Source organism: Cryobacterium sp. MP_M3 (genome assembly GCF_015752155.1).
Taxonomy (GTDB): Bacteria; Actinomycetota; Actinomycetes; order Actinomycetales; family Microbacteriaceae; genus Cryobacterium.
Genome location: NZ_JADOVI010000001.1, coordinates 57,672 through 114,774, shown reverse-complemented (window position 1 = coordinate 114,774; position 57,103 = coordinate 57,672). Strand labels below are relative to the sequence as shown.

Below are 57,103 nucleotides of genomic sequence, written 5' to 3'. Positions count from 1 at the left end.
GGGTTCGTTCCGGTCGCGGCGGATCCGGCCGCACGGGCGGCGCCGTTCGTGTTCTCGGTGCCGGCGATCTTCTCGTGGTGGTGGATCACCTCGGCGATGATGAAATTGAGGAACTTCTCGGCGAACGCCGGGTCGAGTCTTGCCTCCTCGGCGAGGCCGCGCAGGCGCTGGATCTGCAGCAGCTCCCGGGTCGGGTCGGCCGGCGGCAGACCGTGCGCGGCCTTGAGCCGGCCGACCTGCTGGGTGAACTTGAAGCGCTCGGCGAGCAGGTGGATCAGCGCCGCATCGATGTTGTCGATGCTCTGCCGGATGCTGCCCAGCTCGTCGATCGCATCCTGCCCCGCGCCCGCGGGCAATTCCTCTGCTGCTGCCATGGTTCGACGATACCGTGCGGCCGAAATCACCGCCGACTTCGACCCTTCCGGTCGAGGCCGACGGGTGTGCGGAGCGGGCTCGACCGGAATGGCGGATCTCGGCGGGGCGGGGACTCAGCGGCGCGGGGACTCGGCCGCGCGGGGAGCCTCGGCCGCGCGGGGAGCCTCGGCCGCGCTGCCGGGAGGAGCCTCGCGGGCGGCCGCCGAACGGCGCGGCGGCAGCCGGAGCCGTTTCTGGGCGAGCAGGATGCCGAGGAGCACCAAGGCGGCGCCGAGCGGTTCGTGCCAGGACAGGGTTTCGCCGAGCAGGAGCACTCCCAGCAGCACACCGACCACCGGGGTGACGTAGGTGACCGTGGACGCGTTCGTCGGCCCCCAGGCCCGGAGCACCTTGATGTTCCAGATGTACGCGACCCCGGTGCCGAGCGCCCCGAGCGCGACCAGGCTCAGCACGATCGGCAGGGTGAGGGCCACCGGATGCCACGCCAGCACCGGGGTGAGCAGCAGCATGATCGCCCCGCCGAGCCCGATGTTGAGGAACGCGAAGGTCGCTCCCGCGATCGGCCGGCCGCTGAGGAACCGGCGGGTGTAGCCGAAGGTGAAGCCGTAGCAGACCGCGGCGCCCAGGCAGGCGAGCTGGCCCCAGAGGTCGCCGGTCAGGGCCGCGTACTGCCACGGCCCGATGATCACGACCACGCCGAGGATGCCGGCGGCCACGCCGACCACCTGGCCGCGGACGAGTCGCTCCACCCGGAAGGCCAGAGTGGCCATCAGCGCCGTCATGATCGGGGTGACGGCGTTGTAAATGCTCGCCAGGCTCGAGGACACGTACTGCTCTGCCCACGCGAACAGGAGGTGCGGCACGACGCATCCGGTGATCGCGATCACGAGGAAGTGCAGCCAGACGATGCGCTCGCGTGGGAGCACCGGGCCGTGGTTCACGCGGGGCCGGGTGACGAGCACGATCAGGCCCAGGGTGAGGCCGCCGAGCACGAGGCGGGACCAGGCCACCTGGCCGAAGCTGACCCCGGCCAGGGCGACCTTCATGAACAGGAAGCTGGAGCCCCAGACCACGCCCATGCCCAGGAACTGGAGGGTGACGAGGGTCTTGCCCTTCGTCGGAGTGTCGATCACCTGCCGACCCTATCGCGGCCGCGCGCGGCCGGCGACGGTTCCCACCTCGACGGCCGAAACCCGCCGAGTTCTACCCTTTCGGTCGAGGCCGACCGGTGTGGGGGGCGGGCTCGACCGAAACGGCAGAACTCGGCGGGAGCGGGAGCGGGAGCGGAGCGGGAGCGGGAGCGGGAGCGGAGCGGGAGCGGGAGCGGGAGCGGGAGCGGGAGCGGGAGCGGGAGCGGGAGCGAAGCGGGAGCGAAGCGGGAGCGGACCCCTAGCTCAGCTGGCCGATTCGGTAGTGCACCGCCTGGGTGGCGTAGCCGTCGAGCCGCGCCCGGAGGCCGGCCCGCACCCGCGGCCACTCGTCCTCGAGCACCGAGTACACCACGGTGTCGCGCCAGCTTCCGTCGGCGCGGCGTCGCTCGCGGCGGATGGTGCCCTCATAGGTGGCCCCGATGCCCGCGATCGCGGCGCAGGAACGCACGTTCAGCGCGTCGGCCTGGATCTTCACCCGGCCGAATCCGTGCTCGAAGGCGAGGCCGAGCAGGAGGAGCTTGGCCTCGGCGTTGACGGCGGTGCCCCAGACCCGCGGGTCGTAGGCGGTCCAGCCCAGGTGCGCCGTGCCGTTGGCCAGGTCGAGGTCGCCGAGGGTCGAGGTGCCGACCAGGTCGCCGTCATGCGGGCCGCCGATCAGGCGCACCGCGTAGGGCAGTCCCGCCCACTGGTAGTAGCCGAGGGCCCAGTCGATGAAGTCACCGAGGCCGGCACGCAGTCCGGCCGGCCCGCCGCCGTAGCCTCCGGCGAAGACGGCCGGCTGGGCGATCGCCCGGTGCAGCTCGGGCAGCAGCACGCGCGTCAGCGGCTCGAGCTGCAGGTACTGGCCCGCGATCGTCGCGGGCGCCGGGCGGAGGGCGCTCATCCCGACATTGTGCCAGCAGAACGTGACGGAGCGGTGAACGGATGCCGACGAAACGGTTCGCCGCCGGCATCCGTTTCTCTGCTCAGTCGACGAGGTCGTGCCGGGAGATGATCGCTTCGCGGCCGGGGCCGACGCCGATCGCCGAGATGCGGGCGCCGCTCATCTTCTCGATGGCGAGCACGTAGTCCTGGGCTGCGCGGGGCAGGTCCTCGAATGTGCGGGCGCCCGTGATGTCCTCGGTCCAGCCGGGGAAGTCCTCGAAGATGGGCTTGGCGTGGTGGAAGTCGGACTGCGACACCGGCACCTCGTCGAAGCGCACGCCGTCGACGCTGTAGGCGACGCAGACCGGGATGACGTCGAGGCCGGTCAGCACGTCGAGCTTGGTCAGCACGAAGTCCGTGACACCGTTGATCCGGGCCGTGTACCGGGCGACGGGTGCGTCGTACCAGCCGCAGCGACGGGGGCGGCCGGTGGTCGTGCCGAACTCGAAGCCCTTGGCGCGCAGGAACTCGCCCGAGTCGTCGAACAGTTCGGTCGGGAAGGGGCCGGCGCCGACGCGGGTCGTGTACGCCTTGACGACGGCGATGATCCGGTCGATCCGGTTCGGGCCGATGCCCGAGCCGGTCACCGCGCCGCCGGAGGTGGCGTTCGAGGAGGTGACGAACGGGTAGGTGCCGTGGTCGACGTCCAGCATGGTCGCCTGGCCGCCCTCGAACAGCACGGTCTTGCCGTCGGTGAGCGCCTGGTGCAGCAGCAGGGCGGTGTCGGCGACCATCGGGCGCAGGCGTTCGGCGTAACTGAGCAGGTCCTCGACGACCTCGTCGACCGAGATCGCGCGGCGGTTGTAGACCTTGACCAGCAGGTGGTTCTTCTGCTCGAGCGCGCCCTCGACCTTCTGGCGCAGGATGTTCTCATCGAAGAGGTCCTGCACGCGGATGCCGACGCGGTTGATTTTGTCGGCGTAGGTCGGGCCGATGCCACGGCCGGTGGTGCCGATCTGCCGCTTGCCCAGGAAACGCTCGGTGACCTTGTCGACCGTGCGGTGGTACTGGGTGATGATGTGCGCGTTCGCGCTCACCCGCAGCTTCGAGACATCCACGCCACGGGAGATGAGCGCGTCGAGCTCCTCGAAGAGGACCTCGATGTCGACGACCACGCCGTTGGCGATGATCGGCGTGACCCCGGCGGTGAGGATGCCGGAGGGCAGCAGGTGCAGCGCGTACTTCTCGGTGCCGATGACAACCGTGTGGCCGGCGTTGTTGCCGCCGTTGAACTTGACGACATAGTCGACCCGGCTGCCGAGAAGGTCAGTCGCCTTGCCCTTGCCCTCGTCGCCCCACTGGGCTCCGATCAAAACAATCGCTGGCATATCAGTTCTCTCCTCGGATGAAGAACGCCTCGGTGGGCGGGGCCGGGTCGTTGGCACGGTACCCGTCCGGCGTAATGGTTTCCTGCTCGATCCGGCTGATCACGGTGTGGTCGGCGTCGTTCAGGAAGGTGGTGAGGCGCTCGAACTCGTCGTTCTCGCCGATCTCCCGGGCGGCCCGGCGCAGCGCGTACAGCGCGCGGAGCACACCGCGGTTGGGTTCATGGGTCCACCGGACGGGACCGTGGCCGCGCCAGCCTGCCTTGCGCAGCGCGTCGAGGCCGCGATGGTAGCCGACCCGCGCGAAGGCGTAGGACTCGATCGTGCGGCCCTCCAGGTGGGCGACATCGGCGAGCACGGCCCAGGCGAGGGACGAGGTCGGATGCGCCGCCACGACCGAGGCGAGATCGATGCTGCCGGTTCGCCGGAGTGCCTCGATCACCTCCGGTTCCGCGGGAAGGAGGGTCTCGGGCTGCTCAATCAAGTTTTCGCCGGTCACACTCGATCTTATCGCGGACGGGCTGCCGACTCGTCGGGCGGCCTCGGAGCGGGGTGGGCGACGGTGATCTCGACAAGCTCGATCACCGGGTCCAGGCTCGATCACCGGGTCAGTCGCCGAGGAGGCCGCCGGAGAAGGAGTCCAGGATGGCGGCCGAGACCTCGTCGCGGGGCCTCTCCGGATCGAAGACCAGCCATTCCAGGCCCGACATGAGCACGGCCCCGAACACGCTCGACGCCATCAGGCCGCACGTGCCGTCGTCCCGGCTGCCCGGCTTCGCCTCGGCGATCGCGTCGGCGAAGACCGCGAGGGCCTCGTGCCGGAGCGCGAACAGGGTTTTCTGCCAGGTGCGGTCGGTGCGGAAGATCTCCGACGCCATCAGCTTGGCCAGGGCGGGGTTCGAGGCGATCCGGTCCAGCAGCGCGCCGATCAGTGCCTCGAGCGCGGCCCGCCCGTGCAGGCCGTCCCGTGCCTCCCGGAGGGTGTCGGCGAGCGCGCCGACCCCCTCCTGGAGCAGTTCTTCGAACAGGCGGTCCTTCGAGGAGAAGTTGTAATACAGGCTGCCCTTGGCCACCCCGGCCCGCTCCGCGACCTCGTCCATCGTGGTGCCGGTGATCCCCTTGGTGGCTGCCAGCTCCAGCGTCGCGTCCAGGATGGCGCGTTTGGTTCCGGTCGAGCGTGGCATGGCGTCCTTCCTAGATCGTCAGTTCGGGGTGCAGCCGGCCGACGGTCCACATCCGCTGCCGGGAGGCGCTCCAGGCGCTGAGGGCGATGGATCCCACCAGCATGACCAGCAGAACCGCTACCGAGACCCACAGTCTAGAGTCGATGCCGCCGGTGATGAGTTGCCGCAGCCCGGTGACCACGTAGGACGCCGGCATGAACGGATGCAGCGCCTGGAAGAATTCCGGCGTGGTCTCGACCGGGTAGGTTCCGCCCGACGAGCTCAGCTGCAGCATCAGCAGCACCAGGCTGACCACGCGGCCCGCGGCGGTGCCGAGCAGGATGATGAACATCTGCTGCAGGGCGAGGAAGGCGAGCGTGGTCAGGTAGATGAAGGCGCTCATCCCGAGCCAGTACCGCGGCTGGAGCCCGATCCCGTAGACCAGCACGAGCACCATGATCACGACCTGGGCGAGCCCCACGGCCATGGCCGGGAGGAACCCGGTCATCGTGGTGCGGAGCCCCGAGGCCGCGCTGGCCAGCGCCCGGGTGGGCAGGGCGCGCAGGATGAGCCAGGTGATCAGCGCGCCGACGAAGGTGGCCAGGGCCAGGAAGAACGGGGCGAAGCCCTCGCCGAAGCTGCTCGAGGCGTTCTCCCACCGCTGGTCGAGCGTGACGGGGCTGGCGATCACATCCGTCTTCCGGTCGATTTCGGCCTGGCTGAGGTCGGGGGCGGCCTGGCCTCCCTCCGTGAGCTTGTCGGAGAGGGTGCGGGAACCGGAGGCGAGTTTCACCGTGCCGTCCTGCAGTTCCGTGCCGCCGGCGACGAGTTTGGCCGAGCCGTCGGCGAGGGAGTCAGCTCCGGTCCGGAGTGCGCTCGATCCGTCGGCCAGGGCGTGCGACCCGGTGGCGGCGGTCGCGGCGCCCTCGGCCAGGCTCGCCGCGCCGGTGGACAACTGCCCGGCCCCGGTGGCGACCTGGGCCGCGCCCGGCGCCCCCGCGTTGAGCTTGCCGGAGAGCTCGCCGACTCCGGCCGAGAACTGGCCGCTCAGACCGGCATAGTCCCGGGTCTGGGCGACCGCGCCCTGCGCGCCGGCGTCGACGTCGGCCGCACCGGCCCGGAGCTTCTCCAGGGCCGGCCGGAAGGCCGCCGCGGGGGCGAGCGGGACGGCATCCATCGCCGCCTCGAGTTCGTCGAGGCCCTGGGCCACGGATGCCGTGCCGTCGGCGAGCGTGCCGGTGCCGTCGGCGATGGCGGTGGCGCCGCCCGCGAGCTGCTGGGACTTGTCGGCCAGGGTGGCGGCCCCGGTGGCCGCCGCCTGCATCCCCGCCGAGACCTGGCCGGTGCTGTCGGCGAGCTTCACGCTGGACCCGGAGAGCGCCCCGGCACCCTGGGAGAGCGTGTCGAGCCCGGTGGAGAGCGTGGCCGCACCGTCGGCGAGGCGCGCGGCGCCGCCGTCGAGGCTGGTCGCCCCGTCGGAGAGGGTGCCGAGCCCGGCGGTGAGCGTGCCGGCGCCGGCCTGGGCGGTGGAGATGCCGTCGGCGAGCGTCTTCGCGCCGGTGGCGGCCGAGCGGATGCCGCTGCCGGCGTCGTTCACGCCCACCAGCAGTGCGTTGACGGTCTGGTCGCCGATCTTCTCGGCCACCGCGTCGCGCAGCTGCACCATCGCCTGCTTGCCCATGGTGGTGGCGAGGAAGCTGTTGCTGTCGTTGTAGTCGACCTGGACCACGGCGGAGGTGGGCGTGTCGGTGCCGGCGGACACCGCGCTGGCGGAGAAGTCCCGCGGGATGGTGACGGCGAAGTAGTAGTCGCCGTCCTTCACGCCGGCCGCGGCATCCTTCGCGCTGGTCACCGTCCAGCCGAGGTCGTGGCCGTCGACGAGCTGGGCGACGAGGTCCTTGCCCGCAGTGACGGGCTTTCCGTCGCGGCTGGCGCCGGCATCCGCGTTCACGAGGGCGACGGGCAGGTTGTCCATGGCGTCATTGGGCGCCCAGAAGGCCCAGAGGTAGAGGGCCCCGTAGATGAGGGGGATGAACATGAGCACGACGAGGGCGATCTTGGGCATCTTGCCCTTGCCGAAGCGGTGCAGCTCGGTGCCGGAGGAGAGGAAGGCGAACATTCAGCGGTTTTCCTTGTTCATGAGTATGACGGTCGGTTCGATGCCGAGGTCGGACCACAGTTCGGTGTCCGGTGCGGTGGCGGAGGCGATCACGCAGGTGCCGCCCTCGACGAGGGCGGCGAGGCGCTGCCAGAGGATGCGGCGGGATTCGGCCGAGTGCACCTGCTCGACCTGGTCGAAGAAGAGGATGCTCGGCTCGTTCATCAGGGCGAGTGCGGCGCGGAGGAGCACGGTCTGCACCTCGTCGAGGTCCCAGATGACGGCGTCCGCGGCGGGGATCGGCACGTCTCCGAAGACGGCGGCGCAGACCCGCCGCACCTCGGTGTCGTCGACCGCGCGGATGAACGCCCACCAGGGCGACACCCAGGCCTCGCGTTCACGGATCGCCGCGCCGACCGTGACCGAATCCTCGAGGTTGTCGATGTCGTGGAAACCGGAGATGCCGGTGCGCTTCTGCACCCGGCGGGCGCGGCGCGGCAGCTCCTGGCCGAGCACGGTCAGGCTTCCGCTGGTCGGCTTCATCCGCCCGGCCAGGGTGAGCATGAGGCTGGTGCGCCCGCTGCCGGACGGCCCGCAGAGCACGGTGAGGCCGTCGCCGACCTCGAAGCTCAGCGGGCCGTAGACCCCACCGCGCTTGAATTCCAGGGCCAGGTCGTCCGCCCACACAGTCGACTGCACGTCGAACCTCTTTCCTTTTTGTACTGACCAGTCAGTATAGGTCGGCGTCCGGCCGGAACGCAAAGCCGCCAGTCCGCTGGGAACCCTTGTACTTGTACTGACTAGTCAGTAGATTGTGGGACGACCCCCGCGCCGCCAGGCGGCGTGTCGGGGGTTCAACCGGCCCGGCCCGTCCGGCGGCCGACCCGGGCATCAGCCCGCCAGAGCCGCCGCCCCGAACGACGCCGGCCCCGAACGACAGCGACGCTCCGCGGACGGGGCGCCTGCCCCCATCAACCTGAAGGCACCCGCATGCGCATCACCCTCACCGATGTCACCAAGGGTCCCCGCGACTCCTCCCTCCCCCGCACCTCGCTCGACTTCCACAGCGGCTCCCTCACCCTCGCGCGCGCCGAGACCGAACGCCGCCCGACCGTGCTCGGCCTCATCGCCTCCGGACGGATGCGCCCGGATGCGGGCACCGTCACCATCGACGGCGCCACCGACTACGGCGCGATCCGCGCCCGCGTCGCCCTCGTCGACGCCCCCGGCGTGTGCGAGCCGGCCGCGGACGTGACGGTGGCGGAGGTGGTGGCCGAGGAGCTCATGTTCGCCGGCCGCGTCGGCCACCGCCGGGCCGTGGCCCGGGTGCTCGCCGGCCTCGGGATGACCGCGGACGCGCGCTGCATCATGGCCGACCTCGAACCGGATGCGCGCATCCGTCTGCTCACCGAGCTGGCGGTGCTGCGCGAAGACGTGGAGGGTCTCGTGCTCTGCTCCCCCGACCGGCACGGCGGGGACCCGCTGGGCTGGTGGACGATCGCCGGGAACCTGGCCGAACGCGGTTACTCCGTGCTCGCCATCGCCGGGGATGCCTCGGCGCACTCCATCGCCGCCCTGTCCCCCGAACTGCGGGTCACCACCGTCACCGAATCGGTGTCGATCATGACCGGGAAGGCCGCCCTGTGAAGATCTTCGCCATGGTGCGGGCCGAACTCGCCCGCCTGACCGCCACCGTGATGAGCCGGATCGCCCTGATGGCGCTGCTGCTCGTGCCCGTGCTCTACGGCGGGCTGTACCTCTGGGCCAACCAGGACCCGTACGCCGGACTCGACCGGGTGCCGGTCGCGCTCGTGGTGGCCGACACCGGTGCCTCCGGCGCCGACACCACCGGCCCTGCCCACAATTACGGCGACGAGGTGGCCACCCAGCTCGTCGACGACGGCACCTTCCAGTGGCACCGGGTCTCCGCGGCCACCGCCAAGGCCGGGGTGGCCGACGCCCGGTACGACTTCAGCGTGACGATCCCCGCCGACTTCTCCACGGCCATCGCGTCGTCGGCCGGCGCCAGCCCTCGGCAGGCGACCATCACCCTCACCACCAACGACACGAACAGCTACCTGGCGTCGACGATCGGCAACCAGGCCGCGAAGACCCTGCGCGAGGCCATCGTCGCCAAGGTCAATAAGCAGGCGGCCGACCGGCTCCTGATCGGGCTCTCCGATGTGCGGGCGAACCTGGTCACCGCCGCCGACGGGGCCGGCAAGGTCACCGACGGCGCCGCCTCCGCCGGAAGCGGAAGCGCGAGCCTCGCCGACGGCGCGGGCCGGCTCGCCGGCGGCATCGGCGTGCTCGCCACTGGGCTCGGCCAGCTGGCCACCGGTTCAGGCCAGGTCGCCGACGGCGCGGGTAGTCTCTCCGCCGGGACGGAGGCCGTCGCCGGCGGCACCCGCCAGGTCGCCGACGGCGCCGCGCAGGTCTCCACCGGGGCGACTGCCCTCGCCGCCGGGACCGTCGATCTCGCGGCCGGCACCTCTCAGGTCGCCGGCGGCGCCGGGCAGGTGGCCGCCGGCACGCAGGCCCTCGCCGACGGCGCCCCGGCGCTCACGGCCGCGACCGGACAGGCCCGGTCGACGCTCGCAGACACCACCGCCTCCCTCACCGCGGCCCGGTCGGCCATCCAGACCAGGCTCGAAGCCGCGAACCTCAGCCCGGAGCAGATCCAGGCGGTGCTCGCCGAACTCGACCCGGTCACGACCGGGCTCGGCACCGGCAGCGCCATCGTCACCGGGATCGACGGCCAGGTCGGACTGCTCGCCGACAGCAGCGCGACCCTCAACGCCGGAGCCGCCCAGACCGCTGCGGGCGCCACCGCCGCAGCGACGGGCGCCGCCACGGTGCGGGACAAGACCGCGCTCCTCGCCGCCGGGGCCGGCCAGACGAGCGCCGGCGCCGCCCAGGTCGCCACCGGCGCCCGCGCCGCCGCGGACGGTGCCGCGAGCCTCGCCTCCGGAGCAGCGGACGTGCGGGACGGCGCGAACACCGCCTCCGCCGGCGCACACGAGGCCGACGCCGGGGCCTCCAGCCTGTCGACCGGTGCCGCCAGGTTGCGCGACGGGCTCGGCGTGCTGCAGACCGGCGCCGGCACCCTGCGCGACGGGCTCGCCGACGGGGTCACCCGCATCCCGGACTCGACGCCCCAGGCCCGCACCCTGCAGGGGTCGACCATCGCCGACCCGGTCGCGCTCGAGACCGCCGCCGTCACCTCGGCGGGGACGTACGGCGCCGGCCTGGCCCCCTTCTTCGCGAGCCTGGCCGGCTGGATCGGCATTTACGCGTTGTTCCTGATCGTGAAGCCCGTCTCCCGCCGCGCCATCACCGCGCTGCACTCTCCGTTGAAGATCACCCTGGCCGGCTGGCTCACCCCGGGACTGCTCGGGATGGTGCAGATGGCCGCCTTGTTCGCCATCCTCGCCGGCGTGCTGGGGTTCGAGGTGCACAACCCTGTCGGCACCTACTCGATGATGGGGCTCGCCGCGCTGGCGTTCGCGGCGATCATCCTCGCCCTGAACGTGTGGCTGGGCAGCGTCGGCCAGTTCATCGGGCTCGTGCTGATGGTGATCCAGCTGGTCACCGCCGGTGGCACCTTCCCCTGGCAGACCCTGCCGGCACCGCTCGCCTGGCTGCACCATGTCGTGCCGATGAGCTATGCCGTGGACGGCATCCGTCAGCTGATGTACGGCGGCAACCCGGCCACGGCCTGGGCCGACGCCGGGGTGCTGCTGCTCTGGCTGGCCGGTGCGCTGACGCTCGCGGCGATCGGGGTCACCCGGATGACCCATTTCCGCACCCTGCGCGACCTCAAGCCGAGCCTGATCGGCTGACGCGCCGGCCCCACCCGTCACCGTCGCGGTCATCGGGTGAGCCGGGTAGCCTGTGCGGATGGGCGGCTATTCGGGTACCCCGATGTGGAAAAAGCTCGGGCTCCGGGCGGGTCACGCGGCGCAGCTGCTGCACGCGCCGGCGGGGTGGGTGGTTCCGGACTCGCCAGAGCGCATCAACTGGCTGACCGGAAAAACGGACGCCCCTGCCGCGGTGATCGTGGCGTTCCACACCGACCCGGCGGTCTTCGTCGCCGAGCTGCCGGCGCTGGGTGAGCGGATCCGTCCGGCCGGCATGGTGTGGATCGCCTGGCCGCGCAAGGCGGCCGGTCACCGGAGTGAGATGACCGAGAACCTCATCCGGGACACCGCACTGACCATCGGGCTCGTCGATGTGAAGGTCGCGGCGCTGGACGAGGACTGGTCGGGACTGAAACTCGTCTGGCGCCGCGAACACCGTTGAGGGTGAGGGGCGGCCCCCGTCACTCCGACTCGGGTGCAGCCGGCAGGGTCGACCAGCGCAGCAGCGCCGCGGCGGTGGAGTCGTCGGGAAGCTCGCCGTGCGACACGACCACGACCCGGGCGTCGGTGAGGGTGGCGGCCCTGGCCAGGGCGTCCGCGGCGGCGACCTCGCCGAGTTCGCCGGCGCCGAGGGCATCCGCCGACGAGCCGGCGACCCACGGTTCCCGGTCGAGGGCGATCAGGGTGGTCCCGGACAGGCCGGCCGGGTCGAGGATGAGCACCTCCACCTGGCCCTGCTGGAGCGACCGCACCACGGCGGCGAAGTCGATCTCGGCCAGCCCCTCGCCGCGCCCCGATTCCAGGCGTTCGAGGGCGTCGTATTCGTCCTGGGCCAGGATCGACGCGATGTGCCGGTCGAGGTCCTCTTCCAGTTCGCGGGTGGTCGCACCGCCCGGCCGGGTGTTCGTCGGCACCACGGCGAGGATGTCCCTGGTGGCGGGGGCAAGCTGGGCGACGAGGAGCTGGCGGGCGCGCACGTCCCCGGTCACGACCAGGAGTTCGGCGCCGCTGTCGCGCACGATTTCGTCGATGGCGTCCGCCACCTGGCCCTCGTTGCGCTTCCAGATCTCCTCGGTGTCGCGCTGGTAGCGCGAGTTGGACAGGAAGCCGACCTGCACCTTGGTGATGTACTCGGTGTCGCCCTGCACGTCTTCCTCCGCCACCGGGTCGGCCTGGCTCAGTCGGAACAGCCGGATCTCGCCGCCGTCCCGGCCGACCTCGGCGACCACGTAGCTGAGGTCACGCGGGCGCTGGGTGAACAGCGGGATCAGGCCGGGAACGGGGCCGTAGGATGCCATCAACTCGCCCAGGGGCTCCCCGGGGAGCAGCTCGTTGAACTCGACCTTGCCGTCGCGCACGACCATCAGCCGGCTGACCTTGCCGGGAACGCCCGGCGGTTCCTCGATCAGTTCGACGATCGTGTCCGCGTCACCGGACGGCGCTCCCGCGGCGGCCAACGACTCACGCAGGGTGCGGTGCCGGATGGTGGACGTGCGGCGCGGGTCCTCGCCGGTCTGGGTGACATCCGCATAGACCGTCGAAACCGAACCGGGCCGGCGATACAGGTCCGCCAGCCCCTCATTTCCGAAGTCAGCCATGGTCGGAGTCCCTTCTCACGATGTGTACCTGTTCGCCACGGTAGCCTGCGGCAGGAGGGTCCACAACCCTGCCGGAAGGCCCTGTTCGGGCCCCCGGCGGAGCGCTCAGATCGCGGTCTGCTGGTGGGCGGCGACGCACCAGCCGCCGTCGGCGAATACGTAGGTCGTGGCCGCGTTCACCTCGGTCGTGGTCTCGCCGCGGCGGGCGACGAGGCGATAGACGAGGATGCCGGCGTGCTCGTTGATCCGGATCACGGCGGGCTCGCGCAGCTGGTAGCTGTCGACCGGGGCGGCGGCGGCGAACGCCGCCATCACCTGGTCCCGGGTGATGACCCTCCCGGGCAGGATCAGCAGCGCGTCCCTGGTCATCGTGCGGCGGTAATACTCTCCGCCGCGGCCGGCGAGGATCGCCTGCCAGCCCTCCTGCTCCTCGTGGAGCAGGCGGGCGGGCAGATCGTCAGTGATCTCAGTCATGACCCCACGCTAGCCCCTATCCGCGGCGGATGCCTCGCCTCTTTCGGGCGACCAGGAGCAGCATCGCGCCGAGGAGCAGCACGAGGATCGCGAAGGCGATCAGCAGGCCGACCTGGAGGTCGACGCCGGTGTGGGCGAGCGCCTTGAGCACCACCGCGGTGTCGCTGCCCGGCAGGATCACGGCGGCCGGATCCTGGTAGAGGCTCTGCACCGTGACGGTGTTCACGACCTGCGGGAACGCGACGGCCAGCACCGAGATGGTCAGCGTCACCGTGCGGGTCGCCCCGATCACGAGCGGCCCGTCGAAGGTGCAGGTGACGGTGGATCCGGCGGTGGCGCAGGTGACGTCTTCACCGGCGCTGCTCGCGAAGGCAAGCCCGGCGGGGAGCCGGTCGACGATCGTGAATCCGCCCGGGTCGGCCGTGACTCCGACGTTCGACACCGAGATGAGGTAGTCGAGCGTGCCGCCGACGCGGGCCTGGCCGAGGTGCTTCTTGGTGACCGCAAGGGTGACCAGCGGGGTGACGGCCAGCGGGTCGGTGGCCGTGTTGTCCTCCGGCTTCGGATCGGGGGTGGCGGAGGAGACGACGGCGACGTTGTCGACGGCCGGGTAGGCACCGGCGCCGACGAGGGCGTTGACCGACAGGGCAGGCGCGGTGGCGGTGGCACCGAGGTCGCCGGCCAGGTTGCAGGTGACCTGCGTGACGCCGGTGGCGGCATCCGGGTCTGCCGCGGCACAGGTCCACGCCGGGTCGCTGCCGGTGGCGTCGACGTAGGTCAGCCCCTTCGGCAGGGAGTCGACGACGCTGACCCCGACCGCGGTGGACGGGCCCGCGTTGGTGACGACCAGGCTGAACGCGGTGGTGGCGCCGATGGCGCCCGCACCGACGTGCGACTTGACGATGCGCAGGTCGGCGCTGCGGACGAATGTGACCAGGGCCGGGTCGGTGTTGTTGTCCCGGTCGCTCTCACTCGTCGGCGTGGCCGCGGTGGCGGTGTTCGTCAGAGTGACCAGGCCGAGCGCGGGATCCGTGCTCGTCGTGATCCTCAGCGCGGTGGCGGTGCCGCCGGCCGGGAGGCCGACGCTGCCGTCGCCGAGCGTGCAGGTGACGGGCTGTTCGGCGTCGGCCGGAACGGCGTCGCCGACACAGGTCCAGCCGGGGGTGTTCGCCTGGAAGCGGATGCCGACCGGCAGCGTGTCCACGATCGTGATCGGCCCGACGGCGTCGGAGAGCCCGGCGTTGGTGAGCGCGAGATCGAAGTCGACCGCGTCGCCGGCGTTCGGCGTGGTGATCGGCGCCGTCTTGACCAGCACCAGGTCGGCCACGGCCGTCACCGTCACGGAAACGGAGTCCGTGTCGGTGTGCGGACCCGGGCGGCCGTCGGTCCAGGCGACGTCGGCGGTGTTGGTGGCCACCGTGCCGTCGAGGACGGCCGGGGACACCGTGGCGGTGACGGTGATGACGGAGGTGGTGACCCCGAGGGTCGCCCGGGTGCAGCTCACGGTGGCGAGCGTGCAGGTCCAGTCGGCGCCCTCGATCGCCGTGGCGGTGAAGCCGGCCGGGAGGGTGTCGGTGACGCTCAGGGCATCCGCGTCGGACGGCCCGGCGTTCGTCACCGTCAGCGTGTAGACGATCGACCCGCCGGCTACGACGGTGGCGGCGTCGGGCGTGATCGACTTGACGATGGTGACGTCGGCCAGGTCGGTGACGTCCGTCGGGTCGCTGGCGCTGTTCGGGTTCGGGTCGGTCGCGGGTTCGGGCAGGACACCCGCGACGTCGGCGACGTTCGTGAGCGTGGCCGGGCCGGCGCCGGCCGGGATCGCCACGACCACCGTGATGGCCGACGCGGTGTCACCGGCGGCGAGGATGCCGGTGCTGGTGCAGGTCAGGTCCTGGCCGACCGGCAGGTCACAGCTCCACTCGGCGCCGCCGTCGGCCGACTGCGCGATGAGTCCCGCGGGGACGTGGTCGGTGACGACGGTGCCGACGGGGGCGTCGGACGGACCGTGGTTGGTGACCGAGAGGGTGTAGCTCACCTCGGTGCCGGCCGTGACGGGCCCGGCCGGGTGGGACTTGACGATGCCGAGGTCGGATTCGCCGGTGAGGGCGGTGCTCGTGTCGTCGGTGACCGACGGGGCGTTGTCGGCGGAGACCGTGGCCGCGTTGACGACGTCACCGGTGAGGCTGCTGGGCACGAGAACGGTCACGTCGACCGTCTGGGCTGCGGAGACGCCGGGCGCGAGCGTGCCGGCCAGGGTGCAGCCGATGGTCGACGGGGCCGTGGCCGTCTCCGTGCAGGTCCAGGTGCCGGGGCCCGCCGCGCTCTGGCGCACGAAGGTGAGCCCGTTCGGGAGCGCGTCGGTGATATGCACGTTGCGGGCGTTCGCCAGGCCCGTGTTGGTGACGAGGAACCGGTAGGTCGCCTCGGTCCCCGGCACGAGTTTCGCGCCCACGAGGGTCTTCTCGATCGCCAGGCTGGTGCCGGTGCCGACCGGGGTGGTCGGTCCGGAGGTGTTGTTGGACGGCTTCGGGTCGGGGGTGGTGCCGGTGACGGTGGCCGAGTTGGTCAGGCTCCCGGTGAAGTCGGCGTCGACCAGAGCGGTGACCGTGATGCGGGACGTGGCGCCGAGGGCGAGGTCGGTGGCCGTGGTGCAGCTCACCGGGGTCACCGAGGTGTCACAGGTCCAGCCGGCCCCGGTCGCGGTGACGCCCGAGATGTTGCCGGGCAGCGTGTCGGTCACGGTGAGCGGGGCCACCGACAGCGAGGGGCCGTCGTTGGTGACGTCGATCGTCCAGGTGGCGACCTCCCCGGCGGCGAAGACGCCCTGGGCGGCCTTGACGATGCGGAGGTCGGCGCTGGTGGTGACCCTGATCGCGCTGGTGTCGGTGTTGTTCCCGGTGGCCGGGTCGAACGTGAGGCCGGCGACGGTGGCCGAGTTGGTCACCGTGCTGCCGGATGCCACGTCGGCGGCGACCCGGACGGCCACGGTGATGGCCGGCCAGGCGCTGCCGGAGGCCAGGGTTTCGCCGGCGTTGGTGCGGTCGCAGGTGAAGGCGCCGGTGCCGGAATCCGGCACGGAGCAGCTCCAGCCGGTGCCGGAGGCCAGGGAGACGACCAGGCCGGCCGGCAGCGGCTGCGCCGGGGTGTCGGTGACCCGGAAGTTGTGGCCGCCGACGTTGCCGACCGCGGTATCCGTTCCGAGGTTGGACACGGTGATGGTCCAGGCGTCGGCCGTCGTCGTTCCGGCGACGAGCGCCGAGCCGGCCGTCTTGACGAGGCGCAGGTCGGCGGAGTCGAGGTGCGCCGCCGCGGTGACCGGGGTAGCCGTGTACGGGGTCGGGCCGCCGCGCCCGGTGGCTCCGGTCGCATCCGTCGTCGACGCGGACAGGGTGTTGGTGTGGGCGGTGAGCGAGCCGGCGCCGGGCGTCGTGGTGGCGGCCGCAGTGGGCTGCGCCGAGTAGCGGATCACGATGCTGTTGCCGGGGGCGACGGTGGTGAACGCCGGCCAGACCAGGGTCTGTACGCCGCCGGCCGTCGTCACGGCCGGGTCGGCGAGGGGGGCCGCGGCTGCGCCGTTGATGGAGGCGGTGCCGGTTCCGGCGACGTAGATCCAGTTGGCAGGGAGGACATCCGTCGGGGTGACCGTGGCGGCGGTTCCGCTGCCGGTGTTGCGCAGGGTGAGGGTCCAGCCGAACGGGGTGTTGAGGTAGGCCGTCGTGCCGGCGGACACCGTCTTGGCGAGGGTGATGAACGGGAAGTCGGGTGTCACGGAGGCCGTGGCGGTCGGCGGGTTGGCGGTGTAGTCACGGCCGCCGGTGGTCAGCGACGAGTAGGTGGGGATGCGCACGGTGTTCACGAGCGCGCCCGTACCGAGGGTGGTCGACGCGGCGAGTTTCGCGTCGTACGTCAGAACCGCGGACGCGTTCTTTGCGATGCTCGCGACCGACCAGGTGATGGTGTTGCCGGAGAGCACGCCGCCGCCCGAGATGTTGGTGATGCTCGACAGGTCGATGCCGGTGGGGATGGTGTCGACGATGCTGACGGCGAAGGCGGTGCTCGTGGTGGCGGTGTTCGCGTTGCGGGCGGTGACCGTGTAGGTGAAGGTCTGGCCGGGCTCGGGCGTCGTGTTGGAGACGCCCTTGGTGATGCTGAGTTTGGGCTCGATGACCGTGATGTCGACCGTGCCGAGGGTGCCGGTGCGATCGAACGGGGACGCCGCGGTGGCCGGGGCGGCCTTGGCGGAGTCATTCCAGGCGAGGACGGCGGTGTTGGTGAGCACCTTGCCGGCGATGTTGGCGACGGCCGAGGTGACCGTTCCGGTGAAGGTGACGGTGACGGTGCGGTTCAGAGGCTTGGAGGTCACGGTGCCCAGCAGCCAGCCGATCTTCTGGCCGGAGGGCGCCAGGGTGAAGGTCGGCGAGTTCGGGAGGTCCGTGGCGCAGTCAGCCAGGGTGGCGGTCTGGCAGGTCACGGTCGCGGTCGACGCGTCGGCGGTCAGGCCGGCCGGGAGGGTGTCGACGATGGTCGCGTTGTAGAAGTTGACGTTCTTCGGGAGGACGACCTTGACGGTGTAGCCCACGGTGCCGCCGATCGTGGCGGTGGCCGGGGCGACCGTCTTGACGGTCGTCGCGCCCTCGACGGTGACGACGGCGGATGCCCCCGCGGTCACGATGCGCTCGACGGCGGCGTTGTTCGCGGCGTTGGCGGACAGGGTCGAGCCCGTGACGGAGGCGGTGTTCGTGTAGCTGACGAGGCCGGCGGAGGCCGGGTCGACCTGCGCGGAGTAGGTGAGCTGGGTCGTCGCGGGGTTGAGCAGCGCCCCGGTGCCGGGCAACACCCACGCCAGCCTGGTGGTGCCGACGGCGCAGCCGTTGCCGGCGACGCCGGTGCCGGCCGCGCTCGAGGTGACGGTGCCGACGGGTGCGGTGAGGAAGCTGCCGAAGATCAGGCCGGCGGGCAGGCAGTCGGTGACGACGGAGTCGTAGGCGGCCGGGCGGCCGGCGGTGTTTCCGGCGGTCAGGGTGAACACCACGGTGTCGCCGCCCTGCGCGGTCGGCTTGTCGACGACCTTGGCGAGGGTGGGCAGCGGGGTGACGACGGCGATGGACACGGATGTGGTGCGCGGAGTCACCGCGGTGCCGCCCAGGGTGACTTTGCTGGCGAAGGTGGCCGTGTTGGTGAGGGTGCCGGAGGCCAGGGTGACGTCGACGAGCACGCCGGGCAGGGTCACGATGAAGACCTGGTCGGCGGCGGTCGTGTTGTCGTAGGTCGCCGGGAAGGTCAGCGCGCCGGTGGTCGTGTCCAGGCCGAACCCGACCGGGAGGGCCCCGCCGTCCAGGGTTGCCGTGGCGGTCGCCCCGGTCGTGGTCAGGCCGGCCGGGAGGGCATCGGAGAGCACGCCGTTGAAGACGGTGGTGTGGGCCGGGACCATGACGGAGAAGGTGTAGTCGACGAGCTCGCCGGCCACGGCCTGGCCGGCGGTATTGCCGGTCTCGTTGATGCGGCTGATTCCGGTCTTGCCGGTGACGGCGTCGGCGAGGCGCACCTGGGCGTTGTCGTTCGCCGGGGCGGCGTTGCCGTCGGTGTCGTGGGCCGGGTTGAGCGAGCCCTTCGGGAAGTAGGCGTTGTCGGTGGCGTTGGTGGTCGGCGCGGTGAACGCGACGACGGATGCCGTGTTGACGAAGATCCTGGACACGCTCAAGCCGACGGGCATGGTCACGCTGTAGGCCAGTGTGGCGACGGCGGACGCGGAGAGCGGCCCGGCGATGGTCCAGAGGATCACGCTGCGTCCGGCCGGTGCGGCCGAATTGGCCGGGTAGCCGCCGTCACCCGGGTTGCGGCAGACGCCGCCCGCGGTGATGCCGGTGACGGTCCAGGTCGCACAGTCGTAGCCGGCCGGGAGAGCGTCCCAGACGACGACGTCCTCGACGTCGAAGAGGTTTGACGGGGCCCCGCTCACGTCGACGGAGTAGCTGACGACGTCGCCTTCTTTGACCACGACGTTGTCATTCGGGGCCGCGGGGGCGGTGCCGTTGACGGTGGCGATGCTCTTGGCGAGCAGGACCGCCGGCGTCGGGGCGACCAGGTAGTCGACCTGGTCGCGCAGGGCGAGCACGCCGCCGTCGGTCGTCTCCTGGCGGTATTTCATCAGGTTGGCGGTGATGTCGACGCCCGCACTGTCGGAGCGCGAGACGATGACGGCGCTCACGTACAGGGTGAGCTTCGCGCCCTTGGGCACGAAGAGGTCGGCGCCGCCCTCGGAGGAGCCGAGGTTCCAGGCCGCGGGGAGCGGGTCGGCGACCAGGGGGGTCGCGGACTGGGTGCCGGCGACAGGGGTGACTGCGACGGTGCTGCCGGGGGCGAGGACGAAGGAGTCGTAACGGGTGCCCACCGGCACGAAGTCGGTGATCTGGGCGTTGCGGGTCTTGGTCGAGGTGGAGAAGGTGACGGTGAGCTCGAAGCAGACCTTGTCGCCGACCTGGTAGGCCGGGGTCTGGGGTGCGTCGACGTAGTTGCCCGGCGCTGCCTCGCACGCCACCGGGGTGGCCCCGGGGGTCGGGCGCTCCAGCACCTTCTTGCTGATCTCCGGCCCGTCAGAGCCCAGTCCGGCGGACGAGTCATCGGTGACCGCCTTGATGGCCCTGTCGCCCGGGGTGAGCCCCGTCGTGGTTCCGGCGATGGTGACCGTGTTGAGGAAGGAGTCCCCGGCGGCGGTGGGGACGCCCGCGCCGGTGCCGGTGCTGGTCGTGCCCTGGTAGGTGGCGTTCATGTAGGCGCTGTACGTGATGATCACGCTGCCGTCATGGGCGATCGCGTTGGGAGCGGGCGTCATCGTGACGGTGAACGTGCCGTCACTGTTGGCCACGGCGCCGGTCACGGTCGCATTGGTGACGATGCCGTCGCCGGGGCAGCCCGCGCTGCGGGTGAAGAGCACGGCGGCAGGCAGGATCGGGCAGAGGCCGTTGGGGATGGTGTCGACGATGGTCATGGCACTGTCGTCGGTGTACTCGCCGGCGCGGACCAGCAGGGAGAAGTCGGCGGTGTCGCCGGCGGTGAACACGCTGGTGCCGGACTTGACGATGGACAGGTCCATGGCCTTCACGGTGACGGAGTCGCTGGACGAGGTGGCGGCATCCGCCGGGGTGGCGACCTTGCCGGTGTACGTGCCGGAGGCCGTTGCGGTGTTCGTCAGCGACTGCCCGCCGGCGGCGGCGTCTTCCTGGCGGGTGGATGCCCCGGTGTTGTTGTCGAGGTTCGCACCCTGGAGCAGGGACGCGGCGGCGGGGGCGCCCGCGGGCCAGGCAAGGGTGTTGGCCCGGAGCGGGATCCCAGCGGCGTAGGTGATGGTGCGGGTGGAGCCGGCGGCGAGCGCGCCGAGGTTCCAGGTGACCTTGGTGAACACCTGGCCGGCGAACCCGGGACGGTCGTTCACCGTGTCGATGCTGACCGGGGTCTCACAGGTGGCGACTTCGCCGCCGGTGAGGGTGGCGCGCACTGGCCCGGAGCCCGGGTATTCTTCGGCGGCGCTGTTGTCGGTCGCTCCGCAGCCGAGGAACTCGAGCCCGGCGGGCAGGTAGTCGACGAGGACGACGCCGGTGGTGGGGGCGATGCCGGTGTTGCGGGTGGCGATCGTGTAGACCGTGCCCTCGTTGTGCACGCCGCGCATGAGTTCGTGCTCGGGGCTGGGCTCGCTCTTGGTCACCTTGATCGCGGCGACCTTGGTGGCCTGCGGGCTGACGGTGTCCGAGGCGGCGAAGCTGCCGGCGACGACGATGCCGGTGTCCTTGTCGAACTTGGCGAGCAGGCGCGGGTTGGTCTGCGCGTAGACGGCCGCAGTGCCCGGGATCGGCGCCCCGACCGGGTAAACATTGGCATCCGGTTTGATCCCGAAGCTGAACCCGGGGGTGGTGCCGTGCGGGAGGTCGGCGATGTTCGTCCAGATCAGCACCTGGTGGGTGACTGCCGGCGGCCCGGCCGAGTCGGTGATGACCACGATGGTGGGGTTCGGCAGGGCGGGCACGGTGGCGCTCTTCGCGCTGTCGGCGACGTAGGTGACCCCGGTCGGGAGCGCGTAGCGGAAGGCCAGGTTGTAGTAGTCGGCGGTCGACCCGCTCGGTCCGCTGGCGGTGAGGGTGACCGTCGCGTCCTCGCCGGCGAGGATGGTGCCGGTCGAGGTGGCGGAGAGGGAGATCAGGGCGTCGGCGCTGGCCGGGGCGACGACCGCGCCGAGGGTCAGGCCGACGGCGACGAGCAGGCTGGCGAGAAGGCCGGCGGTGATGCGGATGTGCGCGCGGGCCGGGGCGAGGAAGCCGCCTCCGAAGAGCACCTGCCGCTTCTGGTGGCGCGGGCGGGTGCGGGGGTGGGGCTGCGGCACGGAGAACTCCAGGGGGGGGTATCGACAACGGGCACGTCGATGCCACACCCCTCAGACCGACAACGGCTGAGAAATCGCCCCCCGGGCAAACATCTTCTGAGAATCTATCGTTTCCGGTGCCGGGACCGCCAGCCACGGATGCCCCCAGTGCTGGGGGCGGCCGCGCCGCCGCTCAGAACCGGTGCTGGAGCACCCAGTCGTGCATGGTCACGGCCGCCGCCGCCGAGGCGTTGATCGACCGGGTCGAGCCGAACTGGCTGATCTCCACCACGGCGTCGGCTGCGGCGATCGCCTCCCCGGAGAGCCCCGGGCCCTCCTGCCCGAAGAGGAGCACGCAGCGCTCCGGGAAGCGGAAGGTCTCGATGATGACGCTGCCCGGCACGTTGTCGATGGCGATGATCGGCAGCTTTTCGCCGGCGGCCCAGGCGACGAAGGCCGCGACATCCGGGTGGTGGAGCACGTGCTGGTAGCGGTCGGTGACCATCGCGCCGCGCTTGTTCCAGCGCTTCCGGCCGATGATGTGCACGGTGTCGGCGGCGAACGCGTTGGCGCTGCGCACGATCGAACCGATGTTCATGTCGTGCTGCCAGTTCTCGATGGCGACGTGGAACGGATGCCGCTTCTCGTCGAGGTCGGCCACGATGGCCGCCATCGACCAGTACCGGTACCGGTCGATCACGTTGCGGGTGTCGCCGTGCTCGAGCAGTTCCGGGTCGTAGAAGGGCTCCTCGGGGAGGTCGCCCGGCCAGGGGCCGACGCCGTGGGTCGAGAGCTCGGGCGTCGGGTTGAACGGTTCAGTCACCCTGCAACCGTATCCCGGCCCCGGCGGCCCCGGCCCCGCCCGGCCCCGAACGCCCGCTCCCGCCCGGCCCCGCCCACTCGGCCCCGCCCGCCCGCTCCCACCCGCCTTCGTCGAGACCCGCCGTTTCGGTCGAGACCGACCGGTGCGCGGGTCGGTCTCGACCGAAAGGGCAGATCTCGGGGCACTGCGCGGCGGCAGCGAGGCTATGATTTCGGTATGCCTAAATCTGGGACGGCGCAGGCGCCGGTCGGCGCGAAACCGGCCACCGTCGCATCCACTCGCCTGATCTGGCTGCTCGGACCCGCTCTCGTGGCCGGGGTGGCCTACCTCGACCCCGGCAATGTCGCGAGCAACATGACGGCCGGGGCGCGCTTCGGCTACCTGCTGGTCTGGGTGGTCATCGCCGGCAACCTGATGGCCTGGCTGATCCAGTACCTCTCGGCGAAGCTCGGGATCGTCACCGGCACGAGCCTGCCGGAGATCCTCGGGGCGCGGCTGCGGAGGCCGCTCGGGCGGAGGCTGTACTGGCTGCAGGCAGAACTGGTGGCGATGGCCACCGACCTGGCCGAGATCATCGGCGGCGCGGTCGCCCTCTATCTCCTGTTCGGCCTGCCCCTGCTGGCCGGCGGGATCATCACGGGCGTCGTCTCGATGCTCGTGCTCACGGTGCAGACCCGCCGCGGGCCGCGCAGCTTCGAACGGGTGGTGCTGGCGCTGCTCCTGATCATCGCGGTCGGCTTCACCGCCGGCGTCTTCTTCGCGCCGCCGGATGCCGCCGGGGTCGCGGGCGGGCTGGTGCCCCGGTTCGAGGGCGCCAACTCCGTGCTCCTGGCCGCGTCGATCTTGGGCGCCACGATCATGCCGCACGCGATCTACGCCCACTCGGCCCTGGCCCGGGACCGGTTCCCCGACATCGTCGGGCCGACCGCGACCCGCCGGCTGCTCTGGGCGACCCGGTGGGATGTCTCGATCGCCATGGCGATCGCCGGCACCGTGAACCTGGCCCTGCTCCTGCTCGCCGCGTCCGCCCTGCAGGGCGCGCCCGGAACGGACAGCCTGCCCGGCGCCTACGCCGCCCTGCAGGCGAACCTCGGCCCCATCGTCGCGACCTTGTTCGCGGTGGGGCTGCTCGCGTCCGGGCTCGCGTCGACCTCGGTCGGCGCGTACGCCGGCGCGGAGATCATGCACGGCCTGCTGCACATCCGCGTTCCTCTGCTGCTGCGCCGCCTGGTCACTCTCATCCCCGCCCTGCTCATCCTCGGTCTGGGCTTCGACCCGACCCTCGCCCTCGTGCTCAGCCAGGTGGTGCTCTCGTTCGGCATCCCGTTCGCGCTGATCCCCCTGATCTGGCTGACCTCCCGCCGGGACGTGCTCGGCGACTACACGAACCGGTGGTTCACCACCGCCGCCGGCATCGTCGCCGCCGTGCTGCTCGTCGCCCTGAACGTGGTGCTGCTCGTGCTGATCTTCACCGGCGCCTGAGGCCGGGAACCGGATGACCAGAAAGCACAAGGCACTGTCCACCCCCGCTGTGGAGGACTACCTCAAGACCATCTACGCCCACACCGAATGGCAGCCGGAGCCGATCACCCCCTCGGTGCTCGCCTCGCGCCTCGGGGTGGCGCCGTCATCCGTCACCGAGATGGTGAAGAAGCTCGCCGCGGCCGGGCTGATCACGCATGTGCCGTACGGGCCGCTCCGGCTCACCCGGGCGGGTTTCCTCGGCGCGAGCGCGGTGGTGCGGCGGCACCGCCTGGTCGAAACCTGGCTCGTGCGCGAGATGGGCTACGACTGGGACGAGGTGCACGACGAGGCGGAAGTACTCGAGCACGCGCTCTCCGACCGGCTGCTCGAAGCGATCGACGAGCGGCTCGGCCGCCCGGGCGCCGACCCGCACGGCGACCTCATCCCGGCGGCCGACGGCAGCCTGGTGCGGGTGCCCGCGATCCTGCTGTCGGATGCCGCGCCCGGCCACGCCGGGACGGTGCTGCGGATCAGCGACCGCGACCCGGGGATCCTGCGCGACCTCGCCGCCGAATCGATCGGGCCGGGCAGCGCCCTGACCGTGCTCGAGGCGGGCGCGGTGCGCCTGCCGGGCGGGCGCATCCGCTCTCTGCGCCCTGATGCCGCCGCATCGATCTGGCTGACTCTGTAACCGCCCGGAAACCCGTCCCGGCTAGGCTTGGGTCGACCCTGAGGAGCGCCCAATGACACGCCGCGACGAGATCGAATGCTGGCTCACCGACATGGACGGCGTGCTCGTGCACGAGAACAGCCCGCTGCCCGGTGCGGCCGAACTGATCCAGAACTGGACCGATGCCGGGACGCCGTTCCTCGTGCTGACCAACAACTCCATCTTCACACCGCGAGACCTGAGCGCCCGACTCCGTGCGTCCGGCCTGATCGTGCCGGAGGAGCGGATCTGGACCTCCGCCCTCGCCACCGCCGACTTCCTCAAGTCGCAGGCGCCGGGCGGCACCGCCTTCGTGATCGGCGAGGTCGGCCTGACGACCGCCCTGCACGAGGCCGGCTTCATCATGACCGAGACGAACCCCGACTATGTCGTCGTCGGGGAGACCCGCAACTACTCATTCGAGGCGATCACCAAGGCGATCCGCCTGCTGCTGGCCGGCGCTCGCTTCATCGCGACGAACCCGGATGCGACCGGCCCCAGCGCCGACGGCCCGATGCCCGCGACGGGCGCGATCGCCGCTCTCATCTCGAAGGCGACCGGGATGGAGCCGTATGTCGTCGGCAAACCCAACCCGATGATGTTCCGTTCGGCGATGAACAAGATCGGCGCGCACTCGGAGAACACGGCCATGATCGGCGACCGGATGGACACCGACATCGTCGCCGGGATCGAGGCCGGGCTGCACACGATCCTGGTGATGACCGGCATCAGCGACGAGGCCGAGGTGCGCCGCTACCCGTTCCGCCCCGACGAGATCATCTCGGGCGTGCACGAGCTCGTCGCCCGCGAACCGGTGCTCTCGGACGAGATCTAGGGGCGGACGGTCCTCGTCAGCCGGCGGGGGCCGGCCCGGGGCCGGCCACGCTCTTGGAGAGCGGCTCGCCGCCTGACCGGTTGACGAAGCAGTAGTAGTAGTAGTAGTGCGGGCCCTTCGCCCACTGTTCCGCGGTGATCGGGTAGCTGCCCTGCACCTGCACGTCGGCGAACGCGGCGGCAGCGGCCAGGTCGATCACGCCGGTCGCGCTGCAGAGCAGGTTGATCTGCGAGGCCAGGGCTTCCTCACCGGGGAACGCGGCGGCGGCATCCCCGGGGAAGGTCCCCCGGTAGACCAGCTGGGCGGCGTGCGGGGCGGCGCAGTCGGCGACGGTGAAGTCCTCCTCCCACGGCGACACGTACGGCTGCAGGCATTCGCCGCCGAAGAGGGTGTTCCACTTGTGCACGCCGACCGGCTGGGGGCCGGTGGGCTCCGGCGTGGCCGTGGGAGTCGGCGTGGCGGTCGGGGTCGCGGCCGCGCTGGACGTGGCCACAGCGGCCGGGGCGTTGCCGCCGACGAGTTGCCGGCCGAGGAAGAAGAGGCCGACGAGCACGATCACGGCGAGCAGGGCGCCGGCGATCCAGACCAGTCGGGGAGGCAGCCCACCGAAAACGCCCGGGCGTGACGGCGACCGGCCGCCGGGTCCGCGACGTCGAACGGGGGCGTCCGGGCCGGCCGGGCCGGCGGATGCCGCGGGTCCCGCCGGAATGGCCACGGTCGGTGCCGCACCCGGGGCCGGCATCGCCGGCCGGTCGGTCGCGGCCGCCTTCGCGAGCCTGCGGGTCTGGCGGGTCGCGGGCAGGGTCGCTCCGGGCAGGGTTGCCTCGGGCAGGGTCGCCTCGGGCTCGTCTGCCTCGGGCTCGGCGATCGCGCGAGTCGTCAGGTCGGCCGGGGTCGCGCCTGGTTGGGCCGGGTCTGGCCGGCTCGGGTCTGGCCGGCTCGGGTCTGGCCGGGTCGCCATCGCCACTGTCGGCGCGGGTTCGACGGGCGACGCGGGCTCGACGGGCGGCGCCGGAGCCGCGGCGGGCGGGGTCCCGGCCGGGGTCTCGGGGGCCGGGAGCTCGGCGTCCAGCGGGGCAGGTGCGGCGGCGCGCGCCCGGAAGCGCCGAAGCGCGGGGGCAGGGGCTGGGGCGGGGATCGGCAGCGGGGGCGGCGTCGCGGCAACCGGCGCGGCGTGGGCGCCCGCCCTGAGCGCGTCGGCGGCCTCCTCGGTGGTCGGCACGAGTGGGGACTGGGCCGGGGTCGTCCACCACGGCGCAGGCTCGAGGTCGACCTCCGAGCGCGTCGGCACGGCGGGGGCGGCCGGTGCGGCGGCGGGCGATTCGGGCGCGGGCGCCTCGGGACGGACGTCGGCTTCGGGCGCTGCCGGGGTGTGCCCGGCGGTCCGGGCGGGGCTCAGGGCCGCGGGTGTGAGGTCCGCCGGCTGCGCAGGGGTGAGCGGCTCGGCCCGATGGCCGGCGCCGGGCTCGGCGGCGCGGGCGGGACGCGGCGCCGCGTCGGCCGGGACGGGCGCGGAGGCGGGCGGCATGGCGGCGGCGGCCGGCGTGGCGGCGGGAGTTGCGGCATCCGTCGACGCCAGGTGGGGGTCTGTCTCGGTGGTGGGCCTCAGGCCCCAGAGGAAGCCGGCCGGCTTCGGGCCGCCGTCAGCGGGCGCCGCAGGCTCGGCGGGGGTGTCCTTCGGCCGGCGGGGCGTGCCCTTGCGGGGAACGAACTCGTCGGGGCTGGCCGGTTTGGCTCCGCCGCCGAGTTGGGAGGCGAGCCAGTCGACTCCGTCTTCGCCCTGTCCGTCCTTGTCGGGCATCAGCGCAGCCCCAGGTCCTCAAGGCCGATGGCGGCGTAATACGGGTAGCCGGCGGCCTCGATCACTTCGCGCGCGCCGGTGTCACGGTCGACGACCACGGCGACGCCGGCGATGATGGCGCCGACTTTCTTCAGCGCCTCGATCGCGGCCAGCGGGGAACCGCCGGTCGTGGAGGTGTCTTCGAGCACGATCACGCGTTTGCCGGCCAGGTCGGGACCCTCGACCTGGCGGCCGCGGCCGTGGTCCTTGGGTTCCTTGCGCACGACGAAGGCGTCGTAGGCGAGACCGCGGGCGACCCCCTGGTGCAGGATCGCGGCGGCGACGGGGTCGGCGCCCATGGTCATCCCGCCGACGGCGGCCACGTCAGGGATCTCAGCGATGAGATCGAGCATGACCTGACCGATCAGCGGGGCGACCCGGTGGTCGAGGCTCACCTTGCGGAGGTCGACGTAGTACGTGGCCTTCTTGCCGCTGGTGAGGGTGAAATCACCGTGGAAGACGGCCTCGGCCGAGATGTGGTCGATGAGCTGCTGGCGAGTGTCTTTCACAGTCCAACTTTAGGCCATCGGCCGCTATGCGGGCCCGCGGGGTTCCCGGCGGGCGTTCCGACGCTTCAGAAGCTGCGGACGAGCTTGCGCTCGGGGAGACGACGGTAGCCGTCCTTCTGCACGTCGACGACGACGGCCGCAGCGGAGGAGAGAACAATGAGAACGAGAACGGCGAGGAGAACGAACACGGTCGTACCTTTCGTGAATGGAGGTTGATGTCGGGGAGACGGAGGCACCATTGCACGAGTTCGACGTGTTAATTCGACCACTATTGACAGTGCAGCACAATCGCATTGTTCTGCAATGAGTGTGAAGCTTAGCTACATGGATGTGCAGAGGCTCGAATTGCTCAGGGAACTGGCCGAACGCCGCAGCATCACCGAGGTCGCGCGGGCCACCCACCGCACGCCATCGGCGGTGTCGCAGCAGCTCAAGGTGCTCGAGCGGGAGGCCGGTTTGCCGCTCACCGAACGCAGTGGGCGTGGCCTGATCCTGACGGATGCCGGACGCGCGCTGGCCCGCAGTGCGACCGATGTCGCCGTCGCCCTCGCCCGGGCGAACGCGGTGTGGGACGAGTTCCGCAACCACGCCACCGGCGAGGTGAGCCTGGTGACGTTCCCGACCGCGGGCGAGATGCTGCTACCGGGCGCGCTGCGGCAGATCGCGTCGGTGCCGGGCCTGGTCGTGAACTGCACCGACAAGGACCCGGAGCTGAGCGACTTCCCCGCGCTGACCGCCGACTTCGACATCGTGCTCGCCTACAGCCTGCGCGGCCAGCTGCCCTGGGGCGGGCGGGGACTGACCGTGGTCCCGCTGATGACCGAGCCGCTCGACGTGGGGCTGCCGGCCGACCACCGCCTGGCCTCCCGTGCCTGGATCGGGCCGGCCGACGTGGTCGGCGAGACCTGGATCGGCGCACCGGACGGCTACCCGTTCGAACGCATCCTGCACCAGATCGAACAGCAGGGCGCCGGGCAGGCGCTGGTGGCGCAGCGTTTCGCGGACATGCGGCTGATCGAGGCGTTCGTGATGGCGGGCCTGGGCATTGCGCTCGTGCCGCGCTACACCTGGGGTGGCGACCAGCCGGGCAAGCTCGTGCTCAAGCCGCTGCGCGGGGTCGACGCCGAGCGGCAGATCGTGGCGCTGATGCGCCCCGACCGGGCCGAGCGCCTCGCGGTGCGCACGGTCGTCGACGTGCTGCGGGCCGAGGCCGAGCGGGTGCAGGCCGAGCACACCTCGGCCACCGCGCCGCCGCACGCCACCCCTTGACCGCCATCGCGCGCGGGAGGGGGGGGCAGGCGGAGGGCGGGCTAGGCGTTCTGGGGGAAGCCGAGGTTGATGCCGCCGTGGCTGGGGTCGAGCCAGCGGCTGGTGATGGCCTTCTCCCGGGTGTAGAACGCGATCCCGGCCGGCCCGTATGCCTTCGCGTCGCCGAAGAGGGAGTCCTTCCAGCCACCGAACGAGTGGTACGCCACCGGCACCGGGATCGGCACGTTGATGCCGACCATGCCGACCTGCACCTCGTTCTGGAAGCGCCGGGCCGCGCCGCCGTCGTTGGTGAAGATCGCGGTGCCGTTGCCGTAGCGGCTCCGGTTGATCAGGTTGAGCCCCTCGGTGTAGCTGCCGACCCGCACGATCGAGAGCACCGGGCCGAAGATCTCGTCGAGATAGACATCCGAGTCGGTATCGACCCGGTCGAACAGGGTCGGGCCGAGCCAGAAGCCGGATGCGTCGCCGTCCACCTCGATGCCGCGCCCGTCCACGACGACCTCGGCGCCGTCGGTGCGGGCCACGTCGATGTAGGAGGCGACCTTGTCCCGGTGCGCACTGGTGATCAACGGCCCCATGTCGCAGCCGCGCATGCCGTCGCCGACCCTGAGCCCCTTCAACCGCTCGGTGATCTTCGCGACCAGCGCGTCGGCGACCGGTTCGACGGCCACCACGACGCTGATCGCCATGCACCGCTCACCGGCCGAGCCGAAACCGGCGTTGACCGCGGCATCCGCGGCCAGGTCGAGGTCGGCGTCCGGCAGCACCAGCATGTGGTTCTTGGCGCCGCCGAGGGCCTGCACGCGCTTGCCGTGGTGCGCCGCGGTCTCGTAGATGTACTTGGCGATCGGGGTGGAGCCGACGAACGAGATCGCCTGCACGTCGGGGTGCACGAGCAGGGCGTCGACCGCCTCCTTGTCGCCGTGCACGACATTGAGCACCCCGGCGGGCAGGCCGGCCTCGGTCATCAGGGCGGCCATCCAGTTCGACGCCGACGGGTCCTTCTCGCTCGGCTTGAGCACCACGGTGTTGCCGGCGGCGATCGCGATCGGGAAGAACCACAGCGGCACCATCGCCGGGAAGTTGAACGGGCTGATGATTCCCACGACGCCGAGCGGCTGGCGCAGCGTGTACACGTCGACACCGGTCGACACGTTCTCCGAGTACTCGCCCTTGGTCAGGTGCGGCATGCCGAGGGCGAATTCGACGACCTCGAGCCCGCGAGCGATCTCGCCGAGGGCATCCGCGGTCACCTTGCCGTGTTCGGCGGTGAGGATGTCGGCCAGCTCGCCCTTGCGCGCGTTGAGCAGCTCGCGGAAGGTGAACATGACGCCCTGCCGCCGGGCCTGGGAGGTGTCCCGCCACGCCGGGTAGGCGGCCTGGGCGGAGGCGACGGCGGTGTCGACGTCGACGGCGCCGGCCAGGCGCACGTGCTTGGCGACGGCGCCGAGTGCGGGGTTGAAGACCGGCGCGGTGCGGGTCGAGGTTCCATCGAACGGCGCCCCGTCGATCCAGTGGGTGATTGAGGGCAGATCAGTCATTGTCCTTCGTTTCTCTTCGTCGAGTGGGAGTGGGGGAGCCGGCGGCGGGCAGGTCAGATGAGGTCGAGGCTGAGGACCTCGTCGTAGATGGCCAGGGCCTCGGCGACCTCGTCGTCGGTGACCACGCACGGCGGCACGACGTGGATCCGGTTGTCGGCGAGGAAGGGCAGGAGGTTGCGGGCGAGCAGCTCGGCCTTGATCCGGCCCATCACGCCGCCGCTCAGCGGTGCGCGGGTGCCCCGGTCGGCCACGAGCTCCAGCGCCCAGAACACGCCCTCGCCGCGCACCTCGCCGATGATCGGGTGCTTCTCCTGCAGTTCCGCGAGGCCCGGCGCGAGCCGGTCTCGCCCGATCCGGGCCGCGTTGGCGACGATGCCCTCGTTCTCCATGGCGTCGAGGGCGGCCACGATCGACGCCATCGCCAGCGGATGCCCGCTGTAGGTGAGTCCGCCGGGGAAGACGGTGGTCTCGAAGTCGTTCGCGATCGACTCGGAGATGATCACCCCGCCGGTGGGCACGTAGCCGGAGTTGACGCCCTTGGCGAAGGTGATCAGGTCGGGGGTCACGTCGAAACCGTCGAAGGCGAACCACCGCCCGGTGCGGCCGAAGCCGGCCATCACCTCGTCCAGGATCAGGAGGATCCCGTAGCGGTCGCAGAGCGCGCGCACCCCGGCCAGGTACCCGGGCGGCGGCATGAGCACCCCGGCCGTGCCGGGGATCGACTCGAGCAGCACGGCCGCGATCGTGCCCGGCCCCTCGCTCTGGATCATGCGCTCGAGGTGGCGCAGCGCACGCTCCGACTCCTGCTCGGGCGTCGTCGCCCAGAACTCGCTGCGGTAGAGGTAGGGGCCGAAGAAGTGCACGTGCCCGCGCGCGAATTCGTTCGGGATGCGCCGCCAGTCGCCGGTCGCCACGATGGCCGCGCCGGTGTTGCCGTGGTACGAGCGGTAGGTGGAGAGCACCTTGTCCCGGCCGGTGTGCAGCCGGGCCATCCGGATCGCGTTCTCGATCGCATCCGCCCCGCCGTTGGTGAAGAAGACCTTGTTGAAGCGGGCCGGGGCGCGGTCGACGATGCGCTTGGCGGCCTCGCCGCGCATGAGGTTCGCGGTCGACGGCGCGACGGTGGCGAGGGTGCCGGCCTGGTCGATGATCGCCTGGGTGACGGCCGGATGCTGGTGGCCGATGTTCACGTTGACGAGCTGGCTGGAGAAGTCCAGGTAGCTGCGCCCGTCGTAGTCCCAGACCCGGGACCCCTTTCCGCCCGCGATCACGAGCGGTGCGAGGGCGGCCTGCGCCGACCAGGAGTGGAAGACGTAGGCCCGGTCCAGCTCGTAGGCGGCGTCGTTCAGGCTGGCGGCGGTGGTGTCATTCACGAATATCGTGTTCTTTCTCTGCGTTGAGTGAAGGAGATGCGTTGTGTGGAGGACGGGGAGCTGGGCCGGGCGGTCCGGTGGACCACCCGGCCTCAGCAGGAGAGGCGGTGGGGCGAGCCTACTTGCCGCCCTCGGTGAGGGTGACCGTGATGGGCTTCCAGTCGGCGCCCATCACGTCGACGCCGTCCGCCTTCAGCTCGTCGAGCGCCTTCTGCACGTACTCATTCGAGTACGCCGTCTTGGGCGGTTCGGCGGTGATGATGGTGGCGCCGGTCTCGTTCTTGGTGTTCATCGCGATGTCGACGGTGTTCTTCCAGGCGGCCGCATCGATCAGGCCGACCCCGTTCGTGGACGGCCAGATCAGCTTGTTGACCTCGTTGGTCATCCAGAGCTGGTGTCCGGCCGGCAGCTGCGACCCGGCCGCGGTGACGATCCCGGCCGCCTTCTCCGGTTCGGTGGCCGCGTAGATCCAGCCCTTGATCGACGCCTTGATGAACTTGACCGTGTTGGCGGCATAGTCCTTGTCGGAGGCGAGCTTGCCGGCGTCGGCCCAGATCGCATCCTGCAGCATGGCCGTGCCCTCCTTGTTCCAGTCGATCACGTTGAGGTCGGACGGCTGGTAGAGCTCGCCCGTTTTCGGGTTCTTCGTCTCGAGCACCTGGGCGTATTCGTTGTAGGTCATGGCCTGGGCCGCGTCGATGTCCCCGGAGAGGAACCCGTTCATGTCGAAGGCCTGCTGCACGAGGTTGATGTCGCCCACCTGCACCCCGCTCTTCTGCATGCCGGCGAAGAGCTCCCACTCGTTGCCGTAGCCCCAGCTGCCGACGTTCTTGCCGTTGAGGTCGGCGGGCGAGGTGATGCCCTTGTCCTTGAACGAGATCTGGGTGGTGGCGCTGCGTTCGAAGATCTGGGCGACGTCGGTGATGTTGGCGCCCTGCTCGATCGAGCCGAGCACCTTGGGCACCCAGGAGATGGCGTAGTCGGCGTCGCCGGCTGCGAGGACGTCCTGCGGCACGATGTCCGCGGCGCCCTCGGCGATCGTGACGTCGAGGCCCTCATCCTTGTAGAAGCCCTGGTCGACGGCCGCGTAGTAGCCGGCGAACTGGGCCTGGGCGACCCACTGCAGCTGCAGGGTGATCGGGACGAGGTCCCCGCCGGAACCCGAGGTCGCCGTCGTCGACGCGGTCCCGGTGCTGCAGCCGGTGAGGACGAGGGCGCTGGTGGCGGCGAGGGCGCCCATCGTGCCCAGCCATCGTGTGCTGTGTTTCATGTCTACCTCCGTGAAATGGTTGCCTGGCTGTGTTGTGGATGGTGCATCGTGGTGCATCGACCGTCGCGCGCACGCGGCGGACGCCTATCCGCCGGACCGGCGGCTGACGAGCTTCTCGACGATGAGCGCTGCCGAATAGAAGAGGAGGCCGAGCAGGATCGAGCCCAGCACGTACGCCCAGGCCAGCCCGTAGTTGCTGCTCGACGCCGACGAGGTGATCGATTTGCCGAGGCCGCCGACCGGGCCGCCGAAGTACTCGGCGATCAGCGCCGAGATGACGGCAAGCGAGGAGGCGATCCGCAGACCGGTGAACACGAACGGCAGCGCGGTCGGCAGGGTCACGGTGCGGGTGGCCTGCCAGTTGCTGGCCGCATACGACCGCATCAGGTCGCGGTGCACGGGGCGCACCTGCCGGAGCCCCTTGAGGGTGTTGAAGTACACGGGCACGAACACGGCGAGCGCCGCCACGAACTGCCGGGCAGTTTCGGCACCGGCGCCGTACATCGTGTAGAGCACGGGGGCCAGCGCCACGATCGGCACGACCGCGATGGCGGCGACGATCGGCGCGGCCATTTCGTCGAGCAGGCGCACGAGCGCGGCGAGGATCGCGAGCAGCACCCCGAGCACGGTGCCGATCAGGAGTCCGATGAGGGCGTTCCGGCCGGTGGCGAGCATCCCGTTGGCCACGTTCTGCAGGTTCGCGCCGAACTGGTCGGCGATCGTCAGCGGCCCGGGCAGGATGAACGGCTTGATGGCGAGCAGGGTGACCGCCCCCTGCCAGAGCAGCACGACGGCCACGCCCAGCAGGACCGGCGCCAGCACGGTGCGCACCGGCCCGCCGGCCTGGCCGGTCTGGCCGGTCTGGCCGGTCTGGCCGGCGCCGCCCTGCCGAACGGATGCCTGGCTCACCGGGCCTCGACCCCCCTCGCCCCGGCCGGGGCCTCACCGTGCAGCAGCTCGCGCACCTGGCTGACGACGTGGAAGAACTCCTCATCCTCGCGCAGGGTCTCGCCGCGCGCCCCGGTCTCGCCGAGGCCGACCCGGAGGACATCCCGGATGCGGCCCGGCCGCGGCTCCAGAACGACGACCCGGTTGGAGAGGAAGACGGCTTCGGGAATGGAGTGGGTGACGAACACCACGGCGGCGCTCGTCTCTGCGCAGATCCGCACGAGTTCGTTCTGCATCCGCTCCCGGGTCATCTCGTCGAGCGCGCCGAACGGTTCGTCCATCAGCAGCAGGCTCGGGCTCTCCGCCAGCGACCGGGCGATCGCCACCCGCTGCTGCATGCCGCCGGAGAGCTGGTCGGGGTAGTGGCCGGCGAACTCCGACAGCCCGACCAGCTCGATCAGCTCGGCCGCGCGGGCGCGACGGGCCGCCCGGCCGGCGCCGTGCAGTTCGAGCGGCAGTTCGATGTTCCCGCTGACGGTGCGCCAGGGCAGCAGTCCGGCCTGCTGGAAGGCGATGCCGTAGTCCTGGTCGATCCTGGCCTGCCTGGCCGGTTTGCCGAAGACCCGGATCTCGCCTGTGGTCGGGGTGTCGAGGTCGGCGATCAGCCGCAGCAGGGTGCTCTTGCCGCAGCCGCTCGGGCCGATCAGCGAGACGAACTCGCCGGGCTCCACGGTGAGGCCGACGGAGTCGAGGGCCGTGACGGATGCCCCCTTCCGGCCGGCGAACACGCGGCTCACCCCGCGCACGTCCACGGCCAGGCTCGCGGCTTTGCCGTGCACCGGGGCCGGTTCCGGGATCGCTTCCGGCGCGCTCATGCCGCGACCTCCCCGCGCCGGAACCGGCGGAGGCCGAGCCCGATCAGCCCGACGAACCCGGCGGCGACGAGCCCGACGAGCACCGAGCCGAAGATCGGCGCCCACGGTTTGCCTGGGTCGCCGCCGGCCGCGCCGGCGTATTCGACGATCATCCGGCCGATGCCGCCGCGCAGCCCGATCGACACCTCGGCGACGACGCTGCCGATCACGGCGCTGGCCGCGGCGAGGCGCAACGCGGGCAGCAGGTAGCCGACGCTCGCCGGCAGCCGCAGCCGCCAGAGGGTCTTCCACCAGCCGGCGGAGTAGCAGTGCATCAGGTCGACGTGGTTGGCGTCGGGCGAGCCGAGGCCCCGGAGGGCGCCGACCGAGACCGGGAAGAAGGCGAGGTAGGAGGCGATCAGGGCCACCGACATCCAGCTCTCCCAGCTGAACGCGCCGAACTGGATCTGGGTTCCCCAGCGCCGCACGAGCGGAGCCAGGGCGATCAGGGGCACGGTCTGGCTGAGGATGATCCAGGGCAGCACGGCCGCCTCGGCCAGCCGGAACCGCTGCATCAGGAGCGCCAGCGCGAGGCCGACGGTGACGCCGACGAGCCAGCCGACCGCGGAGATGCCGAGGGTGAACAGGGAGGCGTCGACGACGGCCTGCCAGAGCGGCGCCGCGTTGCCCGCGCCGGTGACCGGTTCGAGCGCCCGCCCGGCCATCACCCAGAGGTGCGGCATGGCCAGGTCGCTGGTGCGCGGCAGCACGGTGACGCCGGCGACCACGACGCCGTCCGCCGGGCCGAGCAGCTTGTAGAGCTCCCAGAGCCCGGCGAGCAGCACCAGCCCAAGCGCGCCGACGACGAACCGGCGGGCGGGAAGCGGTCCGCGGCGGGGCCGGGGCGTGGTGGGCGTGGTCATAGCTTCGCCACGATGGGATCGGTGAGGGCAGGGATCACGGTCTCCCCGTAAACCCGCAGGGTCTCCTCCTTGTTGTCGTGCTGGAGGTAGCCGGCGAACTGGTCGACCCCGAGCTCCTTGAGGGCCTGCAGCTTCTCGATGTGGTCCTTCGACGTGCCGAGCAGGCAGAACCGGTCCACGATCTCGTCGGGCACGAAGTCGGCGTGCGCGTTGCCGGCGCGGCCGTGCTGGTTGTAGTCGTAGCCGCTACGGCCGGCGATGTAGTCGGTGAGGGCCTTGGGCACGTGGGAGTCGGTGCCGTACTTGGCGACGATGTCGGCGACGTGGTTGCCGACCATGCCGCCGAACCAGCGGCACTGGTTGCGCATGTGCTCCCAGTCGTCGCCGATGTACATCGGCGCGGCGACGCAGAACCTGATCGACTCCGGGTCGCGTCCCACGTTCGCCGCGGCCTTCCGCACGGTGCCGATCATCCACTCGGCCACGTCGAGGTCGGCCATCTGCAGGATGAAGCCGTCGCCGACCTCTCCGGCGAGCTTGAGCGCGAGCGGCCCGTAGGCGGCCACCCACACCTCGAGGCTGGACCCCGTGCTCCACGGGAACCGGAGGGTGGCGCCGTTGTGCTCCACCGAGCGCGAATTCGCCAGTTCACGGATGACATGGATCGATTCGCGCAACGTCTTCAGCGTGGTGGGCGCCCCGTTGGTGACCCGCACCGCGGAGTCGCCGCGGCCGATGCCGCAGATGGTGCGGTTGCCGTACATCTCGTTCAGGGTGGCGTAGGTCGACGCCGTCACGGTCCAGTCCCTGGTGGCCGGGTTGGTGACCATGGGGCCGACCATGATCCTGCGGGTCTCGGCGAGGATGCGGCTGTGGATCACATAGGGCTCCTGCCAGAGCAGGTGCGAGTCGAAGGTCCAGACGTGGCTGAAGCCGTGCACCTCGGCGAGCTGGGCGAGTTGCACGACGCGGGCCGACGGCGGGTTGGTCTGGAGTACTGCTCCGAAATCCATGCTGTCCCCTGCCCTAGATGAGGTACTGGCTCAGGCCGCGCTTGACGAACCGGCCGTCGCCCTTGGCCCCGAGGTAGGAGTTCTCGGCGATGACGACCTTTCCGCGGGAGAGCACGATGTCGACGTGGCCGTCGATCTCGTAGCCCTCCCAGGCCGAATGGTCCATGTTCATGTGGTGGCTGCGGCCCGTCGGCTCGCCGTTCTCATCGGTTCCATAGCCGATGGAGGTGTGGCCGGCGGGGTCGTACACGACGATGTCGGCATCCGCCCCCGGCTGGATCACACCCTTCTTCCCGTAGAGGCCGAACATGCGCGCCGGGGTGGTGGAGGTGATCTCGACCCAGCGTTCGAGTGAGATCCGGCCGCTGACCACGCCCTGGTAGAGCAGGTCGAGGCGGTGCTCGACCGAGCCGATCCCGTTCGGGATCTTGGAGAAGTCGCCGAGGCCCAAATCCTTCTGGCCCTTCATGCAGAACGGGCAGTGGTCGGTGGAGACCAGTTGCAGGTCGTTCGTGCGCAGGCTCTGCCAGAGGTGTTCCTGGTGCCCCTCGGCCCGGGAGCGCAGCGGGGTCGAGCACACCCATTTGGCACCCTCGAAGCCGGGGGCGCCGAGGTTCTCCTCGAGGGAGAGATAGAGGTATTGCGGGCAGGTCTCGCCGAACACGTTCTGGCCGTTGTCGCGGGCGGCCGCGAGCTGGGCGACGGCCTGTTTGGCGCTGACGTGCACCACGTAGAGCGGCGCCCCAGTGAGATTGGCGAGCATGATCGCGCGGTGGGTGGCCTCCTCCTCGAGCTGCCAGGCCCGGGCGACGCCGTGGTAGTACGGGTCGGTCTTGCCGCCTGCCAGCAGCTGGCCGACGAGCACGTCGATCGCCGGCCCGTTCTCGGCGTGCATCATGGTCATCAGCCCGGTCTCGGCCGACTTCTGCATCGCCTTGAGGATCTGCGCGTCATCCGAGTAGAAGACGCCCGGGTAGGCCATGAACAGTTTGAAGCTGGAGACCCCCTCGGCGAGCAGCCCGTCCATCGCCTGCAGGGAATCCGCGTTGAGGTCGCCGATGATCTGGTGGAACGCATAGTCGATCGCGCAGTTGCCGGCGGCCTTCTCGTGCCACGCGGCGAGGCCGTCGAAGACGCGCTGGCCGTAGCTCTGCACCGCGAAGTCGATGATCGTGGTGGTTCCGCCCCACGCGGCCGCGCGGGTGCCGGTCTCGAAGGTGTCGGATGCCGCGGTGCCGCCGAACGGCAGCTGCATGTGGGTGTGCGCGTCGATCCCGCCCGGGATCACGTACTTGCCGGTCGCGTCGATCACCCGGTCGGCGCCGGAGGCCAGGTCGGCGCCGAGCAGCCGGGATCCGGGAGCCAGCACTGCGGCGATCGTCTCGCCATCGATGAGCACGTCGGCTCTGGACCGGCCGGTCGAAGTCACAACGGTGCCGCCGGTGATGAGGGTTGTCGTCATGGTGCGCTCCTATTCGGCCGGGCTCAGGGTTCGACGATCGGCTCGTAGGAGTCGGGGCGGCGGTCGCGGTAGAACTGCCACGAGTTGCGCACCTCGCGGATGACGCCGAGGTCGAGGTCGCGGATGACGATCTCCGTGGCATCCGTCGACGCCACCTCGCCGACGTAATTGCCGCGCGGGTCGACGAAGTAGGAGCTGCCGTAGAAGGTGACCGCCTCGTCGCCGAACTCGCGGCTCTCGGTGCCGATGCGGTTGTTCGCGCCGATGTAGTACTGGTTGGCGACCGCGGCGGCCGGCTGCTCGAGCTCCCAGAGCCGGTTGGAGAGGCCGGGCTTGGTGGCCGAGGGGTTGAAGACGATCTCGGCGCCGTTCAGGCCGAGCACCCGCCAACCCTCGGGGAAGTGCCGGTCATAGCAGATGTAGACGCCGATGCGGCCGACCATGGTGTCGAAGACGGGGTAGTCGCCGTTGCCGGGGCGGAAGTAGAACTTCTCCCAGAACTGGGGCAGGTGCGGGATGTGGTGCTTGCGGTACTTGCCGAGGTAGCTGCCGTCGGCGTCGATCACGGCGGCGGTGTTGTAGAGCACGCCGGGCTGCTCCTCCTCGTAGACGGGGAGCACGATCACCATTTTGTGCTCCGCGGCGAGTTTCTGGAATCGCTCGACCAACGGGCCGGGCACGCTCTGGGCGTAGTCGTAGTACTTCGGGTCCTGCACGATGCCGAAGTACGGCCCGTGGAAGAGCTCCTGGAAGCAGATCACCTGCACGCCGGCCTCGGCCGCCGTGCGCACGAATCCCTCGTGCTTGGCGATCATCGACTCCTGGTCGCCGGTCCAGTCGGTCTGGGTGATGGCGGCCCGCACGATTGCGCGGCCGTCGGTGGTGCTGGTGTCCCCGGTCATCCTTGCCTCCACATCGAGCTCGGCGCTGAGCTGGCCCTGTGGCCGGGAGTCGCATCGCCGAATCAGTTGAGTCGAATCGGACTGCGTTGTCCGTGTTTGTTATTCTTCGACGTAAACATTTCAGTTCTGTTTCTGTGTGTGACGCACGCGTTAATCATCCTGTCGTCCAAACCAGCCGGAGGCAAGGGGTCATGCAAACCGTTATCGACGAGGTCGAGCACCGCACTCCCGCCGGGATCGCGGCCGCGCTCGGCCGCCTGATCAGCTCGGGCCGGCTCGCCCCCGGCGACCGGCTGCCCACCGTGCGCGCACTGGCGGCGGCCCTGGCGGTGAGCCCGGCGACGGTCAGCCACGCCTGGCAGGCGCTCTCCGCGGTGGGCCTGATCGTCTCCCGCGGCCGCAGCGGCACCTTCGTGCTCGAGGCGGCGCCGCGCTGGCTGCCGGCCCGCAGCCAGTCGATGGCCGGCTACCACCGCGAGGCCAGGATCGACCTGTCCCGGGGAACGCCCGACCCGCAGCTCCTGCCCGATCTCGGCCCGGCGCTCTCCCGGGTGTCCCAGCGGGCCGCCACCGTCGTCTACCAGGAGCTGCCGGTGATCCCGGAGCTCCTCGCGGTGCTGCGGGCATCCTGGCCGTTCCCGGCCGAGTCGATCACGGTCGTCGACGGCGCCCTCGACGCCATCTCCCGCAGCCTCGACGCGGTGGCCCGGTTCGGCGACCGGGTCATCGTGGAGGACCCGGGCTTCCCCCCGTTCTTCGACCTCCTGGACCAGGTCGGCATCGAACGCCTGCCCGTGCCGGTCGACGAGCACGGGATCGTGCCGGCCGCCTTCGCCGCCGCCCTCGCGCAGTCGCCGGTCGCGGTCATCCTGCAGCCGCGCGCGCACAACCCGACCGGGGCGTCGATGCCGCCCGCGCGGGCCGAGGAACTGGCGAGGCTGCTCGGCGTGCACCAGCGCAACGCGCAGACCGTCGTGATCGAGGACGACCACTCCGGCGAGATCAGCGTGGCCCCCGACGTGAGCCTCGGCCGCTGGCTGCCCGGCCGGGTGCTGCACGTGCGCAGCTACTCGAAGTCGCACGACCCCGACCTGCGCATCGCCGCCCTCGGTGGCCCGGCGGCGCTCGTGGACCGGATCGTGGCCAGACGGATGCTCGGGCCCGGCTGGACGAGCCGGATGCTGCAGTCGATCCTGCACGACCTGCTCACGCACGGCGACAGCATCGCCCAGATCGGTGAGGCCAGGCGGATCTACTTCGCGCGGCAGAAGGCCCTGGCCGACGCCCTGACCGGGCTCGGCTGGCCGACCGGGCAGGCGGACGGCATCAACACCTGGCTTCCGGTGGTCGACGAACGGGATGCCATCGTGCAGTTGGCGGCGTCTGGCATCCGGGTGGCCGGGGGCGCGCCGTTCCTGGCCGAGGACCGCCCGGAGGCGTTCATCCGGGTGACCGTCGGGGCGCTCGACGGCGACGTGACGGAGGTCGCGCGGGCCCTCGCCGCGGTGGTGCGCCGCCCGGGACCCGGCCCGCTCCTCCCCGCTCCCGGTGCGCGCCCGCCCGAAACGAGATGGGCCTAGGCTGGATCCAGACCGCCGGTTGGCTCTGACCGGTCGTGCCAACCCTGACTTGGGCGGCAGGTCCCCACACACATTCACTCCCCACCCTTGCCGCGCCCCGCGGCTCCCCCCGCTCCGCCGCCCCCCCCTGGCCGCGAGAGTGCAGTTTTCGCCCCTTCAGCACTTCCCTGAGGGCGAAAAGTGCACTCTCGCGGAAGAGAGCGGGCGGTTTTCCCCACGTGAGGTTGTCATGAACCGTCGAAGTATTCTCCTTTCCGTCGCGGGCGCGGCATCCGTCGCCCTGATGCTGGGCGGATGCGCCGGAGCCGGCGGCGCCGCGGGCGGGGCGACCCCCGGGAGCGGCGCGACCGAAGCCCCGGCGGGGTACCCCGTCACGCTCGACAACTGCGGCACCGCCGTGACCGTGGCCGCGGCGCCCCAGCGCGTCGTGACGATCAAGTCGTCCACCACCGAGCTGCTGCTCGCGCTCGGCCTCGGCGACCGCATCGTCGGCTCGGCGTTCCTCGACGGCCCGCTGCCGGCATCCCTGGCCGCGGCCGGGAAGGGCCTCAACGTGGTCAGCGACTTCGTGCCCGGCCAGGAGGCCGTGCTGGACCTCACGCCCGACTTCGTCTACGGCGGCTGGGAGTCCAACTTCACGGCCGACGGCGTCGGCGAGCGCGGCCAGCTGGAGGGCCTCGGCATCGGCAGCTACGTCTCCCCCGCCGCGTGCAAGGGCGCCGGTTACATGCCCGACCCGCTGACGTTCGACTCCGTGTTCGCGGAGATCGCCGAGGCCGGCGCCATCTTCGGCCGGGCGGATGCCGCGGACAAGCTCGTGAAGACGCAGGAGAAGGCGCTGGCCGCCCTTGCCCCCGCCGATGCGAAGACCACGGCACTCTGGTATTCCAGCGGCACCGACAGCCCCTACGTCGGCGCCGGGATCGGCTCGCCCGCCATGATCATGAAGGCCGCCGGCCTGACCAATGTGTTCGCCGACGTGCACGACACCTGGACCTCGGTGGGCTGGGAATCCGTCATCGCCGCGAACCCGAGCGTGATCGTGCTCGTCGACGCCACCTGGAACACCGCGGCGTCGAAGATCGCCACGCTCGAGTCGAACCCGGCGACCCAGGGGCTGGATGCGGTGAAGAACAAGCGCTACATCGTGCTGCCGTTCGCGGCCACCGAGGCCGGCATCCGCAACGTGGAGGCCGCCGGGTCGGCCATCGACCAGCTGGCCGCGCTCGACAAGCAGAAGTCCAAGTAGCCGGGAGACCGCATGACAGGGGACACCGTGACGGCGGGCGAGCGGACGGACGGCGGACGGGCGGCGGCGCGCGGGCGCTACCTCGGCCTCGTCGCGGCGTCGGTGCTGGCGCTGCTGCTCGTCTGCACCGCGGCCGTCGCCGTCGGCCCGGCCGACGTGGGGCTTTCCGACGTGCTCGCGAGCGTCGGCCGCCACCTGGGCCTGCCCGGAATGACGGATGTCCCGCCGCTGACCGACTCCATCGTCTGGCAGCTGCGCCTGCCGCGAGTGCTGACCGCGGCCGCGGTCGGCGCGGGGCTCGCGCTCTCCGGGGCCGTCATGCAGAGCGTCACCCGCAACCCGCTCGCCGACCCCTACCTGCTCGGCCTGTCCAGCGGGGCGTCGCTCGGCGCGGTCTGCGTCGTCATCCTCGGCGTCGCCTTCGCCCTGCCGGCCGCGGCGTTCCTCGGCGCACTGGCCGCCCTGGTCGCCACCCTGAGCATCGCCAGGGTCGGCGGCACGATCACCCCTGGCCGGGCGGTGCTCTCCGGACTCGCGATCGCCCAGCTCGGCGCGGCCGGGACATCCTTCGTCATCTTCTGGTCGGCCAAGGGCGACTCCTACCGGGAGATCCTCAACTGGCTGCTGGGCTCCCTGGCCGGCAGCTCCTGGACCAGCGTGCTCATCTCCGGCAGCGCGCTCGTGGTCGTGGGCACCGGGATCGTGCTCTCGGCCACCCGGCTGGACGCGTTCGCGTTCGGCGACACGGCCGCAGCCTCCCTCGGCATCAACGTCAACGCCACCCGGTGGGCGCTGCTCGGCGCGGTCGCCCTGCTCACCGGGGCCATGGTCGCCGTGAGCGGCGCGATCGGTTTCGTCGGGCTGATCCTGCCGCACCTCGTGCGCGGGCTGAGCGGGCCGGGCCACCGTCGGCTGCTGCCGCTGACCGTGATCTTCGGCGCGCTCTTCCTCGTCGTGGCCGACACCCTCGCCCGCACCGTCTTCGACCCGCGTGAACTGCCCGTCGGCATCATCACCGCGCTCATCGGGGTGCCCGTCTTCATCGTGCTGATCAAGAGCCGGAGGGCCGCGGCATGGGCGTGAAACTCGACCGGGTGTCGTTCCGGATCGGCGGCACGACCATCCTCGACGACGTCTCGGCGCAGCTGGCGACCGGCTCGGTGACCGGCCTGCTCGGCCCCAATGGCGCCGGCAAGTCCACCCTGCTCCGGCTGATCGCCGGCCTCGACACCCCGGCGGGCGGCGAGGTCGAACTCGACGGCACCGCCCTGCACGGCCTCACCCGACGGGAGACGGCGCGGCGGGTGGCCCTGCTCGAGCAGAGCGCGGCGCCGAGCGTCGACCTGTCGGTGCGCGAGGTCGTGCTGCTCGGCCGGATCCCGCACCGGAGCCGGCTGTTCGGCGACTTCGGCGGCGACGACGACCACCGGGTGGCCGAGGAATCGCTCGCCATGGTCGGCGGCGGCGCGCTGGCCGCGCGGCGCTGGCACACCCTCAGCGGCGGGGAGCAGCAGCGGGTGCAGATCGCCCGGGCGCTCGCGCAGCGGCCGAGCCTGCTGCTGCTGGACGAGCCCACCAACCACCTCGACGTGAGCGCCCAGCTCGGCCTGCTCGGCCAGGTTCGCTCGCTCGGGCTGACCGCGATCATGGCCCTGCACGACCTCAACCTCGCGGCCGCGTACTGCGACCGGATCCTCCTGCTGCACCGCGGGCGGCTCGTCGCTGCCGGAACCCCCGCCGAGGTGCTCGTGCCCGAGACCATCGCCGAGGTCTACGGGGTGGACTGCGACATCGTCGCGCATCCCCGGGGCGGGCATCCGGTCATCGTGTTCTCCCCCAGTTCAAGCCTCGACCAGGAAACAGGCCCCGCATGAAGAACATCACCGTGCTCGCCGGCGGAATCGGCGGCGCCCGCTTCACCCGCGGCCTGCTGCACCACCTCGCCACGACCGCCCCTGAGACGGCGGTGACCGTGATCGTGAACACCGGCGACGACATGTGGCTCGACGGCCTGCGCATCTGCCCCGACCTCGACACCGTGATGTACACGCTCGGCGGCGGCATCAACGAGGAACAGGGCTGGGGCCGGCCGGAGGAGACCCGCCGAACCTCGGCCGAGATCGCCGCCTACGGGCGTGGCTGGTCCTGGTTCACCCTCGGCGACCTCGACCTGGCCACCCACATCGTGCGCAGCGACCTGCTCCGCGGCGGGGCCACCCTGAGTGAGGCGACCGAGTTCCTCTGCCGGCGCTGGCAGCCGGGCGCCCGGCTGCTGCCGATGAGCGACCAGCCCGTGGAGACCCACGTGCGGCTCGACGCGGCGATCGACGAGCACGAGGCCGGCGACCTGATCCACTTCGAGGAGTGGTGGGTGCGCTACCGCTCCCAGGTGGAGGTCACCGAGTTCGTGCAGGTCGGGCTCCCGCACGCCGCCCCCGCGCCCGGGGTGCTCGCCGCCCTCACGGAGGCCGACCTGGTCATCCTGCCGCCGTCGAACCCGGTCGTCTCGGTGGGCACGATCCTCGCCGTTCCGGGCATCCGCGAGGCGCTCCAGACAACCGCGGCGCCGGTCGTCGGCGTGTCGCCGATCATCGCCGGCTCGGCCGTGCGGGGTATGGCCGACGCGTGCCTGCGCACGATCGGCGTCGAGACCGCGGCCGAGGCCGTGGCACTGCACTACGGCTCCCGCGGCTCGGGGGGCGTGCTCGACGCCTGGCTGGTGGACGTGACGGATGCCGCGGCGCTGCCCGTGCTGGCGGCCGCCGGCGTCCGCTCGGCGGCCGTGCCGCTCTGGATGCGTGACGTGGCGTCGACCGCACGGATCGCGGCGGCCGCCCTGGACCTCGGCCGCTCCGTTCGCCCGGGCGGTCGGAGCACCTGATCGCCAGGCCCTCTTTCGGGGGTGATAAGCTTAGTTAAGCTTATGAAATTGGGCTGTGGTGTTCGCGGAGATTCCGGTCGGCCTCGCCCCGGAAGGACCACCCAGCCATGCCCGAACCCGTCACGCCCGCACTTCTCGCCGACGCGCCCCCGGCCCCACCGAGGCTCCTGATCCTCGGGATCACGGCATGCCCAACCGGCATCGCGCACACCTACATGGCAGCGGAGAAGCTGGAGAGCGCGGCGGCGGAGCTCGGCTACGAGATGAAGGTCGAGACGCACGGCTCGGTCGGCGTGGAGGGCACCTTCAGCCAGGACGACATCGATCGTGCGGACGCCGTGGTGATCGCCGCGGACACCAAGATCGACCGCTCGCGCTTCACGGGCAAGCGGATCGTGTCCGCCAGGGTGGCCGACGGCATCCATCACCCTGCCGCCCTGATCAGGGACGCCCTCGCCGCCGAGCCGTCCGCCGCAGTGCCGTCCGCCGCCGGTGACGGCCGGGATTCCGGAACCGCGAGCGCCGGCAGGGCGGACTTCGGGGGCACCCTGTATCGCGCCCTGATGAACGGCGTCTCCTACATGATCCCGTTCGTCGTGGTCGGCGGGCTGCTCATCGCGATCTCGCTCTCCCTGGGCGGCGAGGCGACCCCGAAGGGGCTCGTCATCCCCGAGGGCAGCTTCTGGCTGACGATCAACCAGATCGGCGTGCTCGGCTTCACCCTGATGGTGCCGATCCTCTCCGGGTTCATCGCCTACGCGATCGCCGACCGGCCCGGGCTCGCGCCGGGCATGATCTGCGGCTGGATCGCCACCACCGGCGCGTTCTACAACTCCGAGTCCGGCGCCGGCTTCATCGGCGGCATCATCACCGGTTTCCTGGTCGGCTTCGTCGCCCTCGGCATCAAGAAGATCCCCGTGCACCGCTTCATCCGGCCGATCATGCCGATCCTCGTGATCCCGGTGCTCACTACCGTGATCGTCGGCGGCGCCTTCGTGCTCGCCCTCGGCCAGCCGATCAGCTGGGTCTTCTCCAGCATGACCACGTTCCTCACCGGCCTGCAGGGCGGCAGCGTGATCGTGCTCGGCCTGATCCTCGGCGCCATGGTCGCCTTCGACATGGGCGGCCCGATCAACAAGACCGCGTTCCTGTTCGGCGGCGCCCTGATCGCGGCCGGCAACCCCGCCCCGATGGGCATGGTCGCCGCCGCGATCGCCGTTCCGCCGCTCGGGATGGGCCTGGCCACGCTGATCCGCGGCCGCTACTTCTCCAAGCCCGAGCGTGAGGCCGGCATCGCCGCCCTGTTCATGGGCTTCTTCGGCATCACCGAGGGTGCCATCCCGCTCGCGGCCGCCAAGCCGCTGCAGGTCATCCCGGCGAACATGATCGGCGGCGCCGTGGCCGGCGGCATCGCCGCCCTGTTCGGCGTCACCGACTCCGTGCCGCACGGCGGCCCGATCGTCGCCGTTTTCGGCGCCGTCTCCGGGGTGCCGATGTACTTTGCGGCGCTGCTGACCGGCGCCGTCGTCACCGCCCTCGTGTCGGTGCTGCTGCTCGGCATTTCCGCGCGCACGGCGGCCCGCCACGCTTCGGCGACCGCGCCTGCGTCTGCTGCGGTGTCTGTTGCGGATGCCTCCGGTCCGGTCTCCCCTGCCACCGGCCCGGACCGCTCGGCCGAGCTCGAGTCCGTTTCGGCGACCATGCCCCCGGCGAAGAAGACGGTGCTCGATTACATCGACGAACGTACGATCGTGCTCGACGTTGACGAGACCGACCGGGACACGCTGATCCGCAGCCTCGCCGGCCTGATGAGCACGACCGGCCGGGTCACCGACGAGGCTCTCGTCATCCAGGCGGCCTTCGCCCGCGAGGAACACGGCACGACGGGCATCGGCGACGGCATCGCGATCCCCCACGCCAAGTCCGACGGGGTCACCGCCCCGGTGCTCGCCTTCGCCCGCAGCAGGAACGGCATCGACTGGAATTCGACCGACGGCTCCCCGGCCACCCTGGTCTTCATGATCGCCGTTCCGGAGGCGGCGGCCGGCACCGAGCACCTCACCGTGCTCGCGCAGCTGTCCCGCGCCCTGATGAAACCCGCCTTCCGGGCCGCCCTCCAGGCCGCCGCGACCCCCACGGACGTGCTCGAGGCGCTGGCCGGGCAGGTCGGTGCGAAGAAGACGGTCCCCGCCGGGATCTGAGCCCGACCGCCCCGGGCGGATGCCGCCGCGCGCCGACGCGGCCGGCATCCGCCCGCCGCCCGCCGCGCGCTGCGCCGCGCGCCGCGCGCAGGCCGGGTCTGCTCACAGCGGTGAATCTCGCGCCGCGCCGCGATCCGCGCCCGGAAACACCGCGTGTCGCGAAAAACTCCATCCCGAAGCGTCAGCGCCCGGAGCAGGCGCCCTGCGTCAGCGCCCGATCGAAGCCGGGTCCCCGGCACGGAGGAGGCGCGTGTGCGCCCCGAGCCCGAGGCGCTCCGCGACGAGCAGGTCGGCGGCGGTGTCGACGTCGCTGCGGATGCCGGTGGCCGGCGGGATCTCCAGCGGCACGTGCCCGGCGGCCTCGTGCGCCGCCCGGGAGCCCGGCCCGAACCGGGGATCGACCGGCACCCCGGCGAGCGCGAGCAGGGTGGTCGTTCCGGTTCCGGCGGCGTCGGACACCATGGATCGCTGGTGTCCGGCGGCGAGCGCGAGGGCATGCTCGATGTCGGCGGGCGTGAGGGCGGGGAGGTCCCCGGTCAGTACCAGCTGGTTCGCCCGCGGGAACCGGGTGCTCGCCGCGGTCAGTCCCAGCCGGATCGCCGCGTTCATCGGGTCGGCCGGTGGCCGGGCACTCTCGCCGGCCCCCTCCCGGGCGGCCGCCTCCTTCGCGGGCACGTCCTCGGGCACGATCTCCGCCCCGAGGGCGGCGAGGCGCGCGGCGAGGCCGGCATCGGCGGTGACCACCAGGACCCGGTCGACGCCGCGCGCCGCCAGCACCGCCCCGACCGTGTCGAGGGCGAAGGCATCCGCCAGCCGGGGCCGGTCGGGCCGGTCGCCGAGCCGGCTCTTCGCGCCCGGGTTTCCCTTCACCGGGACGACGGCCACCCACTGCGCCGACTGCCCCGTTTCCATGCCCCGAAGTTTACCGTCGCGGGTCGGGTCGGCCCGAGCGCTCAACCCGAGCGCTCAACCCGGGCGAGCCATTCGGCGACGAGGGCGCGCAGGAGGGCCGGCTGCTCGTGGGGCAGCGCGTGTCCGGCGTCGTCCAGAACGGCCAGCGAGGCATGCGGGTAGTGATGGACGAGGTCGGCGGCGGCGGCATACCCCACCGTCGAATCCAGCCGGCCGGCCACGACCAGCGTCGGGCCGGGGTAGACCGGCGCGTGATCGGGGGTGAGCTCCCACCGTCCTCCGATGCGTTCGAGCGCCGCCTCGTCAACGAGAGCCGCGGCCGGCGCGACGTACCGGTCGTACCGGTCGAGCATCTCCGGGGTGTGGATCACGAAGTAGCTCCGGAAGGCCTCGTCACCGAACACCCCCGTTGCGACCGCGACCCGGTGCTCCGGGACCTCGCCGAGTCCTGGCAGCAGCGGGCAGACGAGTGCGAGCCCGCCCACCTGCGCCGGGTGCCTCGCCGCCATCGCCTGCGCGAAGTACGCACCCGCCGAGTGCCCGATGAGAAGGTACGGCGACCCGCCCGAGACGGCGCCCGCGAAACCGAGCAGCGTGTCCAGCACGTCATCCGCGCTGCGCATCGTTGCGGGCGCCCTGGTCCGGCCCATGCCGGGGAGGTCGGGATAGATCCGCCGCAGCCCTGCCGCGGCGCCGAGGGCCGGCTCGAAACACGCCTCGGCCTCGCGGTGGTCGACGCCCGCGCCGTGGAACACCAGCACGGGTCGACCGTCCCCGCGCTCCACGGAATGGACCATCACCTCGCCGACCTGGGTCTGCATGCCCGCACGCTAACGCACCTCCGGCGTCGCGACAACCTGCGGGATCAGCCGGGCATCGAGCCCGGATCCTCCGCGGGCGTCCCCGTCGAACCGAACGGGGCGAGACCACCGGCGGCGACACCGGCGGCGTATCCCGCGGCGTAGCCCTCCGCGAGGGCCTCCGCCGTGCCCAGCCGGAACATGTCGTTCTCACTCGGGCGCAGCAGCGCGGATGCGCCGCGCGCGGCATCCCGCACGGCCGTGTCCCCGGGGACCCGGGCATCGACCAGGCGGCCGAGCCCGCGCACGACGGCGACCGGGTTGCCGCTGGTCTTGCCCTTGACGAGGTCGGCCGCGCCGGCGATCTCGTCGGCGACGGCGGCGACGGTGACGTCGAGTTGCCGGCCGGAGGCATCCGTCGTGCCGCGCAGGTCGTCGAGCACCGCCACCCCGGCCGCGCCGATCGCGATGTCGGTCTGGCCCTCCCGCCACGGGCGGCCGACCGTGTCGGTGATCAGCACGCCGAGCCGCAGCCCGGTGCGCGCGCGGAGGGTGGCGCAGAGCGCCCGGGCGGAGGCATCCGGGTCGACGGGCAGCAGCAGCACCGTGTCGTCGGGGGTGTTGCTCGCGTCGACGCCGGCCGCGGCCATCACGAGCCCCTGCCGGTTCTCGACGATGCGGGTGACCCCGCCCGGGTAGACGCGGGTCGCGACGACGCGCACGGTCTCGTCGGTGATCGCCTGCTCCCGGTCGGTCGCGGCGACCTGACGCCCCTCGGCCTTGGACACGATTTTGCTGGTCACAGCGAGGATGTCACCGTCGGCCAGGCCGGCGTCCGGCGACTCGGCGGCGGCGAGGATGAGCGCGGCGAGGTCGTCACCGGCCCGCACCTCGCCGATGCCCGCGAGCACGAAGATGTGCATCCCGGTGGGGTCGGGCACCACTACCGCACGAGCTTCGGCAGCACGGAGGCGCCGAACACGTCGATCCACTGGCGCTGGTTGCGCCCCACATTGTGCAGGTAGATCCGGTCGAAGCCGAGGTCGACGAACTTCTGGATGTAGGCGCGGTGGTCGTCGGGGTCGGCCGAGATGATCATCCGTCCCTCGAAGTCCTCCGGGCGCACCAGCTTCGCCATCTGCTCGAACTCGAAAGGTGAACGGATGTCCCCCTTCGGGAACTTCATCCCGCCGTTCGGCCACTCGTGCAGCGCGTTCGTCATCGCCTCCTCGTCGGTCTCGGCCCAGCTCATGTGCAGTTGCAGCACCTTGGGCATGGTCGACGGGTCCTTGCCGGCGTCGCGGGCGCCGTCGTCGAACTTGCCGAACAGCATCGAGATCTTCTCCAGCGGGGCGCCGACCGTGATCAGGCCGTCGGCATGCCGCCCTGCGCGCTTGGCGGTGACCGGCCCGGCGGTCGCGACGAGGATCTCGGGCGCGACCTCCGGCATGGTCCAGAGCCGGGTCGACTCCAGCTTGAAGAACTGGCCGGAGTGCTTGACGTCCTTGCCGGCGATCGACGCGGTGAACAGCTTCGAGATGATCTCGATTGCCTCGAACATGCGGTTGATGCGTTCGGGGGCCTCCGGCCAGTAGCCGCCGACGATGTGCTCGTTGAGGGCCTCGCCGGAGCCGAGGCCGAGCCAGTGCCTTCCCGGGTACATCGACGCGAGCGTGGCCGAGGCCTGCGCGACCATCGCCGGGTGCCAGCGGAAGGTGGGCGCGGTGACGCCGGGGCCGAAGTCGCCCTTCGTGCGCTCGGCGACCGCGGCGAGCACGCTCCAGACGAACGACGACTGGCCCTGGGCGGGCACCCACGGCTGGAAGTGGTCCGCCGCCATCACGCCGGTGAAGCCGTGTTCCTCTGCGTAGGCCGAGAGTGCAACGGCCTCCGCCGGCGCGAACTGCTCCAGCATCGCCGCGTAGCCGATCTGCAAATCCGTCATGGGTCCACCCCTGCCTTCTGGTCGTGCGTCAATCCTGCCATTGCTGTCTCCGAGTATCCCCGTCCCGGGCGGCGCGGTGTCCGTCAAATAGGCTGGGGGGCATGCGCATCGCCACCTGGAACGTCAATTCGATCCGAGCCCGCGTCGACCGGGTGGTCGACTGGATGGTTCGCGAGGACATCGACGTGCTCGCGATGCAGGAGATCAAGTGCAAGCCGGAGCAGTTCCCGGCCCGCCAGTTCGAGGAGGCCGGCTACGAGCTGGCGATCCACGGCCTGAGCCAGTGGAACGGGGTCGCGTTCGCGAGCCGTCACGAGCTGACGGATGTCGCCACCGCCTTCCCCGGGATGCCCGGTTTTCAGAAGGGCGAGGAGGGTCCCGGCCTGCCGCTCGAGGCGCGCGCGCTCGGCGCCACCGTCGGCGACCTGCGCCTGTGGAGCCTGTACGTGCCGAACGGGCGGTCCCTCGACGACCCGCACTACGCCTACAAGCTGGACTGGCTGGCCCGGCTCGAGGAGCACGCGCGACAGGAACTCGCCGCGAATCCGCACCTCGCCCTGGCCCTGATGGGCGACTGGAACGTCGCCCCGCTGGACAGTGACGTGGGTGACCCCACCCTGGTCCCCGGGGTCTCCACGCACATTTCGCCGCCGGAGCGCGCCGCTTTCGAAGCCTTCGAAGGCGCGGGGCTGCACGACGTGGTGCGACCGCTGGTGCCGGAGGGCTTCACCTACTGGGACTACAAGCAGCTGCGTTTCCCGCGCAACGAGGGCCTGCGGATCGACTTCATCCTCGGCTCGCCGTCGTTCGCCGACCTGGTCACCGGGGCGAGCATCCACCGCAACGAACGTAAGGGCGACGCGCCCAGCGACCATGTTCCCGTCGTGGTGGAGCTGGCCCTCGACGGCGAGGGCGACGACCGCCCGATGATCTTCTAGGCGACCTCCCCGCCGCCCGCAACGAGCCGGAAACGAGACGGCAACGGCGGCGGCGCACGCAGCGGCGATACTGGAACCATGTCTTCCGTGCCCCCGGGGAACGCCGCCGGAGCGCCACAAGCGCGGCCCGCGTCCTCCGTCACCGTGTCCGTCACCCGCCGGGTCGAGCCCACCCGCATCCAGGACGCCACCCACTGGGCCCAACAGGGGATGGACCTCGCCAGCAGCTTCCCCGGGTTCCTCGGCTCCGGCTGGGTACGCGCCACCGCGGATTCGCTGAGCTGGCACATGCTCTACCGCTTCGCGAACTCCGAGCTGCTGGATGCCTGGGAGGGCTCCGAGGAGCGGGCGCACTGGCTGATCGACGGCCACGATCTCATCCTCGACGCCCGGGTGGAGAAGCGCACCGGCATCGAGGGCTGGTTCGACGCCCCTGCCTCCGACGATGACGACGCCGACACTGCGCCATCCTTCCAGCCGCCGCGGTGGAAGCAGGCCGTGAGCATCGGGCTGGGCTTCCTCCCGTCGAACCTGGCCTTCACCCTGCTCGCGACCTGGCTGATCCCCGGCTGGCACGACGTGGACATCCTGCCCAAGATCCTGGTGACGACACTCGTGATGGCCCCGACCATGACCTTCCTGGTGATGCCCTGGGTCACCCGGATGCTGCGGCCCTGGCTGACGCGTCGAAAGCCCACGCCCGCTGCCCGCTGATGCGCACTCCACTGCAGGAAGCCCGGTCCCGGACCGATGGCTGCACGGACCCCTCGTCCCCACCCGAGCGTCTGAAGCGTTCCGAATTCAGGTGTGAAACCCGGAACAGTGCGACGGATGCCCGCCGCGGCCCCGACCCCGGGCTGTTCTCCTGAATTCGGAACACGCTCATTCAGCGTGACGGAGCCAGCAGCGCCGCGATCAGCAGCAGGGCCGGTACCGAGGCCAGGGTCGTGACCAGCACGGTGTCCCGCGTCGCGGCGACGCCGCGGTCGTACCGGGCGGCGAAGTTGTAGATGTTCTGCGCGGTGGGCAGCGCCGAGATGGTGACAACCCCGAACAACTCCGCGGCGTCGAGCGCGAACACGAAGCGGCCGAACAGGTAAGCGACCAGGGGCACCACGGCCACCTTGATCACGGCGGCCACCACGACCCGGGTCCGGGCGGGGCCGGCCTTCAGCAGGCGCTCCCCGTGCAGCGACATCCCGAACGCGAGCAGCACCATCGGAATCGCCGCACCGCCGAGAAGCTCCAGCGGCGCCAGCACAGGGGCCGGCAGCCGTGCCCCCGAGAGTGAGACCAGCAGTCCGGCGGCGGAGGCGATGATCATCGGGTTGCGCAACGGCTGGGTCAGAATGGCGCGCACGGACATCCGCCCGCTGGTGGACACGTCGAGCACGGCGAGGATGAGCGGGGCGAGCACGAGCAGCTGGAGCAGGAGGATCGGGGCGACGAAACGGGCGCTGCCGAGCACGTAGCTGGCCACCGGCAGGCCGATGTTGTTCGCGTTGACGTAGCCCGACGACGCCGCGCCCAGCACGGTCTCGGCGACCGGAGTGTGGAAGAACAACCGGGACACCACGAGATACAGGCCGGCGCCGACCACAACGCTGCAGAGGCTGGTCAGGAGGAATGAGGAGAACAGCACCCGGGCATCCGCGTGCGAGAGCACCGTGAACAGCAGTGCCGGAGTGGCCACGAAGAAGGCGACCCGGTTGAGCACCCGCTGCGCGCCCGGGCCGGCAACTTCGAATCGCCCGATCAGGTAGCCGACCAGGATCACGAAACCGATGATCGAGAACCCCACCAGCACACCACCCATGCGACCGAGCCTACGGGGCGGTCGCCGATCGAATAGTCGCCCGGGTCCTTGCGGCCGGAGAAGCCGCCCGCCTACGCTCGAGCCATGCCCCATCTCACCGTTCCAGGCGCATCGCTGTACTACGAGACCGACGGGCATGCCTCGGCGCCCGCCCTGCTGCTGCTGCACGCCGGCATTGCGAATCTCCGGATGTGGGACCCGCAGATCGCCGCGCTGGCGGCCGGCCACTTCGTCATCCGTTTCGACAGCCGCGGCTTCGGCCAGACCAGCACCGAGGATGTCGCGTTCTCCAACCGCGCCGACGCCGTCGCCGTGCTCGACCATCTCGGGGTGGCGGCGGCCACCCTGATCGGCTGCTCCCGCGGCGGCTCGATCGCCATCGACCTGGCCCTGGAACACCCCGACCGGGTGACCGGGCTCGTCACGATCGGCTCTGGCCCCAGCGGTTTCCCGGAGGTGGAACTGACCGAAGCGGAGGACGCCCTCTTCGACGAACTCGACCTGGCGTTCGACGCGAAGGACTGGCACCGCCTGGCCCGGCTCGAGGTCGCGCTCTGGGCGATCGGGCCGCTCCGCACCGAAGCCGACCTCGACCCCGAGTTCCTGTCCACGGCCTACGCCCTCAACCGGGTGAACGTGGTGCACGCCGAGGAGAATCCGCTCCCCATCCCGCTGGAGCCGCCGGCGAGCAACCGGGTGGTCGACATCGAGGTGCCCGCACTGGTCACGGTCGGTGAATTCGACATCACCCCCGCGCTGGCGCAATACGAATACCTGCTGTCGACCCTGCCGCAGGTCACCGGCTGCACGTTCCGGAACACCGCCCACCTTCCCAGCGTGGAGCGGCCGGCGGAGTTCGAACGGGTGCTCCTGGCCTGGCTGGCCGAGAACGAACTGTAACGCGGCCAGTCGGCGCTGCGGTCAGTCGACCTGGTCAGGCGACCTGGTCAGTCGACCTTGGGGGTGCGTTCCGCGATGGCCGCCGCCAGCAGGGTTCCGCCGACGGCCAGGCCGAACAGCACCAGAACCCCCGCCAGGGGCGGCCATTCGAGGTAGGGGTGGCCGAAGGCGCTGAAGACCGAGAACCGGTTGGTCCAGTCCGGCCAGCCGAACAGCGGCACCAGGAACCCGAGCAGGTACGACGCCCCCACAAACACCGCCAGGCCGGTGACGGATGCCCCGCTCCGCAGCCCCGCGACGGCGACCGCCGCGACGGCGCCGAGCGCTGCCCCCAGCAGCAGGCAATCCGCGGCCAGGCGGGCCATCCCGCCGATGCTGAGCTCCACCCCGACCCCGGCCGCGCCGGCGGCGAGGCCGATCAGCGATCCGGCCGTGATCACGGCCACGCCGACGAGGAGGGCCAGCAACCGCTCGCCCACGAGCCGCGACCAGGACACGGGGGCCGCGAGGATGAACTCCACCCGACCCTGCGCACGGTCCGCCACCCACCTGGCCGACTGGCTGACCACGAAGGCGGCGATGATCCCGACGACCACCTCGGCCGAGAAGGAGAAGTACGCGGTCTCCGGTGTCGTCCCGGCGCCGCCGCCGGTGATGCCGCCGATGAAGTCGAACGCGTTCCAGGCATCCATCACCGCCGGCTGGAGCGCGGCCATCAGCACCGAGAACGCGGCCGCCGCGACGAACCAGGCCAGCAGCCCGAACCGGCCGCGCCACAGGTCGGCCGTCCAGACCGCGCCGGGCAGGTGCCGCCGCCGCGGGGCCAGATGCTCGGGCGGTGCCTGCCGCGGCATCCGGTGCCATAGCGGCGACCCGTAGTCGCGGTGGGCGTTGGCCCAGGCAGCGCCGGCCAGGAGAACGGCCGACAGCGCGACCAGCGCCCCGGGGGCCGGCAGGTCGAGGCCGTAGCCGGGCACGAGCGCGCGGGACGCGTTGGCGTAGAAGAACGGCGACAGGAAGCGCACGGCGCCGAACGCTCCGATCTCCTCCCAGACGTTCGTGGCCACGTAGAGCATGGTGAGGAGGATGGACGTGAGGCCGGCTGCCACCCCCGCCGAGGCTGTCAGCTGGGAGACGAGCAGGCCGAGGGAGTAGCCCACCATGGCGCAGAGCCCCGCGGCGGCCATGGTGATCAGCGAGCCGGCCAGGTCTGGTTCGCCGCCGGCCGCCATCGACAGGGCAACCCCGAGGCCGAGGCCGAGCGAGATGAGCGCGAGCGTCACCAGGAACCCGGTCGCGCGGTCCCGGATGACGGCGCCCCGGGACCAGCCGGTCGCGAGGACGACCTCGAGGGACTGCCGGTCCTCCGCGCCGCGAATCGCCCGGGCACCCTGCACGGCCGCGTAGATGGTGAGGAAGAAGGTGATCAGGGTGATGTTGTGGTGCGTGAGATAGCCGCCGAGGGTGTCGAGGCGTTCGGCTGGCCAGCGCAGGGGCCGCAGTGCCTCCGCCCCGGTCAGGATGCTCTCGGCGAGCGCCTGCGGCCCTCCCGGGAACCGGGACATCTCGCTCGCAACCGCGAGCCCCATCGCGTACATCGCGGCGGTGCCGCCGAGCACCCACGCCGTCGCGCTGACGCGCAGCGAGCGGATGCTGTCAGCGACCAGTGCCCACGGCCGGCGCCGGTAGCTTCGCGGGTTGAAACTCATCGAGGAACATCTCCTCGAGCGACAGTTCGCGGCTGTCCAGCTCCTGCACATCGGCCGTGCCGAGCCAGGCGAGCAGGGCGCCGACCGGCCCGTGGATCGTGCAGCTCACTCGGTCGCCCTCGACGCGCGGGTCGGTGACGCCGGGGATGGCGGCCAGTTCCGCCGGGTCGAGGGTGCCGCGCACGATGGCGTCGATCCGGTGCCGGCGCACGGTGCGCAGTTCCTCCAGGGAACCCGAGCGCAGCATCCGGCCCGCCCTGATCAGGCCGATCCTGGTGCAGACGAGCTCGACCTCGGCCAGCACGTGGGACGACAGCAGCACCGTGCCGCCCGCCGCGACGGCCTCCTCGACCAGCCGCCGGAACTCACGTTGCATCAGCGGGTCCAGGCCGAGGGTCGGTTCGTCCAGGAGCAGCAGTTCCGGCTCGTGCATGAACGCCTGGATCAGCCCCACCTTCTGCTTGTTGCCGTGCGAGAGGTCGGAGAATCGCCGGTCGAGATTCAATTCGAGTCGATCGGCGAGCAGCCGGATGCGTTCGGGATCGACGCCGCCGCGGAGCCCGGCCAGCAGCGCGATCACGTGGCCGGCGCTCACCCCGGGGAACTGCGGCAGCTCGCCGGGCAGGTAGCCGACCCGGCGCTTGATCGCCAGGCTGTCCCGGCGCGCGTCCAGGCCGAGCAGGGTGGCCCGCCCATGGTCGGGGCGCACCAGGTCCATCAGGAGCCGGAGCAGCGTGGTCTTGCCTGCCCCGTTCGGCCCGACCAGCCCGAACGCCTCTCCCTTCCGCACCGCCAGGTCGAGGTCGAAGACCCCGCGCCCCAGCCCGTAGTCCTTGGTCAGGCCGGCGCACTCGATGGCCACGTCGCCGCCGGCCGCCCCGATCCGGGTGTGATTCGGCACGATGGGCTCCCGCCGTCTTCGCCGTCCGGCACGACGAGGTGTTCGTGCCGCTGTGCTGCGAGCGTCCCACCGGCACCCACCACGGTCAAGCCCGCCGCACCGGCCGCGGACCGGCGACACCACCCGCTAGCCTGTGGGGAAGGTTCACATCCAGCGAGGGGCAACGATGTCAGGCACCGGAACACCAGGCTCGTTCGCGCAGTTCGCGGGGCGGGTGCTCTGGCCTCGCCGGCCCGCCGACCTGACCGATGTCACCCAGTGCCCCGCCTGCC

48 protein-coding genes (2 of these 48 only partly in view) are annotated in these 57,103 nt (G+C 71.4%); 17 read left to right on the top strand and 31 right to left on the bottom strand.

Annotation, left to right across the window (positions count from 1 at the left end; genetic code table 11):
* From IWX89_RS00440 to IWX89_RS00405, 8 genes are all read right to left on the bottom strand, one after another.
* On the bottom strand, positions 1 to 374 hold the 5' portion of the coding sequence (locus IWX89_RS00440) for a chorismate mutase (RefSeq protein ID WP_196901635.1). It extends 10 nt beyond the left edge of the window; only the first 374 of its 384 coding nucleotides appear in the window; its start codon is at positions 372 to 374; its stop codon lies off the left edge, out of view.
* Positions 375 to 488: 114 nt separating this feature from the next.
* Positions 489 to 1,454, bottom strand: coding sequence for a DMT family transporter (locus tag IWX89_RS00435; protein ID WP_196902084.1), 966 nt, complete (start codon positions 1,452 to 1,454; stop codon positions 489 to 491).
* A 310-nt stretch (positions 1,455 to 1,764) separates the two neighbouring features.
* Positions 1,765 to 2,409: a GNAT family N-acetyltransferase gene (locus tag IWX89_RS00430; protein WP_196901634.1), complete on the bottom strand. Its 645-nt coding sequence runs from the start codon at positions 2,407 to 2,409 to the stop codon at positions 1,765 to 1,767.
* A gap of 82 nt (positions 2,410 to 2,491) precedes the next feature.
* Positions 2,492 to 3,778: an adenylosuccinate synthase gene (locus tag IWX89_RS00425; RefSeq protein WP_196901633.1), complete on the bottom strand. Its 1,287-nt coding sequence runs from the start codon at positions 3,776 to 3,778 to the stop codon at positions 2,492 to 2,494.
* 1 nt (position 3,779) lies between these two features.
* Positions 3,780 to 4,274 (bottom strand): DUF3151 domain-containing protein, encoded by a 495-nt coding sequence (locus tag IWX89_RS00420; RefSeq protein ID WP_196901632.1) that lies wholly within the window; start codon positions 4,272 to 4,274, stop codon positions 3,780 to 3,782.
* Between the two features lie 109 nt (positions 4,275 to 4,383).
* Positions 4,384 to 4,959: a TetR/AcrR family transcriptional regulator gene (locus IWX89_RS00415; RefSeq protein WP_196901631.1), complete on the bottom strand. Its 576-nt coding sequence runs from the start codon at positions 4,957 to 4,959 to the stop codon at positions 4,384 to 4,386.
* Positions 4,960 to 4,969: 10 nt separating this feature from the next.
* The gene (locus IWX89_RS00410) at positions 4,970 to 7,057 is read right to left on the bottom strand and encodes a YhgE/Pip family protein (protein ID WP_196901630.1); all 2,088 of its coding nucleotides are present in this window, start codon (positions 7,055 to 7,057) and stop codon (positions 4,970 to 4,972) included.
* Complete coding sequence (locus IWX89_RS00405) at positions 7,058 to 7,735, bottom strand: ATP-binding cassette domain-containing protein (RefSeq protein ID WP_196901629.1); 678 nt, start codon at positions 7,733 to 7,735, stop codon at positions 7,058 to 7,060.
* 291 nt (positions 7,736 to 8,026) lie between these two features.
* Between IWX89_RS00405 and IWX89_RS00400 the strand changes: the two genes are divergently transcribed.
* From IWX89_RS00400 to IWX89_RS00390, 3 genes are read left to right on the top strand one after another with little or no spacing between them, the layout of a single operon-like run.
* Positions 8,027 to 8,683, top strand: a complete 657-nt coding sequence (locus IWX89_RS00400; protein ID WP_196901628.1) for a hypothetical protein — start codon at positions 8,027 to 8,029, stop codon at positions 8,681 to 8,683.
* Complete coding sequence (locus IWX89_RS00395) at positions 8,680 to 10,878, top strand: YhgE/Pip domain-containing protein (RefSeq protein WP_307836294.1); 2,199 nt, start codon at positions 8,680 to 8,682, stop codon at positions 10,876 to 10,878. The genes IWX89_RS00400 and IWX89_RS00395 overlap by 4 nt, the downstream gene beginning before the upstream one ends.
* A 58-nt stretch (positions 10,879 to 10,936) precedes the next feature.
* Positions 10,937 to 11,338, top strand: coding sequence for a DUF3052 family protein (locus IWX89_RS00390; RefSeq protein ID WP_196901627.1), 402 nt, complete (start codon positions 10,937 to 10,939; stop codon positions 11,336 to 11,338).
* A gap of 19 nt (positions 11,339 to 11,357) precedes the next feature.
* Here IWX89_RS00390 and IWX89_RS00385 read toward each other — a convergent pair whose 3' ends face one another.
* From IWX89_RS00385 to IWX89_RS00370, 4 genes are all read right to left on the bottom strand, one after another.
* Positions 11,358 to 12,494, bottom strand: a complete 1,137-nt coding sequence (locus tag IWX89_RS00385; protein WP_196901626.1) for a Vms1/Ankzf1 family peptidyl-tRNA hydrolase — start codon at positions 12,492 to 12,494, stop codon at positions 11,358 to 11,360.
* Between the two features lie 105 nt (positions 12,495 to 12,599).
* Positions 12,600 to 12,968 (bottom strand): DUF4440 domain-containing protein, encoded by a 369-nt coding sequence (locus IWX89_RS00380; protein WP_196901625.1) that lies wholly within the window; start codon positions 12,966 to 12,968, stop codon positions 12,600 to 12,602.
* Positions 12,969 to 12,984: 16 nt separating this feature from the next.
* Positions 12,985 to 21,345 carry an S-layer family protein gene (locus IWX89_RS18325; protein WP_196901624.1) on the bottom strand — a complete coding sequence of 2,787 codons (8,361 nt, stop codon included), beginning with the start codon at positions 21,343 to 21,345 and terminating at the stop codon, positions 12,985 to 12,987.
* Positions 21,346 to 21,517: 172 nt separating this feature from the next.
* Positions 21,518 to 22,147: a TrmH family RNA methyltransferase gene (locus IWX89_RS00370; RefSeq protein ID WP_196901623.1), complete on the bottom strand. Its 630-nt coding sequence runs from the start codon at positions 22,145 to 22,147 to the stop codon at positions 21,518 to 21,520.
* Positions 22,148 to 22,363: 216 nt separating this feature from the next.
* Here IWX89_RS00370 and IWX89_RS00365 point away from each other — a divergent pair, with 216 nt between their 5' ends.
* From IWX89_RS00365 to IWX89_RS00355, 3 genes are read left to right on the top strand one after another with little or no spacing between them, the layout of a single operon-like run.
* Positions 22,364 to 23,629: an Nramp family divalent metal transporter gene (locus IWX89_RS00365; RefSeq protein WP_196901622.1), complete on the top strand. Its 1,266-nt coding sequence runs from the start codon at positions 22,364 to 22,366 to the stop codon at positions 23,627 to 23,629.
* 13 nt (positions 23,630 to 23,642) lie between these two features.
* Positions 23,643 to 24,302, top strand: coding sequence for a metal-dependent transcriptional regulator (locus tag IWX89_RS00360; protein ID WP_196901621.1), 660 nt, complete (start codon positions 23,643 to 23,645; stop codon positions 24,300 to 24,302).
* A gap of 52 nt (positions 24,303 to 24,354) precedes the next feature.
* On the top strand, positions 24,355 to 25,155 hold the full coding sequence (locus IWX89_RS00355) for an HAD-IIA family hydrolase (RefSeq protein WP_196901620.1): 801 nt from the start codon (positions 24,355 to 24,357) through the stop codon (positions 25,153 to 25,155).
* Between the two features lie 16 nt (positions 25,156 to 25,171).
* On the opposite strand, the gene IWX89_RS00350 is transcribed toward IWX89_RS00355, so the two are convergent.
* The 3 genes from IWX89_RS00350 to IWX89_RS18710 form a co-directional block, all read right to left on the bottom strand.
* Positions 25,172 to 26,956, bottom strand: coding sequence for a hypothetical protein (locus IWX89_RS00350; RefSeq protein WP_196901619.1), 1,785 nt, complete (start codon positions 26,954 to 26,956; stop codon positions 25,172 to 25,174).
* Positions 26,956 to 27,504, bottom strand: coding sequence for an orotate phosphoribosyltransferase (gene pyrE, locus IWX89_RS00345; protein WP_196901618.1), 549 nt, complete (start codon positions 27,502 to 27,504; stop codon positions 26,956 to 26,958). The genes IWX89_RS00350 and pyrE overlap by 1 nt, the downstream gene beginning before the upstream one ends.
* Before the next feature lie 65 nt (positions 27,505 to 27,569).
* Positions 27,570 to 27,692: a hypothetical protein gene (locus IWX89_RS18710; RefSeq protein WP_255453676.1), complete on the bottom strand. Its 123-nt coding sequence runs from the start codon at positions 27,690 to 27,692 to the stop codon at positions 27,570 to 27,572.
* Positions 27,693 to 27,807: 115 nt separating this feature from the next.
* Between IWX89_RS18710 and IWX89_RS00340 the strand changes: the two genes are divergently transcribed.
* The gene (locus IWX89_RS00340; protein ID WP_231382735.1) at positions 27,808 to 28,773 is read left to right on the top strand and encodes a LysR family transcriptional regulator; all 966 of its coding nucleotides are present in this window, start codon (positions 27,808 to 27,810) and stop codon (positions 28,771 to 28,773) included.
* Between the two features lie 41 nt (positions 28,774 to 28,814).
* Here the strand turns inward: IWX89_RS00340 and IWX89_RS00335 are convergent, their stop codons facing one another.
* The 9 genes from IWX89_RS00335 to IWX89_RS00295 all read right to left on the bottom strand — a co-directional run bounded on the left by IWX89_RS00335 (position 28,815) and on the right by IWX89_RS00295 (position 38,999).
* Positions 28,815 to 30,314: a CoA-acylating methylmalonate-semialdehyde dehydrogenase gene (locus tag IWX89_RS00335; RefSeq protein ID WP_196901617.1), complete on the bottom strand. Its 1,500-nt coding sequence runs from the start codon at positions 30,312 to 30,314 to the stop codon at positions 28,815 to 28,817.
* A gap of 53 nt (positions 30,315 to 30,367) precedes the next feature.
* Entirely contained in the window at positions 30,368 to 31,693 is a 1,326-nt protein-coding gene (locus IWX89_RS00330) for an aspartate aminotransferase family protein (RefSeq protein ID WP_374220477.1), read from the bottom strand.
* Between the two features lie 112 nt (positions 31,694 to 31,805).
* Positions 31,806 to 32,957 (bottom strand): ABC transporter substrate-binding protein, encoded by a 1,152-nt coding sequence (locus IWX89_RS00325; protein WP_196901615.1) that lies wholly within the window; start codon positions 32,955 to 32,957, stop codon positions 31,806 to 31,808.
* 84 nt (positions 32,958 to 33,041) lie between these two features.
* Positions 33,042 to 33,866: an ABC transporter permease subunit gene (locus IWX89_RS00320; RefSeq protein ID WP_307836292.1), complete on the bottom strand. Its 825-nt coding sequence runs from the start codon at positions 33,864 to 33,866 to the stop codon at positions 33,042 to 33,044.
* Positions 33,863 to 34,720, bottom strand: a complete 858-nt coding sequence (locus IWX89_RS00315; protein WP_196901614.1) for an ABC transporter ATP-binding protein — start codon at positions 34,718 to 34,720, stop codon at positions 33,863 to 33,865. The genes IWX89_RS00320 and IWX89_RS00315 overlap by 4 nt, the downstream gene beginning before the upstream one ends.
* On the bottom strand, positions 34,717 to 35,622 hold the full coding sequence (locus IWX89_RS00310; RefSeq protein ID WP_196901613.1) for an ABC transporter permease: 906 nt from the start codon (positions 35,620 to 35,622) through the stop codon (positions 34,717 to 34,719). The genes IWX89_RS00315 and IWX89_RS00310 overlap by 4 nt, the downstream gene beginning before the upstream one ends.
* Positions 35,619 to 36,635, bottom strand: coding sequence for a TIGR03842 family LLM class F420-dependent oxidoreductase (locus tag IWX89_RS00305; protein ID WP_196901612.1), 1,017 nt, complete (start codon positions 36,633 to 36,635; stop codon positions 35,619 to 35,621). The genes IWX89_RS00310 and IWX89_RS00305 overlap by 4 nt, the downstream gene beginning before the upstream one ends.
* A 13-nt stretch (positions 36,636 to 36,648) precedes the next feature.
* On the bottom strand, positions 36,649 to 38,097 hold the full coding sequence (hydA, locus tag IWX89_RS00300) for a dihydropyrimidinase (RefSeq protein WP_196901611.1): 1,449 nt from the start codon (positions 38,095 to 38,097) through the stop codon (positions 36,649 to 36,651).
* A 23-nt stretch (positions 38,098 to 38,120) separates the two neighbouring features.
* Positions 38,121 to 38,999 carry a nitrilase-related carbon-nitrogen hydrolase gene (locus IWX89_RS00295; RefSeq protein ID WP_196901610.1) on the bottom strand — a complete coding sequence of 293 codons (879 nt, stop codon included), beginning with the start codon at positions 38,997 to 38,999 and terminating at the stop codon, positions 38,121 to 38,123.
* 191 nt (positions 39,000 to 39,190) lie between these two features.
* Between IWX89_RS00295 and IWX89_RS00290 the strand changes: the two genes are divergently transcribed.
* From IWX89_RS00290 to IWX89_RS00265, 6 genes are all read left to right on the top strand, one after another.
* A complete protein-coding gene (locus tag IWX89_RS00290; RefSeq protein WP_196901609.1) occupies positions 39,191 to 40,579 on the top strand; it encodes a PLP-dependent aminotransferase family protein in 1,389 nt (462 codons plus the stop codon).
* 229 nt (positions 40,580 to 40,808) lie between these two features.
* Positions 40,809 to 41,828 (top strand): putative F420-0 ABC transporter substrate-binding protein, encoded by a 1,020-nt coding sequence (locus IWX89_RS00285; protein ID WP_196901608.1) that lies wholly within the window; start codon positions 40,809 to 40,811, stop codon positions 41,826 to 41,828.
* Between the two features lie 12 nt (positions 41,829 to 41,840).
* Positions 41,841 to 42,911 (top strand): putative F420-0 ABC transporter permease subunit, encoded by a 1,071-nt coding sequence (locus IWX89_RS00280; protein ID WP_196901607.1) that lies wholly within the window; start codon positions 41,841 to 41,843, stop codon positions 42,909 to 42,911.
* Positions 42,902 to 43,702, top strand: coding sequence for an ABC transporter ATP-binding protein (locus IWX89_RS00275; protein WP_196901606.1), 801 nt, complete (start codon positions 42,902 to 42,904; stop codon positions 43,700 to 43,702). Before IWX89_RS00280 ends, IWX89_RS00275 begins: the two co-directional genes overlap by 10 nt.
* Positions 43,699 to 44,709 carry a 2-phospho-L-lactate transferase gene (cofD, locus tag IWX89_RS00270; protein ID WP_196901605.1) on the top strand — a complete coding sequence of 337 codons (1,011 nt, stop codon included), beginning with the start codon at positions 43,699 to 43,701 and terminating at the stop codon, positions 44,707 to 44,709. The genes IWX89_RS00275 and cofD overlap by 4 nt, the downstream gene beginning before the upstream one ends.
* A 107-nt stretch (positions 44,710 to 44,816) precedes the next feature.
* Entirely contained in the window at positions 44,817 to 46,910 is a 2,094-nt protein-coding gene (locus IWX89_RS00265; protein ID WP_196901604.1) for a fructose-specific PTS transporter subunit EIIC, read from the top strand.
* Positions 46,911 to 47,117: 207 nt separating this feature from the next.
* Here the strand turns inward: IWX89_RS00265 and cofC are convergent, their stop codons facing one another.
* The 4 genes from cofC to IWX89_RS00245 are packed head-to-tail and all read right to left on the bottom strand — an operon-like array spanning position 47,118 to position 50,567.
* A complete protein-coding gene (gene cofC / locus IWX89_RS00260) occupies positions 47,118 to 47,822 on the bottom strand; it encodes a 2-phospho-L-lactate guanylyltransferase (RefSeq protein WP_196901603.1) in 705 nt (234 codons plus the stop codon).
* A 41-nt stretch (positions 47,823 to 47,863) separates the two neighbouring features.
* Complete coding sequence (locus tag IWX89_RS00255; protein ID WP_196901602.1) at positions 47,864 to 48,643, bottom strand: alpha/beta fold hydrolase; 780 nt, start codon at positions 48,641 to 48,643, stop codon at positions 47,864 to 47,866.
* 44 nt (positions 48,644 to 48,687) lie between these two features.
* Positions 48,688 to 49,545, bottom strand: a complete 858-nt coding sequence (locus IWX89_RS00250; RefSeq protein ID WP_196902080.1) for a coenzyme F420-0:L-glutamate ligase — start codon at positions 49,543 to 49,545, stop codon at positions 48,688 to 48,690.
* 20 nt (positions 49,546 to 49,565) lie between these two features.
* Positions 49,566 to 50,567: a TIGR03557 family F420-dependent LLM class oxidoreductase gene (locus tag IWX89_RS00245; protein WP_196901601.1), complete on the bottom strand. Its 1,002-nt coding sequence runs from the start codon at positions 50,565 to 50,567 to the stop codon at positions 49,566 to 49,568.
* Positions 50,568 to 50,668: 101 nt separating this feature from the next.
* Between IWX89_RS00245 and IWX89_RS00240 the strand changes: the two genes are divergently transcribed.
* The gene (locus IWX89_RS00240) at positions 50,669 to 51,505 is read left to right on the top strand and encodes an exodeoxyribonuclease III (protein WP_196901600.1); all 837 of its coding nucleotides are present in this window, start codon (positions 50,669 to 50,671) and stop codon (positions 51,503 to 51,505) included.
* Positions 51,506 to 51,583: 78 nt separating this feature from the next.
* Positions 51,584 to 52,219, top strand: a complete 636-nt coding sequence (locus IWX89_RS00235) for an antibiotic biosynthesis monooxygenase (RefSeq protein ID WP_196901599.1) — start codon at positions 51,584 to 51,586, stop codon at positions 52,217 to 52,219.
* A gap of 172 nt (positions 52,220 to 52,391) precedes the next feature.
* Here the strand turns inward: IWX89_RS00235 and IWX89_RS00230 are convergent, their stop codons facing one another.
* On the bottom strand, positions 52,392 to 53,321 hold the full coding sequence (locus tag IWX89_RS00230; RefSeq protein WP_196901598.1) for an AEC family transporter: 930 nt from the start codon (positions 53,319 to 53,321) through the stop codon (positions 52,392 to 52,394).
* An 84-nt stretch (positions 53,322 to 53,405) separates the two neighbouring features.
* Here IWX89_RS00230 and IWX89_RS00225 point away from each other — a divergent pair, with 84 nt between their 5' ends.
* Positions 53,406 to 54,221 (top strand): alpha/beta fold hydrolase, encoded by an 816-nt coding sequence (locus tag IWX89_RS00225; RefSeq protein ID WP_196901597.1) that lies wholly within the window; start codon positions 53,406 to 53,408, stop codon positions 54,219 to 54,221.
* A 47-nt stretch (positions 54,222 to 54,268) separates the two neighbouring features.
* Here IWX89_RS00225 and IWX89_RS00220 read toward each other — a convergent pair whose 3' ends face one another.
* Together IWX89_RS00220 and IWX89_RS00215 are read right to left on the bottom strand one after the other, a co-directional pair.
* Positions 54,269 to 55,930 carry an ABC transporter permease subunit gene (locus IWX89_RS00220; RefSeq protein ID WP_196901596.1) on the bottom strand — a complete coding sequence of 554 codons (1,662 nt, stop codon included), beginning with the start codon at positions 55,928 to 55,930 and terminating at the stop codon, positions 54,269 to 54,271.
* Positions 55,878 to 56,831, bottom strand: coding sequence for an ABC transporter ATP-binding protein (locus IWX89_RS00215; RefSeq protein WP_196901595.1), 954 nt, complete (start codon positions 56,829 to 56,831; stop codon positions 55,878 to 55,880). Before IWX89_RS00215 ends, IWX89_RS00220 begins: the two co-directional genes overlap by 53 nt.
* Before the next feature lie 166 nt (positions 56,832 to 56,997).
* Here IWX89_RS00215 and IWX89_RS00210 point away from each other — a divergent pair, with 166 nt between their 5' ends.
* On the top strand, positions 56,998 to 57,103 hold the start of the coding sequence (locus IWX89_RS00210) for a zinc ribbon domain-containing protein (RefSeq protein ID WP_196901594.1). 4,703 nt of this gene lie beyond the right edge of the window; only the first 106 of its 4,809 coding nucleotides appear in the window; the start codon lies at positions 56,998 to 57,000; its stop codon lies beyond the right edge, outside the window.

Coding starts and splice junctions, on each gene's coding strand:
- IWX89_RS00230 (WP_196901598.1), bottom strand. CDS start 53,321: ATGGGTGGTGTGCTGGTGGGGTTCTCGATCATCGGTTTCGTGATCCTG.
- IWX89_RS00430 (WP_196901634.1), bottom strand. CDS start 2,409: ATGAGCGCCCTCCGCCCGGCGCCCGCGACGATCGCGGGCCAGTACCTG.
- IWX89_RS00325 (WP_196901615.1), bottom strand. CDS start 32,957: ATGAAACACAGCACACGATGGCTGGGCACGATGGGCGCCCTCGCCGCC.
- cofC (WP_196901603.1), bottom strand. CDS start 47,822: ATGGAAACGGGGCAGTCGGCGCAGTGGGTGGCCGTCGTCCCGGTGAAG.
- IWX89_RS00380 (WP_196901625.1), bottom strand. CDS start 12,968: ATGACTGAGATCACTGACGATCTGCCCGCCCGCCTGCTCCACGAGGAG.
- IWX89_RS00390 (WP_196901627.1), top strand. CDS start 10,937: ATGGGCGGCTATTCGGGTACCCCGATGTGGAAAAAGCTCGGGCTCCGG.
- IWX89_RS00295 (WP_196901610.1), bottom strand. CDS start 38,999: ATGACCGGGGACACCAGCACCACCGACGGCCGCGCAATCGTGCGGGCC.
- IWX89_RS00240 (WP_196901600.1), top strand. CDS start 50,669: ATGCGCATCGCCACCTGGAACGTCAATTCGATCCGAGCCCGCGTCGAC.
- IWX89_RS00435 (WP_196902084.1), bottom strand. CDS start 1,454: ATGGGCGTGGTCTGGGGCTCCAGCTTCCTGTTCATGAAGGTCGCCCTG.
- IWX89_RS00400 (WP_196901628.1), top strand. CDS start 8,027: ATGCGCATCACCCTCACCGATGTCACCAAGGGTCCCCGCGACTCCTCC.
- IWX89_RS00280 (WP_196901607.1), top strand. CDS start 41,841: ATGACAGGGGACACCGTGACGGCGGGCGAGCGGACGGACGGCGGACGG.
- IWX89_RS00310 (WP_196901613.1), bottom strand. CDS start 35,622: ATGACCACGCCCACCACGCCCCGGCCCCGCCGCGGACCGCTTCCCGCC.
- IWX89_RS00220 (WP_196901596.1), bottom strand. CDS start 55,930: ATGAGTTTCAACCCGCGAAGCTACCGGCGCCGGCCGTGGGCACTGGTC.
- IWX89_RS00410 (WP_196901630.1), bottom strand. CDS start 7,057: ATGTTCGCCTTCCTCTCCTCCGGCACCGAGCTGCACCGCTTCGGCAAG.
- IWX89_RS00305 (WP_196901612.1), bottom strand. CDS start 36,635: ATGGATTTCGGAGCAGTACTCCAGACCAACCCGCCGTCGGCCCGCGTC.
- IWX89_RS00425 (WP_196901633.1), bottom strand. CDS start 3,778: ATGCCAGCGATTGTTTTGATCGGAGCCCAGTGGGGCGACGAGGGCAAG.
- IWX89_RS00290 (WP_196901609.1), top strand. CDS start 39,191: ATGCAAACCGTTATCGACGAGGTCGAGCACCGCACTCCCGCCGGGATC.
- IWX89_RS00245 (WP_196901601.1), bottom strand. CDS start 50,567: ATGACGGATTTGCAGATCGGCTACGCGGCGATGCTGGAGCAGTTCGCG.
- cofD (WP_196901605.1), top strand. CDS start 43,699: ATGAAGAACATCACCGTGCTCGCCGGCGGAATCGGCGGCGCCCGCTTC.
- IWX89_RS00360 (WP_196901621.1), top strand. CDS start 23,643: ATGACCAGAAAGCACAAGGCACTGTCCACCCCCGCTGTGGAGGACTAC.
- IWX89_RS00275 (WP_196901606.1), top strand. CDS start 42,902: ATGGGCGTGAAACTCGACCGGGTGTCGTTCCGGATCGGCGGCACGACC.
- IWX89_RS00315 (WP_196901614.1), bottom strand. CDS start 34,720: ATGAGCGCGCCGGAAGCGATCCCGGAACCGGCCCCGGTGCACGGCAAA.
- IWX89_RS00385 (WP_196901626.1), bottom strand. CDS start 12,494: ATGGCTGACTTCGGAAATGAGGGGCTGGCGGACCTGTATCGCCGGCCC.
- IWX89_RS00285 (WP_196901608.1), top strand. CDS start 40,809: ATGAACCGTCGAAGTATTCTCCTTTCCGTCGCGGGCGCGGCATCCGTC.
- IWX89_RS00335 (WP_196901617.1), bottom strand. CDS start 30,314: ATGACTGATCTGCCCTCAATCACCCACTGGATCGACGGGGCGCCGTTC.
- IWX89_RS00265 (WP_196901604.1), top strand. CDS start 44,817: ATGCCCGAACCCGTCACGCCCGCACTTCTCGCCGACGCGCCCCCGGCC.
- hydA (WP_196901611.1), bottom strand. CDS start 38,097: ATGACGACAACCCTCATCACCGGCGGCACCGTTGTGACTTCGACCGGC.
- IWX89_RS00415 (WP_196901631.1), bottom strand. CDS start 4,959: ATGCCACGCTCGACCGGAACCAAACGCGCCATCCTGGACGCGACGCTG.
- IWX89_RS00365 (WP_196901622.1), top strand. CDS start 22,364: ATGCCTAAATCTGGGACGGCGCAGGCGCCGGTCGGCGCGAAACCGGCC.
- IWX89_RS00225 (WP_196901597.1), top strand. CDS start 53,406: ATGCCCCATCTCACCGTTCCAGGCGCATCGCTGTACTACGAGACCGAC.
- IWX89_RS00250 (WP_196902080.1), bottom strand. CDS start 49,545: ATGCACATCTTCGTGCTCGCGGGCATCGGCGAGGTGCGGGCCGGTGAC.
- IWX89_RS00255 (WP_196901602.1), bottom strand. CDS start 48,643: ATGCAGACCCAGGTCGGCGAGGTGATGGTCCATTCCGTGGAGCGCGGG.
- IWX89_RS00235 (WP_196901599.1), top strand. CDS start 51,584: ATGTCTTCCGTGCCCCCGGGGAACGCCGCCGGAGCGCCACAAGCGCGG.
- IWX89_RS00355 (WP_196901620.1), top strand. CDS start 24,355: ATGACACGCCGCGACGAGATCGAATGCTGGCTCACCGACATGGACGGC.
- IWX89_RS00350 (WP_196901619.1), bottom strand. CDS start 26,956: ATGCCCGACAAGGACGGACAGGGCGAAGACGGAGTCGACTGGCTCGCC.
- IWX89_RS00340 (WP_231382735.1), top strand. CDS start 27,808: ATGAGTGTGAAGCTTAGCTACATGGATGTGCAGAGGCTCGAATTGCTC.